The following is a 57,671-nucleotide window of genomic DNA, read 5'->3' on the forward strand; positions in this document are numbered from 1 at the left end:
CCTGTTCATCAACACGCTGCCGCTGCGCGTGAAGCTCGGCGCACAGGGCGTGGCCCAGTGCGTCAAGGAAACCCACGCAGCACTCACCCAGCTTCTGCATCATGAGCACGCGAACCTCTCATTGGCCCAGCGCTGCAGCGCTTTGCCGGGTGGCACGCCGCTGTTCTCCGCACTGCTCAACTACCGCTACACGCCTGAGGGTGAGCAGGAGCAGGCTGTTCCGGATCTTGCTTGGGAAGGCATGGAGGTGATCGGCGGCGCGGAGCGGACCAACTATCCGTTCGGCATGTCGGTGGACGACCTGGGCAAGGGCTTCGAGCTGGTGGCACAGGTGCATGAAGCGGTCGACGCATTGCGTGTCTGCGGCTACATGCATGCAGCGATCAAAGGGGTGGTCGATGCATTGGTCGTGCGGCCGCAGCAACCGATTTGCGAACTCCATATCGTGTCCGAGAAGGAAACGGTTCAGCTTGCTGCGTGGAGCGAGAACACGCGTCGCCACGGGGGTGCGCAGCCTGTGCATCAGCAGATCGAGGCGCATGCGCGGTTGAAGCCTTCGTCACCCGCGCTGGTGTTCGGTGACGAGGCACTGACGTATTCGCAGCTCAATGCACAGGCAAATCGCTTGGCACATCGGCTGATCGCGTTGGGCGTTCGGCAAGACTCCCTGGTCGGCATCTGTGTGGAACGCTCCACCGAGATGATGGTGGGCATCCTTGCCGTGCTGAAGGCAGGCGGCGCCTACGTTCCCCTGGACCCCGAGTACCCCGCAGATCGACTTTCGTACATGGTCGAGGACAGCGGCATCTCGCTGCTGCTGACCCAACGCAGCCTGCGTTCCTTGATTCACGGCGTCGAAGCACTTCAGGTGCTGGAACTCGACACGCTCGATACATCGTCCGAATCAAGTTCCGACCCACAAGTGGCCCTGCATGGCGAACACCTCGCCTACGTCATCTACACCTCGGGCTCCACCGGCCGCCCCAAGGGCGCAGCCATCCGCCATCAAGCGCTCTTCAGCTGCATGGCCTGGATGCAGGAGTTCTACACACTGGAAGGCGCGGACACGGTCCTGCACAAGGCCCCGTTCGGCTTCGACGTGTCGGTGTGGGAGATGTTCTGGCCCCTGACTTCAGGCGCAAGGCTGGTCATCGCCAACCCCGGCGATCACCGCGACCCGGTGCGCCTGGTCGAACTGATCCAGAAACATCAGATCACGACACTGAACTTCGTTCCCTCGATGCTCCAGGCCTTCCTGGCCTACGAGGGCATCGAGGCAACGACGAAGCTGAAACACATCATCTGCGGCGGAGAGGCCATGCCGGCGGCCACGCAGAAAGAGGCTTTGCAACGGTTGAGCGGCGCTACCTTGCAGAACCTGTACGGCCCCACAGAAACAACGATCCACGTCACCCAGTGGACTTGCAGGGACGACGGCAGCACGCAGGTACCCATCGGCAGGCCGATCAGCGAGACGCAGGCGTATGTGCTGGACGCGAGCCTGAACGAAGTACCGGCCGGCGTCGCTGGAGAGCTGTATTTAGGCGGCGTCAACCTTGCGCGCGGTTACCTGAAGCGGGCGGGCCTTACTGCTGAGCGGTTTGTAGCGGCCAGCAACGGACAACGGCTGTACAGAACAGGCGACCTGGTGCGCTGGAACAACGAAGGCCAGCTGGAGTACCTCGGCCGCATCGACCATCAGGTGAAAGTGCGGGGCTTCCGCATCGAGCTGGGCGAGATCGAGGCGCAACTACAGGCGAAGCCCGAAGTGCGAGAAGCGGTCGTCGTGGCAAACGAAGGCCCGGCGGGTGCAAGATTGGTGGGTTACGTCTCGGGCACCAACATCGACACGGCAGACCTGAGAGAACGCCTCGGCGAAGCGCTGCCCGACTACATGGTCCCAAGCGTCCTCATGGTCCTCGACGCACTGCCGCTGAACGCCAACGGCAAGGTAGACCGCAAGGCGCTCCCTGCGCCGGAGTTCACGAGCGACAGGGCCTATGAAGCGCCAGAAGGCGAAGTCGAGCAAGCGCTTGCAACGATCTGGGCTGAAGTCCTGAACGTGCCCCGCGTAGGCCGCACCGACAACTTCTTCGAACTCGGTGGTCACTCATTGCTGGCGCTACGCCTCCTGGAAAGCGTGCGTGCGAGGGGCTGGACCGTTCAGGTGCGAACGCTGTTCCAGCATCCGCAACTCGAAGCCTTCGCCCAAGCTCTGATGCAGGAGCAGGGACGCGTCGAAGTGGTCGTGCCGCCGAACCGCATTCCCGAGGTCTGCGAAGCCATCGAGCCCGGCATGCTGCCGTTGATCGATCTCGACGCCGCACAGATCGCCCGCATCCAATCCGCGGTCCCCGGGGGCGCCTCGAACATCCAGGACATCTACCCTCTGGCCCCGCTGCAGGAAGGCATGCTGTTCCATCACCTGCTGCAGACCGAAGGCGATGCATACATCACCTCGCATTCACTGAGCTTCGACAGCCAGGAGCGGCTGGAGCGATTCATCGACAGCTTCGATCAGGTCATCGCCCGCCACGACATCCTGCGCACCGCGGTGCTGTGGGAAGGCTTGAAAGAGCCAGTACAGGTCGTGCATCGCCATGCCGAGCTGAAGCTGCAGTGGCTTGACGTCGAAGCGGGACGCTCGTTCGAACAGCTCGCTGCACACGTCGATCCGTCGCACTACCGGATCGACGTGCAACAGGCGCCGATGATCCGCGCTGTCGCGGCTTATGACCCGGTGCAGGGACGCTGGCTGCTGCAACTGCCCAGCCACCACATGGTGCTGGACCACACGACGCTGGACTTCCTGATCGAGGAAATCTCGCTGATCCAACAGGGACGCCACGAGGACTTGCCCGAACCGATTCCCTTCCGGAACTACGTCGCCCAGGCGCGCCTCGGCGTGAGTCAAGCGGAGCACGAAGCCTTCTTCACCCAGATGCTGGGCGACGTGGACGAGCCTACGGCCCCGTTCAACCTGCTGGATGTGCAAGGCGACGGCACGCGAGTCGAAGAGGCAAGACTGAAGCTCGAGCCTCAGCTTGCCCAACAGATCCGACGCGAAGCGCAGCGCCACGGCGTGAGCGCCGCCACGTTGTTTCATCTGGCCTGGGCCTTGGTGTTGGCCAAGACGACGGGCAAGGACGACGTCGTCTTCGGCACCGTCCTCTTCGGCCGCATGCAAGGCGGAGAAGGTGCCCAACGCGCACTGGGCCTGTTCATCAACACGCTGCCGCTGCGCGTGAAGCTCGGCGCACAGGGCGTGGCTCAGTGCGTCAAGGAAACCCACGCAGCACTCACCCAGCTTCTGCATCATGAGCACGCCAACCTCTCATTGGCCCAGCGTTGCAGCGCGCTACCGAGCGGCACGCCGCTGTTCTCCGCATTGCTCAACTACCGCTACAGCCCCGAACCCGAAATGCCCGAAGGCCAGGAAGCCACGCCGGCCTGGGAAGGCATGGACGACCTCGGCGGCCAGGAGCGCACGAACTATCCCTTCGGCATGTCCGTGGACGACCTGGGCGAGGGCTTCGAGCTCGTGGCACAGATTCATGAAGCGGTGGACGCGCAGCGCATCTGCGGTTTCATGCGCATGGCCGTCGATGGCATCGTGGCCGCGCTGGAGACGCGTCCTGCGCAGCCGGTCCGCGAACTGGTCGTGCTTTCGCGCGTCGAGCGTGACCAGCTTGCAGCCTGGGGCGCGCAGCGCCAAGGCCACACAGATGAAATCAATGGCGCGGCGATCCACCACCTGATTGAACGCCATGCGCACGCCAGACCCCAAGCACCCGCGCTGGCCTTCGGCGACGAAGCCCTGAGCTACGGCCAACTCAACGCACGTGCCAACCGGCTCGCGCACCGCCTGATCGCGCTGGGCGTGAAGCCCGAGAGCCGCGTCGGCATCGCGGTGGAGCGCTCCATCGAGATGGTGGTGGGCATCCTGGGCGTCCTCAAGGCCGGCGGCGCCTATGTCCCCCTGGACCCCGAGTACCCGGCAGACCGCCTGGCCTACATGGTGGAAGACAGCGGCATCGAACTGCTGCTGACCCAGAGCCACCTGGGGGCTTTGCCGGGCGCCGAGTCGGTCCACGTCCTGGCACTGGACATGCTGGACACTTCCACGGAGTCCGAAGCAGACCCTGATGTGAACACCCACGGCGAGAACCTCGCCTACGTCATCTACACCTCGGGCTCTACAGGTCGCCCCAAGGGCGCGCAGCTGTGCCACCGCAACGTGACGCGCCTGCTGCAGGCCACCGAGCCGTGGTTCGGCTTCGGCGAGCACGACGTCTGGACGCTGTTCCACTCCTACGCCTTCGACTTCTCGGTGTGGGAGATCTTCGGTGCGCTGTGCACCGGGGGCAAGCTGGTGGTGGTGCCGTTCTGGGTGAGCCGCTCGCCGGAAGATTTTCTTCAGTTGCTTCGTGTGCAACGCGTGACGGTGCTCAACCAGACGCCCTCGGCCTTCGGGCAGCTGGTGGCCTTGCCGCAGACCTACAAGAATGACGAGAACGACCTGGCGCTGCGCGTGGTGATCTTCGGCGGCGAGGCGCTGGACCCGCAGCGCCTGCGGCCCTGGATGGCGCACTTCGGTGACGACAGGCCGCAGCTGATCAACATGTACGGCATCACCGAGACGACGGTGCACGTGACGTACCGCCGGATCACGCAGGCGGACCTGGGGCAGCAGCGCAGCCCGGTGGGCGTGGCGATCGCGGACCTGGGCATGCAGGTGCTGGACGGCGAACTGGGGTTGGTGCCGATGGGGGTGGCGGGGGAGTTGTATGTGAGTGGCGAAGGGCTGGCGCGGGGGTACCTGAAGCGGGCAGGGCTTACGGCTGAGCGGTTCGTGGCGGCCAGCGATGGACAGCGGCTGTACAGAACAGGCGACCTGGTGCGCTGGAACAACGAGGGCGAGCTGGAATACCTGGGCCGAATCGACCACCAGGTGAAGGTGCGGGGCTTCCGCATCGAGCTGGGAGAGATCGAGGCGCAGTTGCAGGCGCAGCCCGGAGTGCGAGAGGCGATTGTGCTGGCGAGCGAGGGCGCTACGGGAACGCGGCTGGTGGGCTATGTCTCGGGCAACAACATCGACACGGGAACGCTCAGAGAGCGACTGGGTGAAGAGCTGCCCGACTACATGGTCCCCAGCGTCCTCATGGTCCTCGACGCACTCCCGCTGAACGCCAACGGCAAGGTCGACCGCAAGGCGCTCCCTGCACCGGAGTTCACCAGCGACAAAGCGTACGAAGCGCCGGAAGGCGAAGTCGAGCAAGCGCTTGCAACCATCTGGGCCGAGGTACTGAACGTGCCCCGCGTAGGCCGCACCGACAACTTCTTCGAACTCGGCGGCGATTCCATCGTGAGCCTCAAGCTCATGGCGCGCATCCGCGACAGGGTGCCGGGCGGCGGCTGGCTGTCGCTCATCGACGTGTTGCAGAGCGCGTCGCTGCAGGACCTGGCTGCGCGCCTGCGCCAGAAGTTCGCGCAGGAGCACAACGCCGTCTGCTTGAGCGCCACCGGCGCGGGAACGCCGCTGTATTGCCTGCCGGGCCTCATGGTCAACTCGCGCGAGTTCCTGCCGCTGGCGCAGGCGCTGCAGGACGATCGACCGGTGTACGGTTTTGCCTGCCATGTCTTCACCCGCGACCGCTGGCGCGGCTTCGACGTGCAGGCCATCGCGGCGGAGTACGCCGGCTTCATCGCGGCAACGGCTTCGCAGGCGCGCTGCGCGTTGCTTGGCTGGTCCTCCGGTGGCGAGCTGGCGGTCGAGGTGGTGCGGCAGCTGCGGGGCAGGGGCATCGAGATCGAGTTCGTCGGCATGGTCGACGTGTTCGAGAACGAACCGCTGCAGCCCGCGCGCACCCTGACCGACGCGCAGCGCGGGGAGGCCGAGCAGGCCCTGGCCGCCTGGCTGGCGCGCTCCGACATGGCCTTGCGCTGGCACGCGCTGCTGGCGCGCATGGACGAGACCGAGCGTGACTTCGTGCGCGAGCAGGTGCTGTTTGCCGCGCGCGAGTTTCCGCTCGACGGCCCGGGCGAGGAAGCGCTCGAATGCGAGATGTGGATCCGCCTGGACAAGCGCGTGCGTGCGCGGCGCGCCAACGCGGAGCGCATCGAGACGCCGGTGCATGTCTTCCTGGCCGACGCGTCGCTCAAGGAGCGTGGCGTGCTGCGCAACTGGTCGGACAGCGCCGCGGTGCTGTCGACGGAGATCGTGCCCGACGCGGACCACCTGAGCATCGTTCGCCATCCGCGGATGCTGGCCAGCCTGAAGCGCCACCTCGCGCAGGCGCAGGTGCCTGCCTAGCAAAAGAGCAGGAAAGGGAGGAGAAAGGAAGCGGGCTCCGGCCCGCGAACCAAAGAAAAAGCGGCCTTCACGAATGAAGGCCGCTTTTCTTGCGTGTTCGACCCCGCCCGCAGCCGGCCGCGCCCGGCCGGCTGGGTGCTCAGAAGCGGTAGGTCGCCGTCGCCACCACCTTGCGCAGCTCGCCGTAGCGGCAGCTGCCGGAGCTGCAGTTGCTGATGTAGGTCTTGTTGGTCAGGTTGCGCAGGTTCAGCGCCAGGCTCCAGCGCTGCCAGTCGTAGCCCACCAAGCCATCGACCACGGTGTACGACGGCACCTTGGCACCCGCGGATTCCTGGTAGCCATGGTTGGACCCCATGAAGCGCGCACCCAGGCCCACCTTGATGCCCGAGTCGAAGCGGTAGTCGCTCCACACCGACAGCTGGTTCCTCGACACGGCCTGCATCTGCTTGCCGATCTCGCTCTCCGTGCTGCTGGCCGTGACGATGGCCTTGGGCGTGTAGGTGTAGGCGGCCACCACGTTCATGTTCTTCACAGGCTGGAATGCGGCCTCCAGCTCGAGCCCGCGCACCAGGATCTCGCCTGTCTGCTTGGGCAGGAAGTCCGCGGTGTAGGTGATGTAGTTCTTGCGGCGCAGGTCGAAGATCGCGGCGCTGTACTTGCTCTTGCCGTCCAGCGGCTGGTAGCGCACGCCCACCTCGTACTGGCGGCCGGTCTCGGGCTTCAGCGGCTGGTTGGTCTCGGGGTCCAGCGTCGCCGTCGGCGAGAACGACTCCGAGTAGCTGAAATACGGTGCCCAGCCGCTCGGGTGCAGGTACACCAGGCCCGCGCGGCTGGTGAACTTGTGGTCCGAGAAGCGTGCGGTGGTGCCGTCGATGTAGCTGTTGTAGTCGGTGTGGGCGCTGTCGTAGCGCCCGCCCAGCGTGGCCACCCAGTTGCCCCACTTGATCTGGTCCTGCAGGTAGACGCCGGTCTGCGTCAGGCTGGTCTTGGCGTCGAACCAGGGGTCGGAGGGAACGACGTCGTTGGTGTACACCGGGTTGTAGCCGTCGATGCCCGAGACCGTGCCCGCGTTGTAGGTGCGCTGGTAGTTGCGCGAGCGCTGGGCGTCCAGGCCGAACAGGAAGGTGTGCTGCCAGTCGCCGAGCTTGACCTTGGCCTGCGCCTGGTTGTCGATGGTGAAGAGCCGCGCGCTTTCCTTGCTGCCGAACGGGAACCGGTTCAGCACGCGAAAGTTGGCCGGGTCTTCGGGCACATCGGGGTTGACGACGGCGAAGTCGGCCTGGTTGTAGACCTGGCGGTAGTCGACCTTGATCGAGCCGTAACGCACGTTCTGGCGCAGCGTCCAGGTGTCGTTCACGCGGTGGTCGAGCAGGTAGCCGACCATCCACTGGTCCTGGTTGAAGTGGTCGAAGCCCGGCTCGCCCACGTAGGTCTTCGGCGAGAAGCGGCCGTTGGGGTTGGGCAGCAGCGTGCCGACCTCGGGGAAGCTGCCGTAGGAGCTTCCGTCGCGAATGCGCAGGTAGTGCGACAGCACCGTGAGCGAGGTGTCGCTCGACGGGCGCCAGGTGATCGAGGGGGCGAGGAAGATGCGGTTGTTCGGCAGCCCGCTGCCTTCCAGCTTGGCGTCGCGCGCCAGTCCGGTGATGCGGTAGAGCACCTTGCCTTCGCTGTCCAGGGGGCCCGAGAAGTCGCCCGCGATCTGGCGGCGCGAGTTGTCGCCGAACTGCACCTGCAGCTCGCGCAGGGGCTCCTCGGTGGGCCGCTTGCTGACCACGTTGATCATGCCGCCCGGGCCGGTCTGCCCATAAAGCACCGACGAGGGGCCGCGCAGCACCTCGATGCGCTCGGTGCCGTAGTTCTCGGTCTGCCAGATGGCCCAGCTGTTGTTGTTGCGCAGTTGCAGGCCGTCCAGGTAGTAGCCGGGCGTCTGCGCGTCGAAGCCGCGGATGATGGTCCAGTCGAAGCGCGAGTCCGCGCCCCAGGGCGACACATTGATCCCTGGCGTGTAGGCCAGCGCGTCTTTCAGGCGCAGCGCGCCGGTCGCCTCGATGAAGTCGGAGGTGACCACCGAAATCGACTGCGGCGTCTCGATGATGGGCGTGTCGGTCTTGGTGCCGGTGGCGTTGCGTTTGGCGACGTAGCCCTTCAGCGGGCCCGCGGCCGTCTCGGCGGCGCCTTCGGCCGTGACGGTGACCGTCGGCAGTGCGGACGAAGAGGCCGGCAGGTCGGCCGCGCGGCGGATGGCATAGCCGCCGTTCTCGGTGCGGGTGGCGCGCAGCGAGGTGCCAGCGAGCAGCGCGTCGAGGGCCTGGGCCACGGTGAGCCTGCCCGAGACCGCGCTGGAGCCGACGCCGGCCACCACGTCGCCTGCGGCGAACACCTGCACGCCGGTCTGGCGCGACAGCTCGTTCAGCGCGGCGGTCACCGGCTGGGCCGGCACGTTGATCTGGAACACCTGCACCGCGGCCCGCCCCGCCGTTTGCGCCACGGCAACGGGGCTCAGCAGGCCGAGGGCGGTTCCGAAGGCCGCCGCGAGCGCGGCATTCAGCAGGTGTTGGCGGGGCAGGGGACGCATAAGGCTAGGACTCCAGTGTTTCAAGGCAAGACGTATTCACGGTCGGGAGCGCATGTCAGCCCGATTTCCGGCCTCTGGCGCTTCTATGAGTAAGACGTTCGAACTCAAAAAACAGAGACACCCCGTCACGAATTTTTCGGACGCCGCGGTCCGCGCGCGCAGAAGCGCTCAGGTCCCGACGGCCTCGCGGTGCTGGCGCGCGTGGGCGTGAGCGTGCGAGCCGGGCGATCCCGCTGAAGCGGGCGCGTTGGGCGCAGTGGCCGAGGTGGCCGAATGCGGCGGCGTGGCCAGCAGCGCGCTGCCGATTTCCCCCGTGCGCACCGAGGTGACCGACAGCAGCGTGTCGCTCAGCCCGTGCGAGTCCTCGCAGGCGCCCTGCAGGTAGATAGCGGGGTGGAAGTCGGGCGTGGCCTGCAGCCGGTAGTGGCGGTCGACCGCGTGGTCGCCCAGCCAGGCCGCCAGCGGCGACAGCAGCGTCTTGTGGTGTTCCCGGGCATACCCGGTGGCCAGTACCACGGCGTCGTAGCGCACGGTGCTTTCGCGCAAGGCGTTCTGGTCCCACAGCGTGAGGTGCACGCCGTCGGCGTCCGCCGCAACGCCGCGGATGTCGTGCCGGCGCAGCAGGCGCAGGCGGTCGCCGCCGGTCACGCGCTGCTGGTAGAAGGCCTTGAAGATCTGCTGGATCAGTTCCAGGTCGGCCACGGCGTAGTTGGTGTGCCAGAACTCGTCCAGCAGCGCGGCGCGCTCGTCGTCGGAGCGGCTGAAGGTGTAGTCGGTGAACTCGGCGTTGAAGATTTCGTTCACGAACGGGCTGTCGTCGGCCGGCCGAATGGAGCGCGCTCGCGTGATGAGGTCGACCTGCGGCGCGCCCGGGCGGCCCTGCAGGTCCATGAAGATCTCCGCGGCGCTCTGGCCCGCGCCCACCACGGCCACCCGCCGCGCATGCCCGAGCTGCGCGATGTCCTGCAGGTAGCTGCTCGAATGGAACACGCGCGGGTCGTTCCTGAGGGTGCGAAAACTCTCGGGAATGTTGGCCATGCCGCCGATGCTCACCACCAGGTTGCGCGCCAGCCGCTCGACCAGCTTGCCCGCAGGGTCGCGCGAGCGCACGCGCAGCAGGGCCACCTCGCCGTTGCGCTCCTCGGGCAGCACCTCGAACACCTCTTCGCCGTATGCGCAGGCGTCGTCGAACTGCCCGGCGGCCCACGACAGGTAGTCGTTGAACTCGTGGCGGCTCGGAAAGAAGCTCTTGAGGTTGACGAAGTCGGTGAGCCGGCCTTTTTCGTACAGGTAGTTGATGAAGGTGAAGCGGCTGGTCGGGTTGCGCAGCGTGGCCAGGTCCTTCAGGAACGAGATCTGCATGTGCGCATGGTCCAGCAGCATGTGCGGGTGCCAGGCGAAGCTCGGCTGCTTCTCGATGAACAGCGCGTCCAGTGCGCGTGCGGCGTGGCGCTTTTCCTCGAGCGCGATGGCCAGCGCGATGTTGGACGGACCGAAGCCGACCCCGATCAGGTCATGGACGTGTTGCATTGAAGATCGACTCCTGTGGTTGAACAGGGCCCGGCGATTCGCCCGGGGCCCTTGCTGGACATGACGCGCCGCGCGGCCGGATGTTCATGCCTCGACCGTCTCGGCCAGCAGGGCCAGCCCCTGGTGCATGGCCGGAAACAGGCTGTGGTTGAAGTTGTTCCAGCGCAGCTCCAGGATCGATTCACCCGGCTCGATCTTCGTGTTCAGCACGTCGAAGATGACTTCGCCGGAGTCGATGCCGTTGTCGACGTAGTGGAACGACGCGCCGGTCATGCCCACGGGGGCGATGTCGACCGCTTCCATCGTCTGCCAGTCGACCACCCGCTTGCCCTGCGCGCCGTACAGCGCGTCGAGCGTGGCATGCGCGCCGCGGCGCTCGTAGGGCGACTCCAGCCGCGTGATGCCGGGGTGGATGTTGGCGATCCTGCGGTGAAACGGCGCACCCGGGCGCACCAGCTCGTCCAGGATCACCAGCAGCCCGTCGAGCAGGACCACGTCGGCTTCCAGCTGCACCAGCTTGTCGAACAGGCGGCGCTCGAAGTCGCTCTTGGCGCTCGGGCGCTCGGGTGCATCCAGCGGCAGCTGGCGGTAGGTGGAGGCAATCGGGTGCAGCATGTCGTTCAGCCGCTTGCCCTGGGTGCTCAGCTGCGCCGGAAAGATCCATTTCTTGCCGGGCTCGCATGCGAAGCCGTAGCCGTGCAACGCCTTGTGGTCGCGCGGCGAGCTCGCGTCGTCGTCGTAGACGATGCCTTCCAGCGAATAGGCGTCGCCCAGCGGCGTGCGGTCCAGCGCCTCGGCGAGGTACTCGAGCGGCGACTTCATGTAGCGCTGCTCGCCCTTGTAGTCGATGAACTGGCCGGCCTGGTCGGCGGCCGCGTTTCTCAGGGACAGGATGTAGACGAGTCTGGTCTTGGACATGGGCGTGTGATGAAGTTGGAAGAAAACGGCTGCGCGGCGAGCCGGCGCAGCAAGGGTCAGGCGTCTTGCGCCTCGGCGCGGCCCTTGCGGTGCGCCGGGGCCAGGGGGCAGGGGCCGCAATGGCTTTCGCCGGGCAGCAGGTGGTTCAGGCAACAGTGGCGGTACAGCGTGAGGGTTTCGCGGCGGCCTTCGGGCGTCGGGCGCACCGGTGCTTGCAATTCAACTTGCCGCTGCGGCGCATACAGCGGGTGCGTGCGCTGCGGCTGCGGCCAGGTGGCGTCGCGCAGCAGCCGGTCGCGGTCCTGCGCGATGGGCGCCGCGCCGCCGGTGAGGGCCAGCGCCTCTTCCAGGATGGTCTCCAGGTGCCGGGCCGCATTGCTCCAGAGCACCTTCGGCGCGAGGCGCGTCAGCTGGCCGATCACGGCGAACAGCGGCGCCATGTGCTGCCAGAACATCGGCGCGTAGCGCTGCGCCGCCGAGGTGCCGGGCATGGGCCGGCCCAGCTCCCGGATGTGAAAGCCGAGCGGATCGCCGTCGTCGTCGAAGCGCACCCACACATGTTCCGGGTCGGCCGGAAAGGCGTGCTGCAGCACGCTGGCCGCCGCCACCATCGGCGGCAGCCACATGCCCAGGTATTCCAGGCTCCATGCGGATGCCACCGGCCGCAGGTCGCGCGTGTCCGCGCCCAGGTGGCGGGCCTGGCGGTGCAGCAGGTCGAGCAGCAACGGAGGCTGAGCAATCAGGTCGGCCACGCGCAGCGCGTCGGCCGGCGGCTGCGGCGCGCACTGCAGCGCCTCGCCATGGCGCGCATGGTCGCCCTGGAACAGCGGCTCCAGCAGCGCGATCATGGTCCGGGCTGCGGGGCGGCCCAAGGTGTGGCCCGGACCGCGGCATGGGCCGCGGCCCAGGGAACGAACATGGGTCCGGGCGGCGGGCGAAATTCGGCGTGCATGAAGCTAGGACGCACGGCGCGCGCTGGTGTTCACGGCACCGCGCATGAACATTTCGCAGCCGAGCCCGTTGAGAGAGGAGCAGCCCGAAGCTGCCGGCGGCCGCGGCGCACAGCGCGGGCCGTCTTCCATTCGTTATGTGTCCGGCCGCAGGAAGGTTTGCCGCCGGGCCGCAGTCGCCCACGGGCGGAAAGACCTTCGCATGACAACTTCGAACGGCAATGCCGCCGAGATCCGGCGCCTGCTGAAGCCATTCCTGCCGTGGATCGTGCTGTCGGCGGTCACCGGCATCGGCGCGGGCGCGGCGACGGTGTCGCTGCTGGCCACCATCAACCGCGTGCTGAACACGCCGGGCGGGCTGGCCGGTGGGCTGCTGCTGACCTTTGTGGCGCTGTGCGCGGTCTCGCTGCTCGGGCGCGTGATTTCCGACGTGTCCACCAACCTGGTCGGCCAGCGGCTGGTGTCGCAGGTGCGCAAGAACCTGGCCCAGAAGATCTTGTCGGCGCCCATCGACGCGCTGGAGCGCTACCGCACGCACCGGCTCATGCCGGTGCTGTCGCAGGACGTGGACATGATCAGCGACGTGGCCTTCGCGCTGTCGGAAACGCTCATTGCACTGGCCATCGCGCTGGGGTGCCTGGCTTACCTGGCGGTGCTGTCGTTTCCGCTGTTCTGCATCCTGCTGGTGGCGCTGGTGCTGGGCGCGTCGATACAGATGCTGGCGCAGGCGCGCGGCGTGGCCGGCTTCTGGAAGGCGCGCGACTTCGAGGAGCAGCTGCACAAGGCCTACCGCGGCATCAGCGAGGGCGCCAAGGAGCTGCGCATGCACCGCTCGCGCCGCGCGCTGGTGTTCGGCGAGCAGATCGAGCGCATCGTGGACAGCATCCGCGTCATCAACAGCAGGGCGATCAACACCTACGTGATTGCCACGGCATTCGGCTCGGCGCTGTTCTTCCTGCTGATCGCGCTCATTCTGGGCTGGGCGGCGTTTCGCAGCACCGACCCGGTGGTGCTGAGCGGTTTCGTGCTGGTGCTGCTGTTCCTGAAGGGGCCGATGGACCAGATCGCCGGCGCGCTACCGGGCGTGGGCCGCGCCAAGGTGGCGTTCCAGCGCATTGCCGACCTGTCGACGCGCTTCGCCAGCCCCGAGCCGCACCTGCACCTGGACGGCGCGCCCGGCGAAGCCCACCTGCGCGACACCATCGAGCTGCGCGGCGTGCGCTACGCCTTCGATGCGGCCGAAGGCAGCGAGCCCTTCGTGCTCGGCCCGATCGACCTGCGGCTGCAAAAGGGCGAGCTGGTCTTCGTGGTGGGCGACAACGGTTCGGGCAAGACCACCATGATCAAGCTGCTGCTCGGCCTCTATGCGCCGCAGGGCGGCGAGATCCTGGTCGACGGCAAGGGCGTGGCGCCCGAGGACCGCGACGACTACCGGCAGCTGTTCACCACCGTGTTCTCCGACTTCTACCTGTTCGAGGACCTGGTGAGCGACGGGCCCGCCGGTGCCGCGAGCACCGCCAAGGGCCTGCCCGAGGCGGCGCTGCCCTACCTGGAGCGCCTGGAGATCGCCCACAAGGTGTCGGTGAAGGACGGCTCCTTCACCACCACCGACCTGTCCACCGGCCAGCGCAAGCGCCTGGCCCTGGTGCACGCCTACCTCGAGGGCCGCCCGGTGCTGGTGTTCGACGAGTGGGCCGCCGACCAGGACCCGACCTTCCGCCATCTCTTCTATACCGAGCTGCTCCCCGAGCTGCGCGCCAAGGGGCACCTGCTGGTGGTCATCTCGCACGACGACCGCTACTTTCACCTGGCCGACCGCGTCATCACCATGCGCGCCGGCCGCATCGCGGAAGACCGGCCGCGCACCCGACTCGAAAGCCTGGCCGCATGAACGAGCAAGCGCAGGCATGGCCACTGGCGCAGGGCCCGCAACGATCCGCCTTCATGGCGCAACTGCGCGGGGCGCAGCTGCGGCCGTCGGTGGTTCGCCTCTGCGTGCTGCAGACGCTGGCGGACGCCGGCACCGAGGCGCAACGCGGCGAGGAGGTGTTTCGCCGCATGCTGCTGCGCGGAACGTCGGTGAGCCTGACCACCGTGTACCGCATCCTGAAGGAGTTCGAGCACAACGGCCTGATCGTGCGCGAATGGGTGCGCAGCCGCGGCGGTGCGCTCGCGGTGTTTCGCTACCGGGCGCCCGATACCGATTCAGGCGCGGTGCGCATGCGCTGCGGCGGTTGCGGCGTGGTCGCCGAGGTCGACGACCGCGACCTGCACGAGGTGCTGATGCGGGTCGCGGCGAGCCGGGGGCTGCCGGCGCAGGGCGCGTTCGACGTGCAGATCCACGGCCCCTGCGCGGCATGCCGCCATGCGGGCGCTGCGAAGCCCACGACCGGCGAGCGGGAAAGCATGCCATCCGGTGTGTCCGCGGGCGCCACCGGCATGCTGCCGCTGTCGGGCTTTCATGCCCGGCCGCGCAGCCAGCGCCTTTCTGCTTAGCGGGGTGCCGATTTGAAAAGTGCCAGCAAAGGCGCCGGGCGCCGCCACGTGGTGGGCCTGGTGCTGGTGTCGCTTGTGGCTGTGGCTGGGGTGGCCGGGGTGGCCGGCGCCAGCTTCTGGGCCCGCGGCGCCGGCGCGGACGTGGCATCGGTGCCCGTGACACGCACCACCATCGAGTCGAGCGTCACGGCGCTCGGCGTGCTGCAGCCCCGGCACTACGTGGACGTGGGCGCCCAGGTGTCGGGGCAGGTCATGGCGCTGCGCGCGCAGCCCGGCGACGTGGTCGCCAAGGGGCAGTTGCTGGTCGAGATCGATCCCAGCGTGCAGCAGGCCACGGTCGACGCGGGCCGCGCATCGCTGGCCGGGTTGCGGGCCCAGCGCGACGAGCAGCGCGCGCAGCACCGGCTCGCGCAGCAGCAGCAGGCGCGCCAGCGGCAGATGGCGGCCGACGGCGCCACGCGCGACGAAGACGTGCAGGCCGCCGAGGCCGCGCTGGACACCGCGGCCGCGCGCGTGCGCAACTTCGAGGCGCAGATCGCGCAGACCCAGGCCACGTTGAAGGCCGACGAGGCGCGCCTGGGCTATACCCGCATCTACGCACCCATTGCCGGCACCGTGGTGTCGGTGGAGGCGCGCGAGGGCCAGACGCTCAACGCCACCTACCAGACGCCCAATGTGCTGCGCATTGCCGACCTGTCTGCGATGACGGTGTGGTCCGAGGTGTCGGAGGCCGACGTGCGCCGCATCAAGGCGGGCATGCCGGTGTACTTCACCACGCTCGGCGAAAGCCGGCGCCAGTGGCAGGGCAAGGTGCGCCAGCTGCTGCCGGCGCCGCCGGTGCCCGAGGCCAAGGCGGGCGGCGGCGACGGCGGCTCGAAGCAATCGGCCGCGGCCAGCAAGGTGGTGGTCTACACCGCGCTGTTCGACGTGGACAACACCGACGGCGAGCTCATGCCGCAGATGACCGCCAAGGTCTCCTTCGTCGAGTACGCCGAGAAAGACGTGCTGTCGGTGCCGCTGGCCGCGCTGACGCCGGTGGCGGGCAGCCACGACCGCTTTACCGCGCGCGTGCTGCGCGCCGACGGCAAGGCGGAGCCGCGCGAACTGCGCATCGGCGTGCGCAACCGGTTGTCGGCCCAGGTGCTGGCCGGCGCGCAGGCCGGCGAGCGCATCGTGCTGGGCAAGGCCGCCAGGGAATGACGCCGCCGCAGCACCCGGAGGGGAGAGGGCGCCGTCCGCTGATAGAGCTGCAGGACATTCGCAAGTCGTACGGCGGCGAGGCGGCGGGCAAAGAGATAGGCGAGGAGGTAAGCGCGGCGCACGGTGAAGACGAAGGCAGCCCGGTCGTCACCGTGCTGCACGGCGTCTCGCTGCGGCTGCATGCGGGCGAGTTCGTGGCCATCGTCGGTGCCTCGGGCTCGGGCAAGTCCACGCTCATGCACATCCTCGGCTGCCTCGACCGCGCCAGCGCGGGGCGCTACCTGTTCGACGGGCGCGACGTGTCCACGTTCGACGCCGACGCCCTGGCCTGGCTGCGCCGCGAGGCCTTCGGCTTCGTGTTCCAGGGCTACCACCTGGTGCCCAGCGAATCGGTGCTGGAGAACACCGAGATTCCCGCGCTCTACGCCGGCATGCCCGAGGCCGAGCGGCATGCGCGCGCCATCGCGCTGCTGCAGCGGCTGGGCATGGGCGCGCGGCTGCACCACCGGCCGCACCAGCTGTCGGGTGGCCAGCAGCAGCGCGTGGCCATCGCGCGCGCGCTGATGAACGGCGGGCGCATCATCCTGGCCGACGAGCCCACCGGCGCGCTCGACAGCAAGAGCGGCGCCGAGGTGATGGCGCTGCTGCACGAGCTGGCGGACGCGGGCCACACCATCGTCCTCATCACGCACGACCGCTCGGTGGCGGCGCAGGCGCGGCGGGTCATCGAGATCAGCGACGGGCGCATCGTGGCGGACTCGGGGGAAACGCAACCCGGGGCACGATCGGCGACTGACGCAATGCCGGCAACGCCTTCGATGGCACCCGCGCCGCAGCCCGGCCACGGCGGCGCCTCGGTGCTCGCAGACATGCGCGAGGCCACGCGCACCGCCTGGCGCGTGATGTGGAGCAACCGCTTTCGCACGGGCCTCACGCTGCTGGGCATCGTCATCGGCGTGGCCTCGGTCATCGTGATGCTGGCGGTGGGCGGCGGCTCGCAGGCCAAGGTGATGGCGCAGTTCGAGACCTTCGGCACCCGCACCATGTTCGTGTCGGCGCAGGTCGCGAGCAGCCGCAACCCCGGCGCGCCGCTGACGCTGGCCGATGCGGACGCCATCCGCATGCTGCCCAACGTGGAAGGCGTGGCGCCCTACATCGAGGACAAGGTGGTGGTACGGCGCGGCAATGTCGACCACCTGACCGAGGGCGGCGGCGCCACGGTCGGTTTCTCTTCCGTGCTGGGCTGGGGCGTGGCCGAGGGCCTGATGTTCGACGCCGAGGACGAGTTGCGCGTGGCCAAGGTCGCGGTGATCGGGCAGACGGTCCGCAAGCTGCTGTTCGCCGACGGGCAAAGCCCCGTGGGCCAGGACATATTGGTCGACAAGGTGCCGTTCCAGGTGGTGGGCGTGCTCGCGGCCAAGGGGGCCAACGACGGCGAGGACCAGGACGACCGCGTGGTGGTGCCGCTGTCTGCCGCCACCACCCGCATCTACGGCCATCCGAACCCGACGTGGATCGCGGTGCAGGTGCGCGACATCGAGCGGGCGCAGGAAACAGCCGAGGCCATCGAGGCGCAGCTGGCGCGCCAGCAGGCCGGGCGCGAGGTGCGCATCTGGAACCGGGTGGAAGCACTGCGCGTGCAGACCGAAACGGCGCGCGCCATGACGCTGATGCTGGGCCTGATCGCGGTGGTGTCGCTCATCGTGGGCGGCATCGGCGTGATGAACGTGATGCTCATGACGGTGCGCGAGCGCACGCGCGAGATCGGCATTCGCATGGCCACGGGCGCGCGCCAGCGCGACATTCTTCGCCAGTTCATGACCGAGGCGGTGCTCGTGACATCGGTGGGCGGCACCGCCGGCGTGCTCGCCGGGCTGGGCATCGTCGTGGGGCTGCTGCTGGCCGGCGTGCCCGTGCTGTTCTCGCTGGCGGCGAGCGTGGGCGCGTTCGGATGTGCGGTGCTGACGGGCGTGATCTTCGGTTTCATGCCCGCGCGCAATGCCGCGCGGCTGGACCCGGTCGTGGCGCTGGCGGGGGAGTGACGATGCCGCGCATGCGCCTTGTTCGGCACTTTTGGCACCTTCGGCACCTTCGGCACCTTCGGCACCTCGGGCATGCCGGCGGATGGGCGGCGCTGCTGTGCGCGGCGCTGTCTGCCGGTTGCGCGTTGCGTGGCGAAGGCGCGCCCCGTGCGGTGGAGGCGCCTTCGGCGTGGCGCGCGGTGCCCTCGGATGCCGCGCTGGAGGCCGCACCGATGGAGGCCGACTGGTGGCGCAGCTTCGGCAGCACGGAACTCGATGCGCTGGTGGCGCGCGCGCAGTCGCAAAGCAATGCGCTGGCGGGTGCCGAAGCGCGGGAGCGGCAGGCCGGTGCGCGGGTGCTCATTGCCGGCGCCGCGCTTCAGCCCGAGGTCACGGCCAGCCTCGGTGTTTCACGCGAAGGCCGCCTCGGCGGCCATGCGGTGGTCGATGGCACCACCCATGCGGCGGGCTTCGCCGCGCGCTACGAAATCGACCTGTGGGGGCGCGACGCCGCCCTGCGCGACGAGGCACTGCAGGGCCTGCGTGCCAGCGCTTTCGAGCGCGACGCACTGCGGCTCAGCGTGACGGCCGATGTCGCGGCCACCTGGCTGCTGGCACTGGCGCTGCGCGAGCGCACCGACATTGCCGCGCGCAACCTCGACAACGCACGCCGCGTGCTGGCACTTGTGGTGTCGCGCAGCCGCGCCGGCGCAGCGTTGCCGCTGGACCTGGCGCAACAGCGCGGCCTGGTTGCCGCGCAGCAGCGCACGCTCGCGGCGTTGCAGCAGCAGGCCGCAGGCGCAGGGACCGCGCTGGCCGTGCTGCTCGGCACTGCGGCACCGGCCTTCGAATTACGTGGGCCGCGGCTCGACGCGTTGCACGTGCCGGTCATCGTCGCGGGCACGCCGTCGGCCTTGCTGGTGCGGCGCCCGGACATCGCCGGCGCGGAAGCGCAGCTGGCCGCGGCCGATGCCAGCGTGCTGGCAGCGCGCGCCGCCCTGTTGCCCGCCGTGTCGTTGAGCGCCGGCGTGGGCACCGGTCCGAGCCGCTTGAGGCGGCTCTTCGACAACCCGGTGTACAGCCTGGCCGCGGGGCTCAGCGCACCGATCTTCGACGGCGGCCGCCTGGCGGGCGGACAGCGCCTGGCCGAGGCGCGGCGCGAGGAACTGCTGGCGGCCTACCGCGCGGCGGTCATCGGCGCCTTCGCGGATGCACAGACCGCGCTGGAGGGCATGTCCTTCGTCGATGCGCAGGCCGCGGCGCAAGCCGACGAGCTGGCCGAGGCCCATCGCGCCGCGGCCCTGTCGGAGGCCCGCTACCGCGCGGGCGCCGAGACGCTGCTGGTGCTGCTCGACGCACAGCGCACCCTCTATGCGGCGCAGGACCTGGCGGTGCAGCTGCGCCTGGCGCGGCTGCAGGCGCGGGTGTCGCTCTATCGCGCGCTGGGCGGCGGGTGGCGGCAGGCGAACACCGCCGGTTGAACATTCCGCGCGGTGGTTCGTCTCTTTTCTTGAGCGCCGCACAGGCGCATCCGCTGGCGCACGGCGCCCGCGCGGGGATTTTCCCGAATCAAACACAGCGCCTGGAGTAGCCGTGGCCCCGCAAAACCATCCGCAGGCGCCCTCCGCCGAGGAGACCGCCTGGCGGCTCTACATGGAATTCAGAGAGAACCCATGCCGCACGGCCGCGTTGAAGCTGACGCACTGGCTGCATGAAGCGCCCGCGCATCCGCAGGCTTTCGAGCGTGCGCTGCGGTTGTGGGCGTTGGCCGGCGCCGCGCTGGTCGTCAACCGCCGCAGGCACTTTCACCCGCCCACCGGTGGGCTCGAATGAGGCGGGCCGCGCCGGCCTTGCAAGCCCTGGTGCCCGACGCCTGCCTGGCCAGCGCGGCGTCGCTCTTCGCCGCGCTGCACGCCGCGCCCACGCTGGACAACGCCGAGCGGCTCGCGCAGTGGCTGGGCGCTGACGCGCGGCATGCGCGCGCGCTGGACATCGCGCTGACCGAGTGGGGGCTGGTGAGGTCGGGGCACCCGGTGGGTGAGCCGGGCGATCTGCGCGGTCTGCCCGGTCTGCCCGGTCCGCGCGGTTCCTGCGGCGGAGGCTGAGGTTTCTCCGCGAGCCACCTTGCGCCGTCAGCGCATCTGCAAGGCCACGCTGCCGTCGGGGCGCGACACCGCGGACAGCGGCAGGATGGTCGGCAGCACGGCCACGAGGCCGTCGGAATCGTTGGTGCGAAAACGCCCGGACAGGCGCATGGCGTCGATGCGTATGTTGGTGGTGAGGATGGGCTGCGTGCGGTAGCTGTTGACGGCCGCCAGCGCGTCGCCCAGCGGTGTGTTCTCGAACACCAGCCAGCCGCTGCGCCACGCGGAGAGCGCCGCGGTGTCGGTCTGGCGCACGGGGGTGGCGTGGCCGTCCTGGATCTCGAGCAAGTCGCCCTTGCGCAGGTCGATCACCTCCGCCTCGGTGCCCTGCGACCCGGGGCGCGGCGCCAGCCGCACACGCACGTGGCCGTGCTCCACGCCCACGGTGATCGGGCCGCCGCGGTCGCGCACGGTGAACGCGGTGCCGACTACTTCGATGGTGGCACCGCGCGTGCGAACCTCGAACGGCCGGTCCGCATCGCGTGAGACTTCGAAACGCACCTCGCCGCGTGTCATGTTCACGACGCGGCGCTGGCGGTAGAGCGCCACGTCGATCGCGCTGAGCGGGGCCAGGTCGAGCTGGCTGCCCGGCAGCGCGCCGCGGCTGTCGGCCAGCGTCACTTTCAGCATCTGCGCGGTGCGGGTTTCGTAGGCCGAGCGGAACACCGGCTGCTGCCAATACCACTGCACACCGCGCCCCGCGAGCAGGCCAGTACCCAGCAGGCCCGCGATGGAAAACAGCATCTTGCGCCGCTGCTGGCGGTGCGCCGACGTTGCGGAGGAGGCCGAGGCGGCGGCGTTGGCCATCAGCGCGCCATCGGGCGCGTCGAAATGCGCGCGCAGGTCGTTCGCCATGCCGCCGAGCGCATCCCACCGCTGCCGTGCTTCCTGCACGGCGGCCGCGTGCTCGGCCGACTTGCCGCGCCATTGGTTGAGCGCCGTGCGGGCCTGGCCCGCGGCGTCGCCGGGCGCCATCTCGCCTTCGACGATCAGCGCGAGCGCGCGTTCGACCAGCCGTTCGCGCGGCGCGCCCATGGCCATGCCGTTCACGAGAAGTCTTCGGCCAGCGCCGTTTCGAAGCCGGTGCGGCTGGACACCGCCTGCGGCTCGATCAGTTCGGCGCGCAGTTCCGCGAACACGCGCGAGCAGTCGATGGTGGCGCGCAGCAGGTGCTTGGCCACGGCCATCTCGGTGATGCCGAGCCGCAGCGCGATCTCGGCGCGCGTATGGCCGTACGCGCGAAACAGCAGGAACACCTCGCGACGGCGCGGCGGGAGCTTTTCCATGGTCTCGACCACGCGCGCCAGCACACGCTGCTGGGCCACGACGTACTCGCTGGACTGCGCGGTCTGGTGGGTGCCGATGCCGTCGTGCGCGCCGGCCCATTCCTGGGCCACCTTGCGGCGGCGCGCGTCGTCGATGCACAGGTTGCGCGCCACGCGAAAGAGCAGGGCACGAGGCGATTCGATGGTGCCGCCGGCCGCCTCGGCGCCCTCCGGCGGGGCATCGTCGCGCGTGCCGCCGCGGGCCTTGAGCGCCGCGGTGTAGACGCGCTCGAAGCTGGACTGCGCGATGTCGGCCGCGTAGTGCGGGTCGCGCAGGTCGCGGGTCAGCTGCCGGCGCAGGTCCGCATAGTGAGCTACCAGTTCCTGAACGAGGTCGCGCATCCGGCCGCCTTCTCGCAAGCATCGACGATGGACCCCGAGGTCTTACGCCCGCGCGCAATGAATGGCGGGAGTCGATGGCCTCGGGAGGAGTGAATAAGAACTATTCTTATTGGAGTGTATCACCGATTGTTAACTGGGCGAAGGTCTGCGTGGCGCCTTCGATGCCCATGCCCGCGTCGTGGATCAACCCGAAAACTAACGTTGTTAGATTAATATCCGACGCCAAACTAACGCTGTCAGGTTGACTCGCGTTTTTCTTTTCAAGCCGTCCAAAGAGTTGCTCATGTCTTCTTCCAACATCGGGTCCGAATCGCCGCCAGGCGCGCTCCAGCCGGGGCTTGTCGAACGCACGCTCACGCGGCTGTTCCTGCGTCCGGCACGCGTCATCGCGGCCACCACGCTGTCGCCGCGGTTCCGGCTCATCGACCTCGAGGGCGTAACCTTCGAGGGCGACCGCTGGTCGCCCGGGCAAAAGGTGCAGATCAAGCTCGATGGCGGCTTCATGACGCGCACGTACACGCCCATGCGCTGGGACGCCGCGCGCGGCGTGACCCGCATCGTGGCCTTCGCGCACGGGGAGGGGCCGGGAAGCGACTGGGTGCGCCATGCGGGCCCGGGCGACGAGCGCCAGGTGTTCGGCCCGCGCCGCTCGCTCGACCTGGCGCCGCTGGTGCAGCAGGCGGGGCCGGTTGTGTTTTTCGGCGACGAGACCTCCTTCGGGCTCGTGGCGTCGCTGGGTTCGCGTGATGATGTGCGGGCCGTGTTCGAAGTCGGCGCCATCGCCGAATCGCGCAACGTGCTCGACGCGCTGGGCGTCCGGCCGCTGGCGCTGATGGAGCGCCGCACCGACGACTCGCACTTGGCTGAATTGCAGGCCGCGATGTCGTCACCCCTGTCTTCCGACACGCGCTACGTGCTGACTGGCAAGGCCTCGTCGATCCGCCAGGTGAGCCGCGCGCTGAAGGCGCAGGGCGTGGAGGCCCGGCGCATCATGGCCAAGGCCTACTGGGCGCCGGGGAAGACCGGGCTCGACTGAGCCCGGCCGCTCATCGCTTCTTCTTTTTCGGCGCCTCGATCCTGCTCGCCAGCCCGGCGATGAAAATGTCGAGGCCCAGCGCAAAGCGCTCTTCCAGGTCGGTGTCGAACAGCGTACCCGCGCATGCGAACACCGAAGGGAATCGCTCCTTCGACATGGCCAGCAGGTCTGCCTGGTTCCCGGCCAGGTCCACGTGCTGGTCGGGGCCCAGTGCCTGCTCTTCCATGACGAAGCCGAGCACGTAATACATCATGCTGAACGAACCCCAGGCCGCGAGTTCGTGGCTGGCGCCAGCGCGCAGCAGCGGACCGACCATCGCCTCGCCCATGCGCAGGGTGTTCTCCGAGGTCACGTAGGTGCCGGCATACACGCGGGCGCCGTCGCGGTGCGCGAGCAGGCCCTGGCGCAACTGCTCGCCCACGAGGCGAATCGCGTCCTGCCACGGCAGGCCGTCGACCGGCTCGCGCGCCACGCCCTCGACCAGCGCGTCGGCCATGCCGTCGATCAGCGCCTTCTTGTTCGGAAAGTGCCAGTACAGCGAGGGCGCCTGCACCTGCAGCGCCTGCGCCAGCGCGCGCATCGTGAGGCCGTCGAGGCCGTTTTCTTCGAGCAGCACCAAGGCCGTGGCAATGATCTGGTCGCGCTGGATTCGCATCGGGGGTCCGGTTTCTTTCGTGGGAAGTAAGGCTAACGTTGTTAGTGTAGTCAGCGGCTTGACCCGTTCGCGACGCGGGTGATAGCCTGCCGCGGCCCCCTCAGTCGGACTGCTTCGGACTGCTCTACAGAACCCAAACGTACAACCCAACGCACAACATGAAGACTCGCACGCGCTCCTATTCCGTCACCTCGACCTCGACCTCCACTTCGAGCGTCAGCCGCTGGGCGCGCACCGCCTGCCACGGCGCCGTGCTCGCCTGCGCGCTGCTGGCCGGCCAGGCCATGGCGCAGAAGCCGCACCAGAGCGCGCTCGACGCGGCCACGCAAAGCAAGGACGAGGCGCTGAAGCTGCTGGAGCGCATGGTCAACATCGACTCCGGCTCCACCACCATCGAAGGGCTCGACAAGGTGCGCGAGATCGCGGTGGAAGAGCTGCGCAAGCTGGGGGCACGCATCGAGACCTTTCCGGCCGAGCCGCACCCGGGCACCAACGTGGTCGCCACGCTCACGGGGCAAGGCAAGAAGAAGATCTTGATCCTCGCGCACATGGACACCGTGTTCAAGGACGGCACGGCCGCGGCCAAGCCCTTCTACATCAAGGACGGCCGCGCCTACGGCCCCGGTGTGATGGACGACAAGGGCGGCGTGGTGGCCGGCCTGTACGCGCTGAAGATCCTGCAGCAGATCGGTTTCAAGGACTACGGCCAGATCACCTTCCTGCTCGACACCAATGAGGAGACCGGCTCGGTCGGCACCAGCGCGCTCATCGAGCGCATCGCCAAGCAGCACGACGTGGCGCTCAACCTGGAGCCGGGCCGCCCGGCCGACGGCCTGGTGGTGGAGCGCAAGGGCTCGGCCACCGCGCTGCTCGAGGTGAAGGGCACGGCCGCGCACGCGGGCGTGGCGCCCGAGGCCGGCCGCAACGCGGCGATGGAAGTGGCGCACCAGGTGCTGCAGTTGTCGAAGACGGCCGATGCCGCGAAGAAGACCACGGTCAACTTCACCGTGCTCACGGCCAACGGCCCGACCAACGTGATTCCCGCCACGGCGAGCGCCAAGGCCGACGTGCGCGTGGCCACGCCCGAGGAGTTCGACCGCGTCGAGAAAGACATGGTGCGCATCGCGCAGAACAAGCTCATTCCCGAGACCGAGGTGCGCGTGCGCCTGAGCCGCGGGCTGCCGCCGATGCCGCGCCTGCCGTCGTCCGAAAAGCTGGTGAAGATGGCCGAGGGGATCTACGCGGAAATCGGCAAGAAGCTCACCATCGAGAGCAGCGGCGGCGCTGCCGACGCGAGCCTGGTGGCGGGCGTGGGCGTGCCGGTGCTCGACGGCTTCGGCATCGTGGGCGGCGGCATCCACACGCCGGAGGAATACGCGGAGGTCGAGAGTGTCGTGCCGCGCCTCTACCTGCTGTCGCGCATGCTGATGGACCTGTCAGCGAGCAACTGACCGGCCCATCGATCCATAGCCCCACCGCCAGGACGACGGGGCCTCGGCGCTCAGCCGCGCGCGGGAATGTTCAGCCCTCGCGCCACGGCGGGGCGCGCCACGAAGGCTTCGAGCACGCGCGCGACGTTCTTGAAGTCCTTGAAGCCCACCAGGTCGCCCGCTTCGTAGAAGCCGACCAGGTTGCGGATCCACGGGAAGGTGGCGATGTCGGCGATGCTGTAGTCGTTGCCCAGGATCCACTTGCGGCCCTGCAGGTGCTTGTCGAGCACGCCCAGCAGGCGCTTCGACTCGGCCACGTAGCGGTCGCGCGGGCGCTTGTCCTCGTACTCCTTGCCGGCGAACTTGTTGAAGAAGCCGAGCTGGCCGAACATGGGGCCGACGCCGCCCATCTGGAACATCACCCACTGCAGCGCCTCGTAGCGCCCGGCGGTGTCCTGCGGAATGAACTTGCCGGTCTTCGACGCCAGGTACACCAGGATGGCGCCCGACTCGAACAGCGGCAGCGGCTTGCCGTCGGGCCCGTTCGGGTCGAGGATGGCCGGGATCTTGTTGTTCGGGTTGAGCGACAGGAACTCGGGCGACATCTGGTCCTGTTTCTCGAAGCTCACCAGGTGCACCTCGTAGGGCAGGCCGGTTTCCTCCAGCATGATCGACACCTTCACGCCGTTGGGCGTGGGCAGCGAATACAGCTGCAGCCGCTCGGGGTGCTGCGCGGGCCATTTCTTCGTGATGGGGAAGCTCGAGAGATCGGTCATGTGTCGTCCTTGATGAGGGTCAGGTTTTGCCAAGCGCCGGATTCTGCCCGGCTTGGGCCCGCGGCGTGCGCGCATGGCCTTGCAGCCGCGGCAGCACCTCGCGCCCCAGTTCGTCGACCACTTCCATCGCCGGGCGCGGGCCGCGCACCAGGTTCAGCAGCACGTGGGCCACGCCCGCGTCTTCCATGCGGTCGAGGTAGCCGACGAGCGCGTGCCGGCCCGTGCGCAGGCCCAGCTCGATGGGTTCGGCCGGCGCATCGGCGTCATCGAGCAGGTCGAGCTGCAACGACTGCACGAACGGCTTGGTCTCGCCCGCGTTGCGCTCGCGCAGCGCGGTCTGCCACAGGCCGATGCGGCCCTGCTGGCGCGCCTCGTCGCGGTGGTAGGTGGCCCAGCCGTCGGCATGCGCGGCGGTCCATTGCAGCGACTGGCGCGCAGAGCCCACCACCAGCATGCCGATGCGCTCGGCGGGCGGCGCCATCAGGTCGTAGCCGCCGGTGGCCTCGCGCAGGACGGCGCGGTCTTCAACCTCGGGCGACAGCGCCGAGCGCACCAGGTTCCAGCGCTCGCGGAACACGTCGCCGCGCAGCGCGATGTCCTGCTGGAAGATGGCGAATTCGGCTTCGCGGTCGCCCGAGCCCAGGCCCAGCACGAAGCGCCCGCCCGACAACCGGTTCAACGACAACGCGGCCTTGGCCACGTGCAGCGGATGTCGCAGCGGCAGCACCGCGGCGGCCGTGCCCAGCGCGATGCGCGCGGTGGCGCCGGCCAGCGTCGCGAGCCAGACGAAGGGCTCGTCGAGCACCGAGATTTCTTCGCCCTGCGGCACCATCACCGGCACGTCGCGCGTCCACAGCGCGGCGAAGCCGAGCGCGTCGGCGTGCCTGGCAAGTTGCAGCTCGAGCGCGGGCTCCGCCATCGCGCCGTTGGCGCGGGCCATGGGCGTCATCAGGCCCAGCGTGAGGCGGCCGGCGAGCAAGGCCTGCCGGTAGGCGATGTTGAAGGGGGTCATGTCGCTCGGGTGCTCGCGTGTTCACGTGTCCACGTGTTCGCATGCTCGCGTGTTCGCACGCTCGCGTGCTCAGGTTGAGGGGGTGCCGCGAAATGATCGCACGGGGCAATCTCGTTCGGAGATGCACCGATCTTTAATCCATATGAATCTTGCGCGTAAACCCGCTGCGGCGATGCGGGGGGCGCCACGACCATCGTGGCACTGATACGGCCCACACGAACCCCAAGACCCGCAAGATCCACAGAAAGCGAGACGCCCCCTCATGAGCTCCACCACCACCGCTGCCGGCGCGCAGCCCTACAAGGGCCGCCTCGACAGCACGTCCGACGCCGTGTACCGCAAGGTCGGCTGGCGGCTGATTCCGCTGCTGTTCCTGTGCTACATCGTGGCCTACCTCGACCGCGTGAACGTCGGCTTCGCAAAGCTCCAGATGCAGGGCGACCTGCAGTTCAGCGAGGCGGTGTACGGCCTGGGCGCGGGTATCTTCTTCATCGGCTACTTCCTGTTCGAGGTGCCCAGCAACGTGGTGCTGCACCGCGTGGGCGCGCGCCGCTGGATCGCCCGCATCATGATCACCTGGGGCCTGCTCTCGGCGGCCACCATGTTCGTGAGCTCGCCGGTGTCGTTCTACGTCATTCGCTTCCTGCTGGGCGCGGCCGAGGCAGGCTTCTTCCCCGGCATCATCCTGTACCTCACCTACTGGTACCCGGCCGCGCGGCGCGGCAAGGCGACCTCGCTGTTCCTCGCGGCCATTCCGTTCGCGGGCATCCTGGGCGGGCCGATCTCGGGCTGGATCCTGCAGGGCATGGGCGGCGTGAACGGCTGGGCCGGCTGGCAGTGGCTCTTCCTGCTTCAGGGCCTGCCGACCGTGGCGCTGGGCCTGGTGGTGTGGCGCTACCTGGACGACCGCGTGAAGGACGCGCAGTGGCTCACCCCCGCCGAGCGCGAGCTCATCGCGCGCGACATCGCCGCCGAAGACGCGGGCAAGGCCGCGCCGCGCATCCTCAGCGTACTGAGCAACGGCCGCGTGTGGCTGCTGGCGCTGGTGTACTTCGCCTACACCTCGGGGCTGTACGGCATCTCGTTCTGGCTGCCGAGCATCATCAAGGCCATCGGCGTGAAGGGCGCGCTCGACATCGGGCTGCTCAGCGCCATTCCGTGGAGCTTCGGCGTGGTGGCGATGTACCTCATGGCACGCAGCGCCGACCGCCGGCTGGAGTACCGCTGGCACAGCGCGCTGGCCGCCATCGTCGGCGCGGTCGGGCTGGTGCTGAGCGTGGCCTTCCACGGCAACGCGACGCTCGCGATGGCCGGGCTCACGCTGGCCACCATGGGCATCATGTCGACGCTGCCGATCTTCTGGGGCATGCCCACGGCCTTCCTGGGCGGCGCGGCTGCGGCGGCGGGCATCGCGCTCATCAATTCCTTCGGCAACCTCTCGGGCTTCAGCGCGCCGTTTCTCATCGGCCTGATCAAGGACGCCACGCAGAGCACCGATGCCGGGCTGCACATGCTGGCGGCCATTCTGGTGGTCGGCGCCGTGCTGGTGCTGCTGGTGAAGCCGGAGCGCATCGCTTCGAAGCGCTGATTCGTTTCCCCGCGCCGCGGCGTTCGCCCGCGGCGCTTTCTCCCCCGTTTTCGTTTCCTGAAAGTAGAACCCCATGGATGCGGTCGTGAGTACCCCTGCGCGTTCGAACGCGCCCGCCGTCGCCCGGCGATCCCCGTCGCCCGAACTGCTCGCGCTGCTGCAGCGCAGGTTTGCCGAGCGCTTTTCCACCAGCCAGGCTGTGCTGCTGCAGCACGGCACCGACGAATCGGCCTACCTGCCGCAGCCGCCCGACGCGGTGGTGTTCGTGCACAGTACCGACGAAGTGGCCTTCGTGGTGCGGGCCTGCGCGCGGGAGCGCGTGCCGGTCATCGGCTTCGGCGTGGGCTCGTCGGTGGAAGGCCACCTGCTGGCGGTGCAGGGCGGCGTGTGCGTCGACTTCTCGCAGATGAACAAGGTGCTGGCCATTCGCCCCGGTGACCTCACGGCCACGGTGGAGGCCGGCGTCACGCGCGGGCAGCTGAACGCGGCGCTGCTGGAGACCGGCTTCTTCTTCTCGGTCGACCCCGGGGCCGACGCGTCCATCGGCGGCATGGTCGCCACGGCCGCCTCGGGCACCAACACCGTTCGCTACGGCACCATGCGCGACAACCTCGTGAGCCTCACGGTGGTCACGGCCAACGGCGATGTGGTGCGCACCGCCTCGCAGGCGCGCAAGAGCTCGGCGGGCTACAACCTCACGCAGCTGTACTGCGGCAGCGAAGGCACGCTGGGCCTGATCACCGAGGCGACCGTGCGGCTGCATCCGCACCCCGAGGCGTACGCGGCGGCGGTGGTGCACTTTCCGTCGGTGCGCGCGGCGGTCGACTGCGTGACCGAGGCGATCCAGATGGGCGTGCCGCTGGCGCGCGCCGAGATGCTGGACGCGCTGACGATCCGCGCCGTGAACGCGCACAGCCGCACCTCGCTCAGCGAGAACCCCACGCTGTTCCTGGAGTTTGGCGCGAGCCAGGCGCAGATCGACGAGCAGGCCGACGTGGTGCGCGAGATCGTGGGCAACCACGGCGGCGGCGCCTTCCAGTGGGCCATTCGGCAGGAAGAGCGCTCGCGCCTGTGGACACCGCGCCACCACGCCTACTTCGCCTGCCTCCAGCTGAAAGCGGGCAGCCGCAGCCTGACGACGGACGCATGCGTGCCGCTGTCGGCGCTGGCGCAGTGCATCGACGAAACGCAGGCCGACATTGATGCGCACGGCCTGCTCGCCCCCGTGTTCGGCCATGTGGGCGACGGCAACTTCCATTGCCTGGTGCTGGTGGACCCGAACAGCGTCGAGGAAAACGAAGCGGCCGAGGCCTTCAGCCACCGGCTGGTGCAGCGCGCGCTGCGACACGGCGGCACTTCCACAGGCGAGCACGGCGTGGGGCTGCACAAGATGAAGTACCTGGTGGAGGAGCACGGCGAGCACACCGTGGCGCTGATGCGCGCCATCAAGCACGCGCTGGACCCGCACGACATCTTCAACCCCGGCAAGGTGGTCGGGCCGGCCGCGGCTTGAACGGCTCTTCGCTTTACGCACAACAACACTGGAGACACGACGATGAAGAGCTCGAACATGCCCACGGTCGCACCCACGCTCGCACCCACGGTTGCACGCCGCGCGCTGGTTTCAGTTTCGGTGGCCGTGGCCATGGCCGCGTTGGCCGCGGGGTGCGGCGGCGGTGGGAGCAGCGCGAGCGGCTTCCTGCCGCTGCTGCCTCCGGCACCCGCGCCCGCCACTCCTCCCCCGGACGCGCCCCCGGCCGCACCCCCGCCGCCCGCCATGTCGCTCACCGACAAGTGCCCCACGCTCAAGGGCGAGGCCTTCGGCGCCGGCGCAGTGCTCGTCGACGATGCCAAGGTGGTGGCCGCGACCGGGCCGCAGCCCGCGTACTGCGTCGTCACCGCGAGCTTCAAGGGCTCCAGCCTGCGCTTCGAGGCGCGGCTGCCCACGGAAGGCTGGAACGGCAAGCTGGCCTTCATCGGCGGTGGCGGCTTCGACGGGCAACTGCCCAAGGCCACCGACCCGCAGTTCAGCGAATCGATCTTCTCCGAGCGCTACGCCACCATCGGCACCAACGGCGGCTACGACTATGGCGGGCCGGCCGACGCGGGCTATTTCGCCGCGGGCTTCGCGGCCGATCCGGCGAAGCTGCTCGACTTCACGCAGCAGTCGGAACACCGCGCGCTGCCGCCGGGCAAGGAGGTCATCGCGGCCTTCTTCGGCAGCGGCCCCGCGCGCAGCTACTTCGAAGGCTGCTCCATGGGCGGGCACGACGCGCTGATGCAGGCGCAGCGCTTTCCCGACGACTTCGACGGCATCGTGGCGCGCGCGCCGGCAGGCAACATCATGGGCCTGTTCATGCAGTTCAACCGCATCTCCAAGCGGGTGCGCACGCCGGCCAACACGCTCAACGCCGCCAAGCAGACGCTGCTCGCCAACGCGGTGCTCGCGCAGTGCGACGCGCTCGACGGCGTGGCCGACGGCATCGTCTCCAGGCCCGCGGCCTGCAACTACGACCCCGCGCCGCTGCGTTGCGCGGGCGGCGCGGACACGGGCGACAGCTGCCTGTCGGACGCGCAGATCGGCACGGTGAACACCATCATCTCGGCCGTGGCCACGTCGGACAACGCATGGTCGCACCCGGGCTACAACTTCGGGCTGGAGAACACGGCCGAGGGCTGGGGCTCGTACATCTGGCCGCAGGCGGCGCTGGGCGGCAACTCCATCCAGGGCATGTTCTCGGACGGCTTCGTTCGCTCGTTCATCACGCAGGACGCGGCCTTCGACACGCTCGCGTGGAATCCCGACCAGTGGCTCGCGCGCATGGGCGTCATCGGCAGCTTGTTCAGCGCGGCCGACCCCGACCTGGGCAAGCTGCATGCGCGCGGCGCCAAGCTGATCCTGTGGAACGGCACCAACGACACCTCGGTGAGCGCGCGCGACACGTCGCGCTACTACGACCGCGTGGTGAGCACGCTGGGCCAGCAGAAGGCCGACGACACGGTCGAGCTTTTTCTAGCGCCGGGCGTGGGCCACTGCTACGGCGGGCCGGGCGCCGACAAGGTCGACCTGCTGAAGGCGATGTCGACGTGGGTGGAGCAGGGCGTGCCCGCGTCGGCGCAGAAGCTGGTGCAGCGCAAGGTCGATGCCGCGAGCGGGGCCACGGCGCTCTCCAGGCCGATGTGCAAGTACCCGGCCTACCCGCGCTACAAGGGTACGGGCGACACGCACGACGCAGCCAGCTTCGACTGCGTGAACTGAGGACTTGTCCGAACCGAAGGCCTGCATACCGCGACCTAGAATGACCGGCCCGCCGCTGCAGCCCTTGCAGCGCGCGGCCGGAGACCTTTGGATGGAACTGCGCCAGTTCAAGTATTTCGTCGCCATCGTGGACTGCGGCAGCCTGTCGCGCGCCGCGCAACAGCTCTTCATCGCGCAGTCGGCCTTGAGCAAGCAGATGGCCGAGCTGGAGTCCGAGCTCGGCACCCAGCTGCTGCTGCGCAGCCGCAACGGCGTGGCGATGACCGAGGCCGGCAAGGTGTTCTACGAATACGCGCAGGGCATCACCAAGCAGGTGAGCGATGCCAAGGCCGCGGTGCACGTGGCGTCCGACGCGGTGGTGGGCTCGGTGGTGGCGGCGCTGCCGCAAAGCGTGTCGCCCATGATGGCGCTGCCTCTGATGCGCGCCGCGGCGCGGCGCTACCCCGACGTGGTGCTGCACCTGAACGAGGAGCTCACCGGCAACATGGCCGACCAGCTGTTGCGCGGGCGTGTCGACGTGGCGGTGTTCTCGCCGACCATGCCCGCGGAAGACATCTTGTTCACGCCGCTGGTGGAAGAAGACTTCGTGCTGCTCGAATCACCGCAGAGCGCGCATGCGCTGCCGCCCGGCGACGTGAGCATCGCGCAGGCCACCGCGCGGCCGCTGGTGTGGCCCGCGAATGCGCACGGACACTGCACGCGCTGGCTGGTCGATGCGGTGCTGGAACAGGCCGGGCACCCGGCGGCGCAGGTGGCCGCGGAAATCAACTCGGTCTACACGCTGAAGGCGGCGGTGGAGGCGGGGCTGGGGCCGACCATCATGCCCTTCGGGCTCGCGCAGCGCGAGGTGCAGGAAGGCCGGCTGGCCGCGCACCGCATCGACTCGCCGTCGATGTTCCGCACGCTGGGGCTGTGCGTGTCGGTGCACCTGCCGACCACGAACGCCAAGCGCGCGGTGTGCGCGCTCATCGGCGACGTGATGCGCGAGCTGTGCGAGAGCGGGCAGTGGGCCGGCGCACGCGTGGTCGTGCCGGCGAAGAAGCCCAAGGAGAAGGAACCCAAGCCGCCGAAAGCGCCGAAGGCATAGCGGCGGCGGCGACGCGCGTCAGGCGATGCGCTTGCGGCCGGCGACGGCGGTGGCAGCTGTTCTGACCGCTGTCTTGGCCGATGCTTTGGCCGGTGCGGCGAACAGGCGCGAAATGGCCTGGCGCACATCGGACTGCAGCGTCTCGATGGCCTTCGCATCGCCCGACAGGTGCTTGAGCAGCGCTTGCTGGAAGAGGCCGTCGAACAGCGCATACGTGGCCGAGGGCGGCATGCCGCCGGACTCGCCCGACAGCTCCGCGAAGCGGCTCATGATGCGCCAGATCATGTCTTCCAGGCTCTTGTCGATCTGCACCACGTCGGCGCGAAAAGCCTCTTCGAACAGCGCCTGTGAACGCAGGTCGTACCACAGGCGGTGCACGTGGCCTTCGTCGCGCAGCGTGTCGCCCAGGCTCTGCAGAAAACCGTCCATCAGCTCGTCGTAGGTGGCGGCGGTTTCCACCGCGTGGTCGTAGCGCGTGACGCAGCGCGCCTTGTACTGCTTGACGCTGCAGATGATCAGGTCGACCTTGTCGCTGAAGTAGTAGTGCAGCACGCCGTGCGAGAACTCGGAGTTCTGCGCGATCTCCCGCAGGCTGGTGCGTGCATAGCCGAGCGCGGCCAGCGTGGTGAGCGCTGCCTCGCCGAGCTCGGCGCGGCGCTCCGAGAACTTGTCCACGCGTGCCTTGGGCACTCGTTCAGTGTGTTTCTTGACCCGTTGATGTGTCGTCATGGAAAGCCTGCCGCTTGCATGCCGGCTGTGTGTTCTTCGTTGGTTCAAACCATAGCACGCAAGCGGGAGAACCCGCATCAGGCGTGCCACGGATGGCGATTTAAGAATTTGGGCAGTCGTCAAATAAAAACTTGACACTCGTAAAGTCGATTTCTAGCATGGCCGCTCCATCTCACAACTATTCAGACAGGAGACAAGTGATGGCCAAGTTCGACTTGAAAGGGCGCAACGCGCTCGTGACGGGCGGTGCGCGCGGCATTGGCGCGAGCATTGCCGAGGCGCTGGCGGCCGCCGGTGCCTCCGTGATGATCGGCGACGTGCTCGCCGACCTGGGGCGCGAAACCGCGTCGCGGCTCTCTGCTTCAGGTGCCAAGGTGGGCTTCGTGCCGCTCGACGTCACGAAGGACGCCGACTGGGCGTCCGCCACCGAGACCACGGTGAAGGAGCTGGGCGGCTTCGACATCCTGGTGAACAACGCAGGCATCGAGATCACCTCGCTGGTGATCGACGTCGATGGCGACGACCTGCGCCGCATGCTCGACGTGAACGTGGCCGGCACGCTGCTTGGCATGAAGCACGCGTTTCGCGCGATGCGCCCCGGCGGCAGCGCGGGCGGCGGCGGGGCGGTGGTCAACATCGCATCGGTCGCGGCGACCATCGCCTTTCCGGCCATCGCGGGCTACTCGGCCACCAAGTCGGCGGTCGACCGCGCCACGCGCGTCGCGGCCATGGAGTCGGGCAAGCTGGGCTACGGCGTGCGCGTCAACTGCATCTACCCCGGCCTGGTGCCCACCGACATGGGCATGAAGCTGGCGAGCGACATCGTCTCCGCGGGCCTCGCGCCCAGCGTGGAGGCCGCGGTGGGCGACGTGATCGGCCAGACGCCGCTCGGGCGCCTGGGCGAGGTCGGCGACATGGCCGACGTGGTGGTCTTCCTCTGCAGCGACGCGGCCCGGTTCATTACCGGCGCGGGCCTCGCGGTGGACGGCGGCATGGGCATGTGAACGAAGAACACCAAGGAGACACAGCATGAGCACCAGCACCAACAAGAACACGGGCAAGAAGAAGCCCGTCGTCGTCTACGGCGCCTCCGGCTACACCGGCCGCCTGGTCTGCGAGTACCTGCGCGAGTACAACATTCCGTTCGTCGCCGCGGGCCGCAGCGCGCAGAAGGTGGACGCGGCCATGAAATCGAACGTGCCCGGCATCGAGACCGCGAACTACGAGGTGGTGGAGGTGAAGCATTCAGTGGGCGCGCTCACCGAGCTGTTCACCGGCGCCTCGGTGGTGCTGAACACCGTGGGGCCGTTCGCCAAGTTCGGCCCCGAGGTCGTCGAAGCGAGCCTGGCGGCAGGCTGCCACTACACCGACACCACCGGCGAGCAAGACTGGCTCATCACGCTGGAGCGCGAATGGGGCGACAGGTTTGCCAAGGCGGGCCTGCTGCTTTCGCCCGGCCTGGCGCACATGTACACCACCGGCGAAATCGCCGCGCAACTGTGCCTGGAAACGCCGGGCCTCGACACGCTGGACATCGCCGTGTTCTGGGGCGGCAGCCCGACCATCGCGTCCACGCAGACCATCCTCGTCAATGCCGCCACCTCGAAGGCCTACTACCTCGAACAGAACGAGTACGTCGAATGGCAGCCCGACGCGGGCCTGTACCACCTGGCCATTCCGGGCCAGCACGAGGCGGCGCTGGCGCTGCCGTGGGGCGGCACCTCGCACCCCGTGTGGTTCAAGCGCGATCCGCGCGTGGCCAACGTGAAGGTGCTCGGCGGCGTGTTCAACAAGGCGCTGATGCAGGGCGTGCCGCAGATCGTGGCGGCCGCGCTCAAGGCCACCGAGGGCATGAACGAGGAAGACCGCTATGCCGCGCTGTCGCAGACCGCCTCGGGCGTGATGAACACCATGCCCCCGCGCGAGAACCCGCGCATCAACAAGTCGGTCGATTCGGTGCATGCCTCGGGTCCGCTGGGCCGCGTGCACTGCGTGATCTTCGGCAACTGCAACTACAAGCAGACCGGTTTGCTGCAGGCCTACGCGGCGGCATCGCTGCTGCAGCAGGCACCGCGGCGCGCCGGCTTCGCCTCGGGTTGCCAGGCCTTCGGGCACCACGAGCTGCTGGGTGCGCTGCGCGGCTTCGGGCTCGTGCAGGAGCCCGTGCTCACGCGGCTGGGCTGACGGCCATGCGCCTCGTCGACTACCTCGACAAGGGCGCCCAGCTGGGCGCCCACGCGCCCTGCCTGGGCATGGGGGATACACAGCTGTCGTACGGCGACGTGCAGCGGCTCAGCCACCGCGTGGCCCGCGCCTTGCAGCGCAGCGGCGTGGGGCCGGGCAGCAAGGTGGCGGTGCTGTCGGGCAACGACCCCGTCGCGTTCGCGTGCGTCTTCGGGCTCTCGCGTGCCGCGGCCGTGTGGTGCCCGATCAACCCGCGCAACGAGGCGGCCGAGAACCGCTACGTGCTCGACGCCTTCGATTGCAGCTGCCTCGTGTTCCACAGCAACTACGCGCCGCTGGTCGAGCAGATGCGCGCCGACCTGCCCAAGCTGACGACGCTGGTGTGCCTGGACCGCGAGATGCCATACGCCCCGTCGCTCGACCAGTGGCTCGACGGCGCGAGCGACGCGCCCATCGACGTTCCCGTGGTCGACGACGTCGCGATGATCGCCGGCACCGGCGGCACCACCGGCCAGCCCAAGGGCGTGATGCTGTCGGGCCGCAACCTGGAGGCGATGTCGGCGCTGACCCTGATGGGCTACCCCTTCGAGGGCCGGCCCGCCTACCTCGCGCTCGCGCCGCTCACGCATGCGGCCGGCGTGCTGTGCCTGCCGGTGATGGCGCTGGGCGGGCGCGTGGTGATCATGCCCAGGCCCGACCTGGGCGAGTTTCTCGGGCTCATCGAGCAACACGGCATCACCCACACCTTCTTGCCGCCCACGCTCATCTACATGCTGCTGCAGCACCCGCAGCTGGCGTCCACCAGGCTCCAGTCGCTGCAATGCTTCTGGTACGGCGCTGCGCCCATGTCCGCCGCGCGGCTCGAAGAGGCGCTGCAGAAGATCGGCCCCGTCATGGCGCAGCTCTTCGGCCAGACCGAAGCGCCGATGATGATCTCGATGATGTCGCCGCGCGAGCACTTCAACCACGACGGCTCCATTGCGCTGAACCGCCTTTCTTCCGCGGGGCGCCCCGGTCCGCTGGTGCAGGTGGGCGTGATGAACACCGAAGGCGCGCTGCTGCCCACGGGCGAGAGCGGCGAGATCGTGGTGCGCGGCTCGCTCGTGATGCTGGGCTACTACAAGGACGCGCGCGCCACCGAAGAGGCCTCGCGCCACGGCTGGCACCACACCGGCGACATCGGCTACCTCGACGCCGACGGCTTCCTGTACATCGTGGACCGCGCGAAGGACATGATCATCTCGGGCGGCTTCAACGTGTACTCCGCCGAGGTCGAGCAGGCCCTGCTGCAGCACCCCGACATCCAGGACAGCGCCGTGGTCGGTCTGCCCGACGAGAAGTGGGGCGAGCGCGTGGTGGCCGTGCTGCAGCTGCACGCCGGGCGGCAGGTCGACGTGGAAGACATCAAGGCCTTCGTGAAGGCGCGCATCGGCAGCGTGAAGGCGCCCAAGCAGGTCGAGGTGTGGCTGGACCTGCCGCGGTCGAAGGTGGGCAAGGTGTTGAAGAAGGATGTGCGTGCGGCGTTGATTGCGGCGTTGCCTTGAACTGACTTGGCCGCACCGCATGTGGGGGGTCCCCACACCGCCAACGTCGAATCTCAGCGACCGGTGCTCAGGCGCGACTTGCCATACCCGCGATACCGCTCCCGCACCACCGCCATCTCTTCGGTGCTCAGGATCACGGGTGCGCCGAGCTGCGCGCTCATCCAGTACTGCCTGGCCAGCGTTTCCAGCTTCGCCGCATTGGCCACGGCCTTGTCCAATGCGGGCGCGTGGCAGATCATTCCGTGGTTCGCCAGCAGGCAGGCGTTGCGGCCCTCGAGGGCATCGACCGCCGACTGCGCCAGCGCGTCGGTGCCGAAGGTTGCGTACTCGGCGCAGCGCACGTCGTCGCCGCCGAATCCCGCGAGCATGTAGTGAAAGGCCGGAATCGGCTTGCGCTGGCACGACAGCGCCACGCAGGCGTCGGCGTGCGTGTGCACCACGGCCTGGGCCTGCGGGTAGGCGCGGTAGATGGCGGTGTGCATCGACCATTCGCTGGAGGGCACCCCGGGGCCGCGCGCTTCGCCCCCCATGGCGATGTGGACGAAGGCCTCGGGGCTGATGCTGTCGCCGTCCGCGCCCGTGGGGCTGATCAGCACGTCCTCGCCGAAACGGCAGCTGATGTTGCCGGCGCTGCCGTTGTTCAGCCCGAGCCGCGCAAGGCGTTGGTAGGCGCTGGCGAGGGCTTCGCGAAGCTGGTGTTCCGTGGGAAGAGTGGGGACGGTGGGCGGGGTGGGGGGAGTGGTGGTCGTCATGGGCGTCCTGTGCAGGTGAGAGGGAAGGTCACGCGTCGCGCATGCTGTCCAGCATCGGCAACAGCATGTCCGCGGGGCCGAGCTTTCCGGACTTGAGGCACAACGCGAGCGGACCCGCGCCGTCGATCGCCACGCCGCGCGAAATGCCTGGGGCCACATAGGCGCCGACCTGCAGCCGGTCGATGCCCAGGTGCTCCAGCACCGAGCCCGAGGTTTCGCCGCCGGAAATCACGAAGCGCGCCACGCCCGCGTCGCGCAGCCGGCGCGCGAGCTGGCCGAGAATCTTTTCCGCGAACGCCGCCGCCTCGTGCTTGCCGATGCGCGCCTGGATGCGCTCGATGACCGAGGCCTGCGCCGACGTGGCGATGGCGACCGGCCCGCGCGGCAGTTCGCGCAGCGCCCAGGCGAGCGCGTCGCCCACCACGTCGACACCGTCCAACGCCTGCTCCACGTCGACCCAGCGCACCGGTCGCTCGCGTTCGAATGCCTTCAGCTGTTCGATGGAGCGGTCGGCGCAACTGCCGGCCAGCACCACGCCAGGACCGTCTATGGCGGGCAGCGCGCCGGCATCCGCATCGGCTTCCGGTGGCAGCCATCCGTTCTGGCGCCACAGGGCGGGGTAGTAGGCACCGACCGACGAGTTGCCGGTCATCAACGGCCAGTTCCAGGTGAGCTCCGCGAGCGCCGCGAGGTCGGCCGGCTCGGCCGCGTCGGCAATGGCGAAGCCGATGCCCGCGTCTTCCAGCGCGTGCGCATGGGCGCGCAGCGCCGTCGGCCCCGCGTGCACCACCTGCTGCGCGATCAGCCCGACCGGCGTCTTCGTCTGCCGCTGCAGCACGCGCACGAGGTTGGGGTCCAGCATGGGCGTGAGCGGATCGAAGCGCTTGGGCGACTCCGAGATCAGCATGTGGTCCGCGAACAAGTGGCCTTGGAACACGCGCCGCCCGGCTTCCGGGAAGGAAGGGCAGAAGCCAGTCAGCCGCGCGCCCGTCATCTCGCGCAGCACATCGGCGCAGGGGCCGATGTTGCCGGCGTCGGTCGAATCGAAGGTCGCGCAGTACTTGAAGAAGAGCTGCCTCGCACCACGCGCCTGCAGCGCCTTCGCGCCGCGCTCGAAAGCCGCGACCGCATCGGCGGCCGGGATCACGCGCGTCTTCTGCGCGACGACCACTGCATGCAGGTCGTCGGGCAGCGACGCCACGCCCTCGGGCCGCGTGACGAAACCGCAGCGCACGCCGTGTGCCACCAGCATGGCGGCGAGCTCCATGCCGCCCGTCAGGTCGTCTGCCAATGCGCCGAACAAAAGTGCCATGAAGTGTCTCCGGGTGTGGGTTGCTGCACCGGTTTTTCGGGGTTGTGCAGCGGATTAAATATGATATATCATGCCGCAAATCGCCAACATCCAAGGATCTCGCATGTCGTCCGTTGCCTCGCAAGCTTTGTCGAATCGCCAGGACGCCGCATGGCGCCAACGTGCCGCGAAGGTGGTGCCGGGCGGGATGACGGGGCACCTGAACGCGGCCTCGCTGCCGGCGGGCTACCCGCAGTTCTTCGAGCGCGGCGAGGGCTGCCGCGTGTGGGACGTCGACGGCAACGCCTACATCGACTTCATGTGCAGCTGGGGCCCGAACCTGCTGGGCCACCACCGCCCCGAGGTCGATGCCGCGGCGCAACGCCAGCAGGCCCTGGGCGATTGCCTCAACGGCCCGACGCCGCGCTTCGTGGAACTGGCCGAGCGCTTCGTGGCGCGCAGCGCGCACGCCGACTGGGTGCTGTTCCAGAAGAACGGCACCGACGCCACCACCGTCAGCCTGATGGTCGCGCGCGCCGCCACCGGCAAGCGCAAGGTGTTGGTGGCCACCAAGGCCTACCACGGTGCCGATCCGTGGTGCACGCCGGTGCCGGCCGGCGTCACGCCCGAAGACCGGGCGCACCTCATTCAGTACGCGTACAACGACGTCGCCAGCCTCGAGGCTGCGGCCGACGCCGCGGGCAACGACCTTGCCGCGATCGTCTGCGCCGCTTTCAAGCACGACCTGGGCATCGACCAGGCCCTGCCCACGCCCGAGTTCGCCCGCCGTGCCCGCGAGCTCTGCGACAAGGCCGGCGCCGCGCTGATCCTGGACGAGGTGCGCGCCGGCTTTCGCGTGCATGCGGGCGGCAGCTGGGAAACCGTGGGCGTGCGCCCCGACCTCAGCGCCTGGAGCAAATCGATTGCCAACGGCTACGCGCTGGCCGCCGTCACCGGCGTCGACGCATTGCGCGAGGCTGCCACCCGCATCTACACCACAGGCTCTTTCTGGTCGGGCGGCGTGGCCATGGCCGCGGGCCTGGCCACGCTGGAGATCGCCGATGCCGCCGACGTGGTGGGCCACGTGCAGCGCATGGGGCAGCGCCTGCGCGACGGCATCGAGGCGCAGGCGGCGAGCCACGGCACGCCGGTGCGCCAGACCGGGCCGGCCGCGCTGCCGCTGATTCTTTTCGACGACGACCCCGGCTTCGACAAGGGCGCGGTGTTCACCGTGGAGGCGCTGCGCCGCGGCGTCTACATGCACCCGAAGCACAACATGTTCCTGTCGCTGGCGCACACCGAGCACGACATCGACCTGGCGCTGCAGGCCACCGACGCCGCCTTCGCCGCGGTGGCGGCACGCTTCGGCCGCCGCTGACGCCAAGGAAACGCACGCATGACCTCTACCTCCAGCGCCACCCCCACGGCCGCCCCCGTCGGTGGCGGCGCCATCGAGATCCGCGGACTCAGCAAGCGCTTCGGTTCGGTGCAGGCGGTGGACGATGTGTCGCTCAGCGTGCGGGCCGGTGAATTCATCGCGCTGCTAGGCCCCAGCGGCTCGGGCAAGACGTCGATCCTGATGAGCATCGCGGGCTTCGAGCTGCCCGACGCCGGCAGCATTTCCATCGACGGCGAAGACCTCACCTACCTGCCCGCGAGCCAGCGCAACCTGGGCATGGTGTTCCAGAAGTACACGCTGTTCCCGCACCTCTCGGTGCTCGACAACGTGGCCTTCGGGCTGAAGATGCGCGGCGTGGCCCGGGCCGAGCGCCACCGGCTGGCCGAAGAGGCACTGGCCACCGTGCGCCTCGCGGGCTACGGCAAGCGCATGCCGGCGCAGCTCTCGGGCGGCCAGCAGCAGCGCGTGGCGCTGGCGCGTGCCATCGTCTACCGGCCCAAGGTGCTGTTGATGGACGAGCCGCTGAGCGCACTCGACAAAAACCTGCGCGAAGAGATGCAGCTGGAAATCAAGCGGCTGCAGTCGCAGCTCGGCATCACGGTGGTGTTCGTCACGCACGACCAGGGCGAGGCGCTCACCATGGCCGACCGCGTCGCCATCCTGAACCAGGGCCGCATCCAGCAGCTCGACGCGCCGAAGGCACTGTACGAGCGCCCGCGCACCCGTTTCGTCGCCGGCTTCATCGGCGAAACCAACTTCGTGCCGGTGCAGGTCGGCTCGCTGCGGGCGCATGGGGCGCTGGTGCAGTTGCCTGGTGGCGCCGCGCCGCGCGAGGTGCGCAACGACGCGCTGGTCGGGCGCGTCGCGGGCAGCAGCACCGCGGTGGCCGCCTTGCGGCCTGAACAGATCTCGCTCGGCCGCGCCGATGCGCCCGGCGCGCTCGGCGCCACCATCACCGGGGTGATCTACAGCGGCTCCACCGTGCTGTGCATCGCGCGGCTGGCCGACGGCACCGAACTGCGCGCGCGGCTGCCCGACCCGAGCCGCGTCACCGTGGCCAGCGGGGACCGCGTGGGCCTGCTCTGGCCCGACGAGGCACTGCGCATCTACGGCGAAGAGGTGAGCCAAGAGGTGAACAAGGAGGTGGGCAAAGAGGCAGACAGAAAGGGCGCGGCCCGATGACCGCCGCGGTCGCGCCGACCACCCCGTCGCCGTTCCAGCGCCTGTGGCTGGGCAGCCGGCAGCTCAGCGTGGCGGCGTCGGCCCTGCTGCTGGCGCCTTTCTTCGCGCTGCTGCTCGTCGTGTTCCTCTATCCGCTGCTGAGCCTGCTGTCGACCAGCTTCCTGGAGCCGCATGTGGGCCTGGGCAACTACCAGCGCGTGTTCGACAACCCGGTGTACCTGCGCGTGATGCTGCGCACCGGCTGGATCAGCCTGCTGACCACCGCGCTCGCGCTGGTGCTGGGCTTTCCCATCGCCTACATGATGACCAAGGTGAAGGGCGCCACCGCCGCCTTGCTCACCGCGTGCGTGCTGCTGCCGCTGTGGTCCAGCGTGCTGGTGCGCACGGCCGCGTGGATCGTGCTGCTGCGCCGCGACGGCATCGTCAACAACGCGCTGCAGTGGCTGGGCCTCACCGGCAAGCCGCTCACGTTGCTCTACACCGAAGGCGCGGTGGTGCTGGCCATGGCGCACGTGCTGCTGCCGTTTCTCATCCTGCCGATCTACTCGGCGCTGAAGAACATTCCCGACGACTACATGCGCGCGGCCGCCATGCTGGGCGCCAACCGCCGCCGCGCCTTCTTCGAAGTGCTGCTGCCCCTGAGCCGTGCCGGCGTGCTGAGCGGCTGCCTCATGGTGTTCCTGTCGGCGCTGGGCTTCTTCGTGACGCCCGCGCTCATCGGCAGCCCGCAGGAGCTGATGATCGCCACGCTGGTGTCCCAGCAGGTGCGCGAAATGCTCGACTGGCCTTTTGCCGCCGCGCTCATCGGCGTGCTGATGGTGGTGGTCGCCACGCTGACCATGGTCTTCAACAAGGCCGTGAGCTTCAACCGGCTGATGGGGGGAGGGGCATGACCGACCGCGCGACGAACTCTAACCGCACGAACCGAGTGAACCGCGCCCGCTTCGACTTCGGCGCCTTCTCGCTGCGCGCCTACGTGTGGCTGGTGGTGCTCTTCATCATGGTGCCCACGCTGATCATCGTGCCGATGTCGTTCAGCCCGGCCGACTTCCTGGAGTTTCCGCCGAGCGGCTTCACGCTGCATTGGTACGAAGAGTTCTTCGGCGACCTGCAATGGCGCAAGGCGGCCCTGCTCAGCCTGCAGGTGGCCGCGCTCACCATGCTGTGCTCGGTGGTGATCGGCACCATGGTGTCCTACGCCATCGTGCGTGGCACCGCGCGCTTCAGGTCGGCCACGCAGCTGCTGGTGATCGGCCCGGTGATCGCACCGCACATCGCGGTGGCGGTGGCCTGCTACCTGTTCTACCAGCAGCTGGGCATCGTGGGCTCGCTGGGCGGCTTCGTCGCGGCGCACACCGTGCTGGCGCTGCCCTTCGTGGTGTTCACGGTGTCGGCCGCGCTGAGCCGCGTCGACCCCGACCTCGAGGCCGCCGCCATGAGCTGCGGCGCCAGCCGGCCCCGCGCCTTCTTCCACGTCACGCTGCCGCTGATCGTGCCGGGACTGCTGAGCGGGGCGCTGTTCGCGTTCATCATTTCCTTCGACGAGCCGGTGGTGTCCTTCTTCGTCTCCAGCGTGCGCCAGCGCACCCTGCCGCGGCGCATGTTCGAGGACATCGAGCAGAACCTCACGCCCATCATTCCGGCCATCGCCACCTTGCTCACGCTGCTGTCCATCGCCGTGCTGATCGCGGTGGCGCTGCTGCGCGTGCTGGAGCGGCGGCGCAACGAGAAGAGCGGCTGAGGGCCGCGCCTTCTTCCCTCCTTTTTCTCCCCTTTTCTCTTTTTTCCTGGTCTTCATTCACAAGGAGTTCGCGATGACTGTCATGACGAAATGGCTCGATCGATGCAAGAGCGCCTCGCTCGCTTCGCTGACCTGCACCGCCGCCCTGGTGGGCGCGAGCGCCGTCCACGCCCAGGCGCTCGAAAAGGAACTGGTCATCGCCACCACCGGCGGGCTGATGGAGAAGACGCTGGTGCAGCACTTCTACACGCCGTTCTCCAAGGCCAAGGGCGTCGAGGTGGTGCCCGCCGCCATCGAGGTGCCCGACCAGTGGGCCAAGGTGCAGGCCATGGCGCGCAGCGGCGGCATGGAATTCGACATCGTCACGGCCACGCCGCCCGACCTGGTGCAGAAGAAAGACCTGCTGCAAGCCATCGACTGCGCCAAGCTGCCCAGCGTGGTGGCCAATGGCGTGAAGGGCGCCTGCACGCCCTACGGCGTGATCCGCACCGTGGGCGGCATGCAGATCGGCTACAGCACCGAGGCCTTCAAGGGCGCCAACGTGCCCAAGACCTGGGCCGACTTCTGGGACACCGCCAGGTTCCCCGGCCCGCGCGGCCTGCCCGACACCGGCGACCGCGAATGGTGGGTGCCGGTCGCGGCCTTGCTGGCCGACGGCGTGGCGCCCGACAAGCTGTTTCCGCTCGACCTCGACCGCGCCTACAAGAAGCTCGACAAGATCCGCCCCAACGTCACCGTGTGGTGGAAGAGCGGCGACCAGCTGCAGCAGATCCTGCGCAACAAGGAAGTGGTCATGAGCATGGGCTACTCGGGCCGCCTCATCTCGCTGATGGGGGCCAAGGTGCCGATCAACGTGTCGTGGGACGGCGCCATTCGCGACGTGGGCTACATGTCGATTCCCAAGGGCGCGCCGCACCCGAAGGCGGCCATGGCCTACCTCGATTATTTCTACGCCTCGTCGCCCGAGCAGCACGTGGCCTTCGTCAACGCCGTCAACTACGACACCGGCAACGGCAAGACCGCCAGCCTGTTCCCGCCCGAGCGTCGCGCCATGCTGGCGACCTCGGCCGAGAACTTCGACAAGCTGATCGTGGCCGACTACGAGTGGATCGGCAACAACCGCCAGATGCTGCGCGACCGCTGGATCGCCTGGCTGGGCCGCTGAGCCATGCCTGCTGCGGTGCACTGCTTCGCCAACGCCACAATCTAGGCCGCGCGAATCTACGCAACCCGCAATCAAGGAGAGATTTCAATGGCAACCGGTATCAATGTGGTCGAACGTGTCAATCTGGCCAGCCAGATCTACGAGCACCTGCGCGAGCAACTGATGTCGGCCACCTTCCAGCCCGGCCAGCGCCTGAAGATCCGCGAGCTGGCCAAGACCATGGGCACCAGCGAGACGCCGGTGCGAGAAGCCTTGATCCAGCTGGTGCGGGACCGTGCGCTCGAGATGAAGGAGGGCTACTTCATCCGCGTGCGCATGCTGTCGCTGGCCGAGTACATCGAGCTGCGCGACATTCGCCTGTCGCTGGAGCCGCTGGCGGCCGAGCGCGCCGTGCCGCTGCTTGACAACGCCGCCATCAAGCAGCTCACCGAGAGCCATCGCCTGCTGATGCGCGCGGAGAAAACCAAGGACTACCGCGCGGCGCTGCAGCACAACTTCGACTTTCACTTCGGCATCTACCGCCGTTCCGGCATGCCGCAGCTGACCGAGCTGCTCGACCGCATCTGGGTGCAGGTCGGGCCGATGATGAATTTTCTCTACCCGCACGGCCACCCGCGCTACGACGGCGCGCACCAGCACGTGAACGTGCTGCGCGGCCTGCAGCAGCGCGACGTGGAAGCCGTGCGCACCGCGATTCGCGACGACCTGATCGAGGGCGGACGCGACTTCCTGCGCGTGCTGGGAGAAATCGACGCCAACCCCGCGCGCGCGGACGAGCTGCTCGCGCTGCGCAACCAATCCCGCCAAGCAGAAAGTCCGCCCTGATGATGGATCACACCAGCGACCCGAACGCCGCCTCCTACCGCCTCGACCCGCAGCGCACCGACCTGGCCCGCGAATTCCGCAGCCACATCCGCGGTCCGCACAGCGCGGAACTGCAGAAGCTGCTGCACCGCATGCGTTGGGGCCCACCCGGCGGTCGTTACCTGCTGGTGGTGCTGGAGCCGGGCCGGCGCTGGGCCCTGGCGCAGATGCCGCCCGAGCGCGGCCAGAAGGTCAAGGTGTTCCACGACCGCACCTTCGATTCGCTCGACGACGCCGAGTGGCATGTGTTCGGCCTGCGCTGGCAGGTACTGACAGGCCAGGAACTCAAGCTCGACTGAACGAAGAACGAACGACCATGACTGCCACTCCCTTCGAAACCAACGCCTTCGTCGGCTACCCCGACACCCTCAGCGTGCGCGCGGGCGAACGCATCCGGTTCCACCTCAGCAGCCGGCTCGCGCAGGCCGACGCCAGGTTCCTGCGCGTGCGCTGCGCCGACGCCGACGCGACCGGCCCCGGCCTCAAGTTCGAGGAACTCGTCTCGCCCATCGACGGCGTGCATGCCGTCGAATGGCACGAGGTGCCTTGCGGCTCCAGCATGTCGGTGCCCACTGACCGCAGGCTGGTGCCCACGGGTGCGTTTTCCTTCGGTTGCTACATCTGGCCGACGCGCCTGGGCGACGCGCCGCAGACCGTGCTCGCGCGCTGGAACGACGACACCGGCCACGGCTACGCGCTGCAGGTGTCGCGCCGCGGCGTGACGGTGCGCGTGGGTGGCGAAGGTGGCCAGGGTGGCCAGGGTGGCAAGGGCGCTGCGCATGAGGTCTCGACCGGCGCCGCGCTCGACGAGCGCCGCTGGTACTGGGTGCAGGGCAGCATCGACCCCGCCACCGGCGAGCTGGTCGCGCACCAGAGCCGGCTGGCCGATGGCGTGATGCCAGAGGCGCGCCATGAAAGGCGCGCCACGCACCCGGCCGGCGCATGGCGTCTCGATTCGCAGGGCCCGTTCACCGTTGCAGCGCACCACGCCGAGCTCGCCACGCTACGCACCACCGCGCACTTCGATGGCAAGGTGGAAGCGCCGCGCATCGTGGCCGGCGTGCTCTCGGCCGAGGCGCTGCGCCGCGCCGACGACCTCGCGCCGCCCGGCCTGGCCGACGCGAACCTGATCGCCTGCTGGGACTTCAGCGCCGGCATCGACACGCTGGAGGTGACCGACCGCTCGCCCAACCGCCTGCACGGCGTGCTGCACCAGCTGCCATGCCGCGGCATGACCGGCGTGCACTGGACCGGCGACGTGCACGACTGGCGCCTGGCGCCGCGCGAATACGGCGCCATTCACTTTCACAGCGACGACATCTACGACTGCGGCTGGCCCGCCACGCTGGTGCTCGACGTGCCGCGCGAATGGCGCTCGGGCTTCCACGCGCTTCGCCTGCGGCCCGTGTCGACCGACGCGGCGCAGAACACCGAGACCTACATCAGCTTCTTCGTCACGCCCGCCGCCGATGCGCCGCGCGCCAAGCTGGCGGTGCTCGCGGCCACCATGACCTACATGGCCTATGCCAACAGCGCGCTGCGCCTGCATTCGGTTCATTTCGAAGTGCTGACCGAGCGCCTTCTGATGCTCACCGGAGACGACGTCTACCTTCAGGAACACCCGGAGCTCGGCCAGTCCACCTACGACCACCATGTGGATGGCAGCGGCCGCGCCTACAGCTCGTGGCTGCGCCCGGTGCTCAACATGCGACCTCGCTCGCAGCCCGGCAACCTGGCCATCGACACCCACTTCATCGACTGGCTCGAGGAAAAGGGCATCGATTATGACCTGATCACCGACGTGGAGCTCGACCGGCAGGGCGTGGGCGCGCTCGCGGGCTACCCGGTGCTCGCGACGCTCTCGCACCCCGAGTACTACAGCGAAGCCATGATGAACGGCATCATGGCCTACCAGAACGCCGGCGGCCGCCACCTGGCGCTGGGCGCCAACGGCTTCTACTGGCGCTGCGCCTTCCACCCGAAGGCGCCCGCGGCCGTCGAGGTGCGGCGCGGCATGGCCGGCACGCGCACCTGGGAGTCGCGCCCCGGCGAACTTAACCTGGCCGGCACCGGTGAGCCCGGCGCGCTGTGGCGCCACAGCGGCTTCGCACCGCAGAAGCTCATCGGCGTGGGCTTCGCGGCCATGGTGTACGACCATGCCGGCTACTACCTGCTGACGCCCGACGCCGCCAACCCGCGCGTGGCCTTCGCGGTGAAGGGCATCGAGCAGGGCGAGCGCATCGGCGACTACGGCGTGCGCATCGGCGGCGCGGTCGGCATCGAGATCGACCGCTTCGACGTCGGCTTGGGTTCGCCGCCGCATGCGGTGATGCTCGCGACCTCGCACGGCCTGGGCCCCGGCGCGCTGCCCACGCCCGAGGAATACCGCACCACGGTGCACGGCCTGGACGGCGAGCAGAACGCGCTGGTGCGCGCCGACATGGTGTTCTTCGAGACCGCACGGGGCGGCGCCGTGTTCTCGACCGGCTCCATCTCGTACGTGCTTTCGCTGAGCCACAACGGCTACGACAACAACGTGAGCCGCATCACGGGCAACGTGCTGCAGCGCTTTCTCGACCCCACGCCTTTCGAGGTGCCGGCATGAGCGCGCCGTCGAGCTTGAGCCCGAGCGCCTTCCGGGCGCAGTGGCAAGCGCGTGACCGGCTGGCATTGCCCGTGGGCGAGCTGAAGCAGGTGGCGCACACGCTGCGCCGCCAGGTCATCGAACTGGTGCGCAGGCACGGGCAGGGCTACGTGCAGCAGGGGCTGGGCGCGGCCGAGATCTTCGCGGCCCTGTACTTCAACGAGGCCCGCATCGATCCCGCCGATGCGCGCTGGGAGGCGCGCGACCGCTGCCTGCTTTCGACCGCGCACAACTCCGCGCTGTTCCACGCGGTGCTGGCGCTGCGCGGCATGATTCCGGCGGCGTCGCTGGACGACTACGTGAAGGACGGCTCGGCGCTGGAGATCAACGTGTCCGAGCGCCTGGGTCCCGTGGTCGAGGGCACCTTCGGCTCGCTGGGGCAGGGCATGTCGGTGGCCGCGGGCATGGCGCTGGCATCGCGCATCCGCGGCATTCCGTACCGCGTGAACGTGGTGCTGGGCGACGGCGAGCTCGAAGAGGGCCAGGTGTGGGAGGCCGCGATGCTCGCGGGCTCGCAAGGACTGCACAACCTGTGCGTGGTGCTCGACCTGAACTGGATGCAGGTCGAAGGCCATACCGACAGCGTGCTGCGGCTGAACCCCATCGCCGACAAGTGGCGTGCCTTCAACTGGCAGGTGATCGAGGTCGACGGCCACGACCTCGACGCACTGCTCGCGGCCTTTGCCGCCGCGCGCGGCCAGGCCGAGCGGCCGACCATGATCGTCGCGACCACGGTGCCGGGCAAGGGCGTGAGCCTGCTCGAAGGCGTGATCAGCCACAACGCCAAGCTGCCGGCCGACGTGGCCGACGCAGCCCTGCTCGAACTGGGAGAAACAGCATGACCCTCGCGGTCGACGACTTCACGCAGGGCGGGGCGCACACAGCCACGCCCGCCACCGCAGCCGCTGCCGCATCGGCCATTCCGCGCTACTACGGCGAGACGCTGCTGGCGCTCGCCCGCGAGCGCCGGAACATCGTGTGCCTCTCGGCCGACCTCACGGCCTCCACCGAGACCGACCTGTTTCGCGACACCTTTCCCGAGCGCTTCATCAACCCCGGCATCGCCGAGGCCAACATGGTGGGCCTCGCGGGCGGTCTGGCGCGCAGCGGGCTGCAGGCCTGGGTGCACACCTTCTGCGTGTTCGCCACGCGCCGGCCCTTCGACCAGATCGCGATGCAGGTGGCCTACCCGCGCACCGACGTGAAGATCGTCGGCTTCCTGCCGGGCCTGTCGACCATCCTGGGCGTGAGCCACCAGGCCATCGACGACATCGCGTTGATGCGCGCGCTGCCCAACATGACGGTCATCGAGCCCTCGGGCCCGGCGCAGGTGCCGGCCGCGGTGCGCGCGGCGGCCGACCACAAGGGGCCGGTGTACCTGCGGATGCTGCGCGCGCCGGCCGCGCTGCCCGCGGGCACGCCGTGGGAGCCCCTGGAGCTGGGACGCATCCAGCCGCTGGAGGGCATCGAGGAGGGCGTTGGCGTCGGCGTCGGCAAGGGCGGCGATGCACTCCTCATCGCCAGCGGCCTGATGGTCGAGCCCGCGCGGGCCGCCGCGCGCGCGCTGCGGGCGCAGGGCATCGCGGTGGCCGTGGCCAACGCGCATACGCTCAAGCCTTTCGACGAAGCCTTCGTGCAGGCGCAATCCAGGCGCCATGGCCTGATCGTCACCGTGGAGAACCATTCCATCGTCGGCGGCCTGGGCTCCGCGGTGGCCGAGGTGCTGGCCGAGGCGGGCAGCGGCACGCGCCTGCTGCGCCTGGGCGTGCGCGACAGCTTCGCGCAGGGCGCTTCGATGCCCTACCTCTTCGAGCGCCACGGCCTCACGGCCGCAGGCATTGCCGACGCGGTACGCGCCGTGCTGAAGGACGCCCGATGAAGATCACCGGCCGCACCGGCATCCTGCTGATGCTCGCGGACCCGGTGGCGCACGTGGTCGGCTCGCACCGGCTCAACGAGCGATTCGAGGCGGAAGGCCACGACATCGCGGTGTCGCCGCTGCATGTGTCGCCGGCGGATTTGCCGCTGGTGATCGGCGCCATCCGCCGCATGCAGAACGTGCGCGGCTTCGGCGTGACCATTCCACACAAGATCGACGTGCTGTCCCTGCTCGATGCGACCACGCCGCGCGCCGCGCTGGTGGGCGCGGTCAACTTCGTGCGACGCGACGGCGACGGCCGCCTCACCGGAGACAACCTCGACGGCACCGGCTTCGTCGACGGCCTGGCGCACAGCGGCATCGCGCTGCGCGGCCGGCGCGTGCTGCAGATCGGCGCCGGCGGCGCAGGGCGAGCGGTGGCCTTCGCCATCGCCGAGGCGGGCGCGGCGGAACTGGTCGTGCACAACCGCACGCAGGACAGGGCCGCGTCGCTGGCCGCCGATGTGGCCGCGGCGCACCCGCACTGCAGGACCGTCGCGGGCGACAACGACCCGCGCGGCTTCGACGTGGTCGTCAACACCACGTCGATGGGCATGCACGCGGGCGACCCGCTGCCGCTGCCTACCGAACACCTGGGCGCGCACACCGAGCTGGCCGAGATCATCATGACGCCCGAGATCACGCCGCTGCTCGCGGCGGCGCAGGCGCGGGGCTGCCGCGTCTCGCTGGGCAAGTCGATGCTCGACGAGCAGTACAAGCTGCTGAAGGCGCTGCTGCGCATCGGGGCCGCGGCGCCATGACCGCGATGGCCCCGGACGACTTCAACCCCGTGCGCGTGCCCGACATCTGCCAGCTGCCCGCACGCGAACTCGCCGCGCTCATCCGCCGTCGCGCGCTTTCGTCGCGCGAGGTGGTGAGCGCCTTTTTGCAGCAGGTCGATGCGCTGAACCCGCGCTTCAACGCCATCGTCTCGATGGTGCCGCGCGAGCAGGTGCTGGCGCAGGCCGACGCCGCCGACGCGGCCGTGGCGCGTGGCGATGCACTGGGCGCGCTGCACGGGCTGCCGCAGGCCATCAAGGACACGGCGCCCGCGCGCGGCATTCGCTCCACCTTCGGCTCGCCGCTGTTCGCCGACAACGTGCCCACGGTCGACGCCGTCATGGTGCAGCGCATGCGCGAGGCCGGAGCGATCTTCATCGGCAAGACCAACGTGCCCGAGTTCGGGCTCGGCTCGCACACCTACAACCCGGTGTTCGGTGCCACGGGCAATGCCTGGGACCCACGCTTCAGCGCCGGTGGCTCCAGCGGCGGCGCCGCGGTCGCGCTGGCACTGCGCATGCTGCCCGTGGCCGACGGCGCCGACATGGGCGGCTCCCTGCGCAACCCGGCCGGCTTCAACAACGTGCTCGGCTTCAGGCCTTCACAGGGGCGGGTGCCGTTCTGGCCGCGCGGCGACGCCTTTCTCGGCCAGCTGACCACCGAAGGCCCGATGGGCCGCAGCGCGGACGACCTCGCGCTGCTGTTGTCGGTGCAGTCGGGCTACGACGCGCGCGCGCCGCTGTCGCTGGACGGCACGGTGCCCGACTGGCACGCGCAGCTGGACACGGACCTTGCCGGTACTCGCATCGGATGGCTCGGCGACCTCGGCGGGCACCTGCCCTTCGAGGACGGCATCCTCGCGCTGTGCGAATCCGCGCTCGCGCGTTTCGGCGCGGCGGGCGTGCGGGTCGAGGCGATCCGGCCGGAGTTCGACTGGGCCCGCATCTGGCGCTCCTTCACGGTGCTGCGCCACTTCAGCCTTGGCGGCAAGCACGGGCCCGCGTACGACCGACCCGCCTCGCGCGCGCTGATGAAGCCAGAGCTGCAATGGGAGGTGGCGCAGTACCGCGCGCTGTCGGTGAACGACGTGCAACAGGCGTTGGCCGACCGCACCGCCTGGTACGACGCGCTGCTGGACCTGTTCGGCCAGCACGACTTTCTCGCGCTGCCGACGGCGCAGGTCTTTCCCTTCGCCGTCGAAGAACACTGGCCGCGCGAGATCGCGGGCCGCGCCATGAGCAGCTACCACCGGTGGATGGAAGTGGTCACGCCCGGCACGCTGTCGGGCTGCCCCGTCATCAGCGTGCCGGTGGGGTTCGATGCGCGGGGCTTGCCCATGGGCATGCAGATCATCGGCCGCCCGCGCGGCGATCTCTCGGTGCTGCAGTTGACCCATCTCTACGAACGCCTGAGCCCGTGGCTGCAGATGGCGCCGCCCGCCTTGCGCACGGACTGACCGACAACCCCCGACGAAGGAGAAGCCTGTGACGAATGCCGCCCGGCAACAACTGCCCGGCCTGCGTGCGCCGGTCGACCTCTGGCGCGATGCCTGGGGCATTCCGCACCTGCGTGCCACCTGCGCCGACGACGCCTTCTTCGCGCTCGGCCATGTGCATGCGAGCGACCGGCTCTGGCAGATGGACGCGCTGCGCCGCCGCACGCTGGGCCGCTATGCCGAATGGATGGGGCCCAGCGCGCTGCCGATGGACATGCTCGTGCGCCGCCTCGGGCTGGCCGAGTGCAGCCGCCGCGACCTGGAGACCGTGAACGAACGCACCCGCGCCATGCTCTCGGCCTACACCGCGGGTGTGAACGCCTTCATGGCCACCGGGCCGCTGCCGCCTGAGTACGCGCTGCTCGGCGAGACGCCGGAACCGTGGGAGGCGTGGCACAGCATCGCCGTGCTGCGCCAGACCAGCCTGCTGCTGAACTCCGTCTACCCCAAGCTGTGGCGCGCCATTGCGCTGCCGGTGGTCGGCGCGCAGGCGCTGGACCGCCTGCGCATGGACGACGGCGGCGAAGAGCTGGTGTGCATGCCGCCGGGCGCGCTCGCGGGCCGGCTCTCGCCCGACATGGCGGCGCTGGCGGACGCCATCTCGGCCTTCGTGAGCGAGAGCAACACCGACGCCGCCGGCGGCGGCAGCAACAACTGGGCGGTGCACGGCAGCCGCACGCAAAGCGGACGGCCGCTGCTCGCGGGCGATCCGCACCGCGTGCTCGACATGCCCAACATGTACCTGCAGTGCCATGTGGCCTGCGACGAGTTCGACGTGATCGGCCTGACCACGCCGGGCGTGCCGGGTTTTCCGCACTTCGCGCACAACCCCGACGTGGCGTGGTGCGTGACGGTGGCCTTCGTGGACACGGCGGACGTGTACCTCGAACGCTTCGAAAACGAAGGCCGGCGCTACCTGCTGCGCACCGAAACGGACGGCAGCCATGGGCAGTGGGTCGAGGTGGAGCGCCGTGTGGAGCGCATCCGCGTGCGCGGCCAGGCCGATGTCGCGTGCGAGGTGCTCGCGACCGCGCGCGGCCCGGTGGTCGCGGGCGATGCGAAGAGCGGCTCCGCGCTGGTGCTGCGCCATTCGTCCGACGTGGAAGCCGACCGCTCCTTCGACTGCATGCGCCCGATGATGGAGGCCCGCAACGTCGATGCGCTGTTCGAGGCCAGCCGCGGCTGGGGCCTGGTGGACCACAACCTGGTCGCGGCCGACACGCAGGGCCACGTCGGCCACCACGTGCGCGCCAAGGTGCCGCGCCGCCCGGCCATCAACGGCTGGCTGCCGGTGCCGGGGTGGCTCGACAAGCACGCATGGCGCGGCTGGATCGAGTGGGAGCACATGCCCCGGCAGATCGACCCCCCGGCGGGGCTGATCGTGACCGCGAACAACCGCGTGGTGGAGCGGCACGACGACTACCTGAGCACCGACTGCCATCCGCCGCACCGCGCGCGGCGCATCTGGCAACTGCTCACGGCGATGGAATCCGCAGGCGTGCAGGACATGGAAGCGGTGCACCTCGACACGCTGAGCCTGCCGGCGCTCGAAATCTGTGCGCGGCTCGCACCGCTTGCGCTCACCGAGCCCGCATCGGTGGCGTTGCGCGACCGGCTGGTGGCGTGGAACGGTCGGGTCGATGCAGACGCCGTCGATGCCAACGCCTACATCTCGCTGCGCATGGCGCTGGCGCGTTCGGTCGCGCGGCGCAGCGGGCTGGGCGCGCTCGACATGGGCCTGCAGCGCACCATCGCGCCCGGCCTCGCGGTCGACTACCAGCTGGGCTGGTGCGTGCCGCAGTTGCTGCGCGCCGACGACGATGCATTGCTCGGCGGCGCTTCGTGGAACGAGGTACTCACCGAAGCCCTGGCCGAAGTGGCGCGCGACCCGGCGGCGCCATGGGGCGCGCGGCACCGCCTGCTGCTGCGGCATCCGCTGGCAATGGCGTTCCCTTCGGCGGCGCTGCTCGCGCCGGTGGACAAGGGCGCGGTCGATGGCGACAACGAAACGGTGTTCACCACCGGCTACTTGCCGCACCTGGGCGCGCATGCGCACTACGCGTCGCTGGCGCGCTATGTGTTCGACGTGGGGCAGTGGGACGCGTGCCGGTGGATCGTGTTCCACGGTGCATCGGGCGACCCGCGCGACGCGCACTACGACGACCAGACCGCCGCATGGCTGCGTGGAGAAACGGTGCCCATGCTCTATGACTGGGCCGCGGTGGCGGACACCGCATCGAGCCACACGGTGCTCGCGCCGCGCTGAACGCACGGCGCTGCGCCGAGGACTCGCCGCAGCGACGGCAGCGGGGCGTCGAGCATCTGCTGGGTGCAATGTGCGGCGCGCAGTGTGCAGCGCGTGAATTTGCTGCGCGGCCGGCAACCGCGCACGCGTCTTGCAAGGGGGAAGTCCGTCTTGTTTTGATTTTTAACATGATATATCGTGTATCAAATCTCAAAACCGGCACCGTCACCAGACGCCTCGTCGGTGAAGCCCAGTCACAGCGCGCCGCGGCCGCACGTTCCAAAGAGCGATGCCGGCCAGCGCACTCCCAGCGAACTGTCGAAACCAGGAAAGGAACCGGGGTCATGAAGAAATCCACGTACGAGAAGTCCACGCATGCGAGATCCACGCATGTGAGCGCCACTTGCGCGAGATTGGTCGGTTGGGCATTGGCGTCGGCCGTGGGCATGGCCGCGGCCACCGCCTCGGCCCAGACGCCGACACCGGCCCAGGCGCAGGCCAAGACGCTGCGCATGGCCATCAACAACGACCTGAAGGTGGTCGACCCGCTGTTCAGCAACACCTACGTCACGCGCGACTTCGGCTACATGAACTTCGACACGCTGTTCTCGCGCGACAGCAAGGGCGAGCCCAAGCCGCAGATGGTGGAGAAGTTCACGCAGTCGCCCGACAGCAAGGCATGGACCTTCACCCTGCGCCCCGGCCTGAAGTTCCATGACGGCCAGCCCGTCACCTCCGCCGACGTGGTGGCCACGCTGCAGCGCTGGGCCAAGCGCGCGACCATGGGCCTGCTGCTGGCCGACTCGGGTGCCGAGTGGAAAGTGGTCGACGGCCAGACCTTCGCGCTGCAGCTGAAGGAGGGCATGGGCCAGGTGCCGCTGATCCTCGCGGCGAAGACCTTGTTCATCGTGCCCGAGCGCCAGGCCAAGGCCTTTCCCGATGCGCCCATTCCAGAGCCCGTGGGCTCGGGCCCCTTCGTGTTCAAGCGCGACGAATGGATTCCGGGCAACCGCATGGTGTTCGTGCGCAATGCCGCGTACGTGCCGCGCAGCGAGCCGGCCGACGGCCTGGCGGGCGGCAAGCGCGTGAAGGTCGAGCGCGTCGAGTGGCGCTACATGCCCGACGCCAACACGGCCACCTCGGCGTTGAAGAACGGCGAGGTCGACATCGTCAACGTGGTGCCGCCCGACTACCAGGCCTCGCTGCGCACCGACGCCAACATCAAGCTCGAGCAAACCGGCATCTGGCAGCCCTTCATGGTCGCCAACACGCTGGCGCCGCCCTTCAACAACCCGAAGGGGCGGCAAGCCCTGCTGTACATGGTCAACCAGGAAGAGATCCTGGCCGGCATGGGCTTCACGCCGCAGCCGGGCAAGTCGCTGTACTGCCCGGCCGTCTTCATGTGCGGTGGCGCCAACGAAACCGCCGCGGGCTCCGAGCCCTTCAGGAAGCAGGACTTCGAGAAGGCCAAGCAACTGCTGAAGGAGGCCGGCTACAAGGGCGAGAAGATCGTGTTCCTGCAGCCCACCGACGGCACGCAGTCGATGGCTGCGCTGATCTGGATCCAGTACCTCAAAAAGGCGGGCCTGAACCTCGACGTGCAGGTGATGGACCAGTCGTCGGTGCTGGCGCGCGTGTACAAGAAGGAAGGCCCCGCGCAAGGCGGCTGGAGCCTGTACCTCACCGCCTCCAAGAATGCCGACGTCGACACGCCCCTGAGCAACGGCTGGGTGTTGTCTTCGTGCAAGGGCAGCGTGGTGCCGGGCTGGCCGTGCGACGCGAAGATCGACGAGCTGCGCGACGCCTGGATCCGCGAGGCCGATGCCGGCAAGCGCAAGCAGCTGGTCGAGAGCCTGCAGCGCCGCATCTACGAGGCGCCGCCCTACATTCCCTACGGCCAGTACCCCGCGATCTTTGCCGCGCGCAAGGAGGTGCGCAACACCGAGCTGTTCGGCATGGGCATCCCGGTCATGTGGAACATCGAGAAGTAGGGGCGCGGCATGGAATATGTGATCCGGCGGGTGCTCGCCACCGTGCCGGTGATGCTGGTGGTGTCGGTGATCGTGTTCATGCTGATCCACCTGGCGCCCGGTGACCCGGTGCTGCTGATCGTGGGCGACTTCGCCACGCCCGAGCAGATCGAGCAGACCCGCGTGGCGCTGGGGCTCGACCAGCCGCTGTGGCACCAGTTCTTCGTGTGGTCGCGCAACGTGCTCGGCGGCGACTTCGGCGTGTCGCTGTTCAACCAGATGCCGGTGACGCAGCTGCTCGGCCAGCGCATCGGCGCGACGCTGTCCATCGCCTTCTTCACCATCGTGATCGCGGTGGCGCTGTCGGTACCGCTGGGCGTGCTGGCGGCGTACCGCGCGGGCAGCTGGATCGACCGGCTGGTGATGGTGTTCGCGGTGTGCGCGTTCTCGATGCCGGTGTTTCTCACGGGCTACGTGCTGGTCTACACCTTCGCGCTGAAGCTGCAGTGGCTGCCGGTGCAGGGCTACCGCAGCCTGGCCGAGGGCGTGATCCCGTACCTGAAGCACCTGGTGCTGCCGTGTGTGAACCTGGGCCTGCTGTACACGGCGCTGCTCACGCGCATGACGCGCGCTTCGATGCTCGAGGTGCTGCACGAGGACTACATCCGCACCGCGCGGGCCAAGGGCCTGGGCGTGCTGCCGGTGCTGGGCCATGCGCTGCGCAACGCGGCCATTCCCATCGTCACGACCATCGGCGTGGGCATCGCGTTGCTGCTGGGCGGCGTGGTGGTCACCGAGACGGTGTTCTCGATTCCGGGGCTCGGCAGCCTCGTGGTCGATGCGGTGCAGCACCACGACTACCCGGTGATCCAGAGCCTGCTGCTGCTGTCGGCGGCGGCCTATGTGCTGATCAACCTGCTGGTCGACCTGAGCTACACGCTGTTCGACCCGCGCATCCGCTATTGAGGCCACTGAATGACCGATGCCACATTGAACATCCACACGGCGGCGCCGCGGCGCGCGTCGCCCGCGCTGCGCCTGCTGCGCAAGCACTACACGCTGATGCTGGGCGGGCTGATCTTGCTGGTGGTCGTCGTCGCGGCGCTGGGCG

The 57,671-nt window shown here is 69.0% G+C and carries 45 protein-coding genes (1 of these 45 running past the window's edge); 33 read left to right on the forward strand and 12 right to left on the reverse strand.

The window, feature by feature from the left end; genetic code table 11:
- Window positions 1–6,313: amino acid adenylation domain-containing protein (locus tag QTI51_RS33285; protein ID WP_503011568.1), on the forward strand; the 6,313-nt coding region annotated here is incomplete at its 5' end.
- 139 nt (window positions 6,314–6,452) lie between these two features.
- Here the strand turns inward: QTI51_RS33285 and QTI51_RS33290 are convergent.
- The 4 genes from QTI51_RS33290 to fhuF all read right to left on the reverse strand — a co-directional run bounded on the left by QTI51_RS33290 (window position 6,453) and on the right by fhuF (window position 12,184).
- A complete protein-coding gene (locus tag QTI51_RS33290) occupies window positions 6,453–8,888 on the reverse strand; it encodes a TonB-dependent siderophore receptor (protein WP_286517435.1) in 2,436 nt (811 codons plus the stop codon).
- A 168-nt stretch (window positions 8,889–9,056) separates the two neighbouring features.
- The gene (locus tag QTI51_RS33295; RefSeq protein WP_116912724.1) at window positions 9,057–10,418 is read right to left on the reverse strand and encodes a lysine N(6)-hydroxylase/L-ornithine N(5)-oxygenase family protein; all 1,362 of its coding nucleotides are present in this window, start codon (window positions 10,416–10,418) and stop codon (window positions 9,057–9,059) included.
- Window positions 10,419–10,502: 84 nt separating this feature from the next.
- The gene (locus tag QTI51_RS33300; RefSeq protein WP_116912725.1) at window positions 10,503–11,336 is read right to left on the reverse strand and encodes a formyl transferase; all 834 of its coding nucleotides are present in this window, start codon (window positions 11,334–11,336) and stop codon (window positions 10,503–10,505) included.
- A 56-nt stretch (window positions 11,337–11,392) separates the two neighbouring features.
- On the reverse strand, window positions 11,393–12,184 hold the full coding sequence (gene fhuF / locus QTI51_RS33305; RefSeq protein ID WP_116912726.1) for a siderophore-iron reductase FhuF: 792 nt from the start codon (window positions 12,182–12,184) through the stop codon (window positions 11,393–11,395).
- A gap of 304 nt (window positions 12,185–12,488) precedes the next feature.
- Between fhuF and QTI51_RS33310 the strand changes: the two genes are divergently transcribed.
- From QTI51_RS33310 to QTI51_RS33340, 7 genes are all read left to right on the forward strand, one after another.
- Window positions 12,489–14,177 carry a cyclic peptide export ABC transporter gene (locus tag QTI51_RS33310; RefSeq protein ID WP_116912727.1) on the forward strand — a complete coding sequence of 563 codons (1,689 nt, stop codon included), beginning with the start codon at window positions 12,489–12,491 and terminating at the stop codon, window positions 14,175–14,177.
- The gene (locus QTI51_RS33315) at window positions 14,174–14,782 is read left to right on the forward strand and encodes a Fur family transcriptional regulator (protein ID WP_116912728.1); all 609 of its coding nucleotides are present in this window, start codon (window positions 14,174–14,176) and stop codon (window positions 14,780–14,782) included. Before QTI51_RS33310 ends, QTI51_RS33315 begins: the two co-directional genes overlap by 4 nt.
- Window positions 14,783–14,794: 12 nt before the next feature.
- Window positions 14,795–15,982, forward strand: a complete 1,188-nt coding sequence (locus tag QTI51_RS33320; RefSeq protein ID WP_503011569.1) for an efflux RND transporter periplasmic adaptor subunit — start codon at window positions 14,795–14,797, stop codon at window positions 15,980–15,982.
- Window positions 15,979–18,024 (forward strand): ABC transporter permease, encoded by a 2,046-nt coding sequence (locus QTI51_RS33325; RefSeq protein ID WP_116912729.1) that lies wholly within the window; start codon window positions 15,979–15,981, stop codon window positions 18,022–18,024. The genes QTI51_RS33320 and QTI51_RS33325 overlap by 4 nt, the downstream gene beginning before the upstream one ends.
- A gap of 11 nt (window positions 18,025–18,035) precedes the next feature.
- A complete protein-coding gene (locus QTI51_RS33330) occupies window positions 18,036–19,484 on the forward strand; it encodes an efflux transporter outer membrane subunit (RefSeq protein WP_116912903.1) in 1,449 nt (482 codons plus the stop codon).
- Between the two features lie 112 nt (window positions 19,485–19,596).
- Window positions 19,597–19,836, forward strand: coding sequence for a hypothetical protein (locus QTI51_RS33335; protein WP_286517436.1), 240 nt, complete (start codon window positions 19,597–19,599; stop codon window positions 19,834–19,836).
- 17 nt (window positions 19,837–19,853) lie between these two features.
- Window positions 19,854–20,108, forward strand: a complete 255-nt coding sequence (locus QTI51_RS33340; RefSeq protein ID WP_132748995.1) for a hypothetical protein — start codon at window positions 19,854–19,856, stop codon at window positions 20,106–20,108.
- 27 nt (window positions 20,109–20,135) lie between these two features.
- Here QTI51_RS33340 and QTI51_RS33345 read toward each other — a convergent pair whose 3' ends face one another.
- Both QTI51_RS33345 and QTI51_RS33350 read right to left on the reverse strand, forming a co-directional pair.
- Complete coding sequence (locus tag QTI51_RS33345; protein ID WP_286517468.1) at window positions 20,136–21,188, reverse strand: FecR family protein; 1,053 nt, start codon at window positions 21,186–21,188, stop codon at window positions 20,136–20,138.
- A 5-nt stretch (window positions 21,189–21,193) separates the two neighbouring features.
- The gene (locus QTI51_RS33350) at window positions 21,194–21,814 is read right to left on the reverse strand and encodes an RNA polymerase sigma factor (protein WP_116912731.1); all 621 of its coding nucleotides are present in this window, start codon (window positions 21,812–21,814) and stop codon (window positions 21,194–21,196) included.
- Between the two features lie 283 nt (window positions 21,815–22,097).
- Here QTI51_RS33350 and QTI51_RS33355 point away from each other — a divergent pair, with 283 nt between their 5' ends.
- On the forward strand, window positions 22,098–22,850 hold the full coding sequence (locus QTI51_RS33355; RefSeq protein WP_116912732.1) for a siderophore-interacting protein: 753 nt from the start codon (window positions 22,098–22,100) through the stop codon (window positions 22,848–22,850).
- Between the two features lie 10 nt (window positions 22,851–22,860).
- Here QTI51_RS33355 and QTI51_RS33360 read toward each other — a convergent pair whose 3' ends face one another.
- Window positions 22,861–23,505 carry a TetR/AcrR family transcriptional regulator C-terminal domain-containing protein gene (locus QTI51_RS33360; protein WP_116912733.1) on the reverse strand — a complete coding sequence of 215 codons (645 nt, stop codon included), beginning with the start codon at window positions 23,503–23,505 and terminating at the stop codon, window positions 22,861–22,863.
- A 284-nt stretch (window positions 23,506–23,789) separates the two neighbouring features.
- On the opposite strand from QTI51_RS33360, the gene QTI51_RS33365 reads away from it, so the two are divergent.
- Window positions 23,790–24,956: a glutamate carboxypeptidase gene (locus tag QTI51_RS33365; RefSeq protein WP_116912906.1), complete on the forward strand. Its 1,167-nt coding sequence runs from the start codon at window positions 23,790–23,792 to the stop codon at window positions 24,954–24,956.
- Window positions 24,957–25,006: 50 nt separating this feature from the next.
- Here the strand turns inward: QTI51_RS33365 and QTI51_RS33370 are convergent, their stop codons facing one another.
- Together QTI51_RS33370 and QTI51_RS33375 are read right to left on the reverse strand one after the other, a co-directional pair.
- Window positions 25,007–25,711: a glutathione S-transferase N-terminal domain-containing protein gene (locus tag QTI51_RS33370; RefSeq protein ID WP_116912734.1), complete on the reverse strand. Its 705-nt coding sequence runs from the start codon at window positions 25,709–25,711 to the stop codon at window positions 25,007–25,009.
- A gap of 19 nt (window positions 25,712–25,730) precedes the next feature.
- Window positions 25,731–26,723, reverse strand: a complete 993-nt coding sequence (locus tag QTI51_RS33375) for a TIGR03571 family LLM class oxidoreductase (RefSeq protein ID WP_116912735.1) — start codon at window positions 26,721–26,723, stop codon at window positions 25,731–25,733.
- Window positions 26,724–26,985: 262 nt separating this feature from the next.
- On the opposite strand from QTI51_RS33375, the gene QTI51_RS33380 reads away from it, so the two are divergent.
- The 4 genes from QTI51_RS33380 to QTI51_RS33395 all read left to right on the forward strand — a co-directional run bounded on the left by QTI51_RS33380 (window position 26,986) and on the right by QTI51_RS33395 (window position 32,657).
- Window positions 26,986–28,311, forward strand: coding sequence for an MFS transporter (locus tag QTI51_RS33380; protein ID WP_116912736.1), 1,326 nt, complete (start codon window positions 26,986–26,988; stop codon window positions 28,309–28,311).
- 73 nt (window positions 28,312–28,384) lie between these two features.
- On the forward strand, window positions 28,385–29,824 hold the full coding sequence (locus QTI51_RS33385; protein WP_116912737.1) for an FAD-binding oxidoreductase: 1,440 nt from the start codon (window positions 28,385–28,387) through the stop codon (window positions 29,822–29,824).
- A 42-nt stretch (window positions 29,825–29,866) separates the two neighbouring features.
- Window positions 29,867–31,570 (forward strand): tannase/feruloyl esterase family alpha/beta hydrolase, encoded by a 1,704-nt coding sequence (locus QTI51_RS33390; RefSeq protein WP_286517438.1) that lies wholly within the window; start codon window positions 29,867–29,869, stop codon window positions 31,568–31,570.
- 40 nt (window positions 31,571–31,610) lie between these two features.
- The gene (locus tag QTI51_RS33395; RefSeq protein ID WP_286547684.1) at window positions 31,611–32,657 is read left to right on the forward strand and encodes a LysR substrate-binding domain-containing protein; all 1,047 of its coding nucleotides are present in this window, start codon (window positions 31,611–31,613) and stop codon (window positions 32,655–32,657) included.
- Between the two features lie 18 nt (window positions 32,658–32,675).
- On the opposite strand, the gene QTI51_RS33400 is transcribed toward QTI51_RS33395, so the two are convergent.
- Entirely contained in the window at window positions 32,676–33,347 is a 672-nt protein-coding gene (locus QTI51_RS33400; protein WP_286517439.1) for a TetR/AcrR family transcriptional regulator, read from the reverse strand.
- A gap of 239 nt (window positions 33,348–33,586) precedes the next feature.
- Here QTI51_RS33400 and QTI51_RS33405 point away from each other — a divergent pair, with 239 nt between their 5' ends.
- From QTI51_RS33405 to QTI51_RS33415, 3 genes are read left to right on the forward strand one after another with little or no spacing between them, the layout of a single operon-like run.
- Window positions 33,587–34,390, forward strand: a complete 804-nt coding sequence (locus QTI51_RS33405; RefSeq protein ID WP_116912739.1) for an SDR family NAD(P)-dependent oxidoreductase — start codon at window positions 33,587–33,589, stop codon at window positions 34,388–34,390.
- Between the two features lie 25 nt (window positions 34,391–34,415).
- The gene (locus QTI51_RS33410) at window positions 34,416–35,570 is read left to right on the forward strand and encodes a DUF5938 domain-containing protein (RefSeq protein ID WP_116912740.1); all 1,155 of its coding nucleotides are present in this window, start codon (window positions 34,416–34,418) and stop codon (window positions 35,568–35,570) included.
- Between the two features lie 5 nt (window positions 35,571–35,575).
- Window positions 35,576–37,114, forward strand: coding sequence for an AMP-binding protein (locus QTI51_RS33415; RefSeq protein WP_116912741.1), 1,539 nt, complete (start codon window positions 35,576–35,578; stop codon window positions 37,112–37,114).
- A gap of 53 nt (window positions 37,115–37,167) precedes the next feature.
- Here QTI51_RS33415 and QTI51_RS33420 read toward each other — a convergent pair whose 3' ends face one another.
- Together QTI51_RS33420 and otnK are read right to left on the reverse strand one after the other, a co-directional pair.
- Window positions 37,168–37,866 carry a class II aldolase/adducin family protein gene (locus tag QTI51_RS33420; RefSeq protein ID WP_116912742.1) on the reverse strand — a complete coding sequence of 233 codons (699 nt, stop codon included), beginning with the start codon at window positions 37,864–37,866 and terminating at the stop codon, window positions 37,168–37,170.
- A gap of 28 nt (window positions 37,867–37,894) precedes the next feature.
- Complete coding sequence (otnK, locus tag QTI51_RS33425) at window positions 37,895–39,178, reverse strand: 3-oxo-tetronate kinase (protein ID WP_116912743.1); 1,284 nt, start codon at window positions 39,176–39,178, stop codon at window positions 37,895–37,897.
- 103 nt (window positions 39,179–39,281) lie between these two features.
- On the opposite strand from otnK, the gene QTI51_RS33430 reads away from it, so the two are divergent.
- The 16 genes from QTI51_RS33430 to QTI51_RS33505 all read left to right on the forward strand — a co-directional run.
- Complete coding sequence (locus tag QTI51_RS33430) at window positions 39,282–40,535, forward strand: aminotransferase class III-fold pyridoxal phosphate-dependent enzyme (protein ID WP_116912744.1); 1,254 nt, start codon at window positions 39,282–39,284, stop codon at window positions 40,533–40,535.
- Window positions 40,536–40,553: 18 nt separating this feature from the next.
- Window positions 40,554–41,738: an ABC transporter ATP-binding protein gene (locus tag QTI51_RS33435; protein ID WP_116912745.1), complete on the forward strand. Its 1,185-nt coding sequence runs from the start codon at window positions 40,554–40,556 to the stop codon at window positions 41,736–41,738.
- Window positions 41,735–42,631, forward strand: a complete 897-nt coding sequence (locus tag QTI51_RS33440) for an ABC transporter permease (protein WP_116912746.1) — start codon at window positions 41,735–41,737, stop codon at window positions 42,629–42,631. Before QTI51_RS33435 ends, QTI51_RS33440 begins: the two co-directional genes overlap by 4 nt.
- 35 nt (window positions 42,632–42,666) lie before the next feature.
- Window positions 42,667–43,479, forward strand: a complete 813-nt coding sequence (locus QTI51_RS33445; RefSeq protein ID WP_207786808.1) for an ABC transporter permease — start codon at window positions 42,667–42,669, stop codon at window positions 43,477–43,479.
- 73 nt (window positions 43,480–43,552) lie between these two features.
- Window positions 43,553–44,644, forward strand: coding sequence for an ABC transporter substrate-binding protein (locus QTI51_RS33450; RefSeq protein ID WP_207786809.1), 1,092 nt, complete (start codon window positions 43,553–43,555; stop codon window positions 44,642–44,644).
- An 87-nt stretch (window positions 44,645–44,731) separates the two neighbouring features.
- A complete protein-coding gene (locus tag QTI51_RS33455; RefSeq protein ID WP_116912749.1) occupies window positions 44,732–45,469 on the forward strand; it encodes a GntR family transcriptional regulator in 738 nt (245 codons plus the stop codon).
- A gap of 2 nt (window positions 45,470–45,471) precedes the next feature.
- Window positions 45,472–45,807 (forward strand): N,N-dimethylformamidase alpha subunit family protein, encoded by a 336-nt coding sequence (locus QTI51_RS33460; protein WP_116912750.1) that lies wholly within the window; start codon window positions 45,472–45,474, stop codon window positions 45,805–45,807.
- Between the two features lie 17 nt (window positions 45,808–45,824).
- Entirely contained in the window at window positions 45,825–48,113 is a 2,289-nt protein-coding gene (locus tag QTI51_RS33465) for a N,N-dimethylformamidase beta subunit family domain-containing protein (protein WP_116912751.1), read from the forward strand.
- Window positions 48,110–48,994, forward strand: a complete 885-nt coding sequence (locus tag QTI51_RS33470) for a transketolase (RefSeq protein WP_116912752.1) — start codon at window positions 48,110–48,112, stop codon at window positions 48,992–48,994. Before QTI51_RS33465 ends, QTI51_RS33470 begins: the two co-directional genes overlap by 4 nt.
- Window positions 48,991–50,031, forward strand: a complete 1,041-nt coding sequence (locus QTI51_RS33475; RefSeq protein WP_116912753.1) for a transketolase family protein — start codon at window positions 48,991–48,993, stop codon at window positions 50,029–50,031. The genes QTI51_RS33470 and QTI51_RS33475 overlap by 4 nt, the downstream gene beginning before the upstream one ends.
- Window positions 50,028–50,831 carry a shikimate dehydrogenase family protein gene (locus QTI51_RS33480; protein WP_286517441.1) on the forward strand — a complete coding sequence of 268 codons (804 nt, stop codon included), beginning with the start codon at window positions 50,028–50,030 and terminating at the stop codon, window positions 50,829–50,831. Before QTI51_RS33475 ends, QTI51_RS33480 begins: the two co-directional genes overlap by 4 nt.
- Complete coding sequence (locus QTI51_RS33485; RefSeq protein WP_286517442.1) at window positions 50,828–52,306, forward strand: amidase; 1,479 nt, start codon at window positions 50,828–50,830, stop codon at window positions 52,304–52,306. Before QTI51_RS33480 ends, QTI51_RS33485 begins: the two co-directional genes overlap by 4 nt.
- 28 nt (window positions 52,307–52,334) lie before the next feature.
- Window positions 52,335–54,611: a penicillin acylase family protein gene (locus QTI51_RS33490; protein WP_116912755.1), complete on the forward strand. Its 2,277-nt coding sequence runs from the start codon at window positions 52,335–52,337 to the stop codon at window positions 54,609–54,611.
- Window positions 54,612–54,934: 323 nt separating this feature from the next.
- Window positions 54,935–56,581, forward strand: a complete 1,647-nt coding sequence (locus QTI51_RS33495; protein ID WP_116912756.1) for an ABC transporter substrate-binding protein — start codon at window positions 54,935–54,937, stop codon at window positions 56,579–56,581.
- 9 nt (window positions 56,582–56,590) lie between these two features.
- Window positions 56,591–57,526, forward strand: coding sequence for an ABC transporter permease (locus QTI51_RS33500; protein WP_116912757.1), 936 nt, complete (start codon window positions 56,591–56,593; stop codon window positions 57,524–57,526).
- 9 nt (window positions 57,527–57,535) lie between these two features.
- Window positions 57,536–57,671: the beginning of an ABC transporter permease gene (locus QTI51_RS33505; RefSeq protein WP_116912758.1), read on the forward strand. Its footprint extends 743 nt past the window's final position; the window shows 136 of its 879 coding nt (coding positions 1–136); its start codon is at window positions 57,536–57,538; the stop codon falls past the right edge of the window.

It is taken from the genome of Variovorax sp. J22G73 (assembly GCF_030317035.1).
GTDB lineage: Bacteria > Pseudomonadota > Gammaproteobacteria > Burkholderiales > Burkholderiaceae_C > Variovorax.

Bases quoted from the DNA above. Each gene is read 5' to 3' on its own strand.
- QTI51_RS33495 (WP_116912756.1), top strand. From the start codon at position 54,935: ATGAAGAAATCCACGTACGAGAAGTCCACGCATGCGAGATCCACGCAT.
- QTI51_RS33470 (WP_116912752.1), top strand. From the start codon at position 48,110: ATGAGCGCGCCGTCGAGCTTGAGCCCGAGCGCCTTCCGGGCGCAGTGG.
- QTI51_RS33325 (WP_116912729.1), top strand. From the start codon at position 15,979: ATGACGCCGCCGCAGCACCCGGAGGGGAGAGGGCGCCGTCCGCTGATA.
- QTI51_RS33410 (WP_116912740.1), top strand. From the start codon at position 34,416: ATGAGCACCAGCACCAACAAGAACACGGGCAAGAAGAAGCCCGTCGTC.
- QTI51_RS33475 (WP_116912753.1), top strand. From the start codon at position 48,991: ATGACCCTCGCGGTCGACGACTTCACGCAGGGCGGGGCGCACACAGCC.
- QTI51_RS33420 (WP_116912742.1), bottom strand. From the start codon at position 37,866: ATGACGACCACCACTCCCCCCACCCCGCCCACCGTCCCCACTCTTCCC.
- QTI51_RS33370 (WP_116912734.1), bottom strand. From the start codon at position 25,711: ATGACCGATCTCTCGAGCTTCCCCATCACGAAGAAATGGCCCGCGCAG.
- QTI51_RS33450 (WP_207786809.1), top strand. From the start codon at position 43,553: ATGACTGTCATGACGAAATGGCTCGATCGATGCAAGAGCGCCTCGCTC.
- QTI51_RS33480 (WP_286517441.1), top strand. From the start codon at position 50,028: ATGAAGATCACCGGCCGCACCGGCATCCTGCTGATGCTCGCGGACCCG.
- QTI51_RS33345 (WP_286517468.1), bottom strand. From the start codon at position 21,188: ATGGCCATGGGCGCGCCGCGCGAACGGCTGGTCGAACGCGCGCTCGCG.
- QTI51_RS33360 (WP_116912733.1), bottom strand. From the start codon at position 23,505: ATGCGAATCCAGCGCGACCAGATCATTGCCACGGCCTTGGTGCTGCTC.
- QTI51_RS33500 (WP_116912757.1), top strand. From the start codon at position 56,591: ATGGAATATGTGATCCGGCGGGTGCTCGCCACCGTGCCGGTGATGCTG.
- QTI51_RS33330 (WP_116912903.1), top strand. From the start codon at position 18,036: ATGCGCCTTGTTCGGCACTTTTGGCACCTTCGGCACCTTCGGCACCTT.
- QTI51_RS33365 (WP_116912906.1), top strand. From the start codon at position 23,790: ATGGCGCAGAAGCCGCACCAGAGCGCGCTCGACGCGGCCACGCAAAGC.
- otnK (WP_116912743.1), bottom strand. From the start codon at position 39,178: ATGGCACTTTTGTTCGGCGCATTGGCAGACGACCTGACGGGCGGCATG.
- QTI51_RS33300 (WP_116912725.1), bottom strand. From the start codon at position 11,336: ATGTCCAAGACCAGACTCGTCTACATCCTGTCCCTGAGAAACGCGGCC.
- fhuF (WP_116912726.1), bottom strand. From the start codon at position 12,184: ATGATCGCGCTGCTGGAGCCGCTGTTCCAGGGCGACCATGCGCGCCAT.
- QTI51_RS33455 (WP_116912749.1), top strand. From the start codon at position 44,732: ATGGCAACCGGTATCAATGTGGTCGAACGTGTCAATCTGGCCAGCCAG.
- QTI51_RS33385 (WP_116912737.1), top strand. From the start codon at position 28,385: ATGGATGCGGTCGTGAGTACCCCTGCGCGTTCGAACGCGCCCGCCGTC.
- QTI51_RS33395 (WP_286547684.1), top strand. From the start codon at position 31,611: ATGACCGGCCCGCCGCTGCAGCCCTTGCAGCGCGCGGCCGGAGACCTT.
- QTI51_RS33350 (WP_116912731.1), bottom strand. From the start codon at position 21,814: ATGCGCGACCTCGTTCAGGAACTGGTAGCTCACTATGCGGACCTGCGC.
- QTI51_RS33460 (WP_116912750.1), top strand. From the start codon at position 45,472: ATGGATCACACCAGCGACCCGAACGCCGCCTCCTACCGCCTCGACCCG.
- QTI51_RS33355 (WP_116912732.1), top strand. From the start codon at position 22,098: ATGTCTTCTTCCAACATCGGGTCCGAATCGCCGCCAGGCGCGCTCCAG.
- QTI51_RS33415 (WP_116912741.1), top strand. From the start codon at position 35,576: ATGCGCCTCGTCGACTACCTCGACAAGGGCGCCCAGCTGGGCGCCCAC.
- QTI51_RS33380 (WP_116912736.1), top strand. From the start codon at position 26,986: ATGAGCTCCACCACCACCGCTGCCGGCGCGCAGCCCTACAAGGGCCGC.
- QTI51_RS33465 (WP_116912751.1), top strand. From the start codon at position 45,825: ATGACTGCCACTCCCTTCGAAACCAACGCCTTCGTCGGCTACCCCGAC.
- QTI51_RS33310 (WP_116912727.1), top strand. From the start codon at position 12,489: ATGACAACTTCGAACGGCAATGCCGCCGAGATCCGGCGCCTGCTGAAG.
- QTI51_RS33390 (WP_286517438.1), top strand. From the start codon at position 29,867: ATGAAGAGCTCGAACATGCCCACGGTCGCACCCACGCTCGCACCCACG.
- QTI51_RS33375 (WP_116912735.1), bottom strand. From the start codon at position 26,723: ATGACCCCCTTCAACATCGCCTACCGGCAGGCCTTGCTCGCCGGCCGC.
- QTI51_RS33405 (WP_116912739.1), top strand. From the start codon at position 33,587: ATGGCCAAGTTCGACTTGAAAGGGCGCAACGCGCTCGTGACGGGCGGT.
- QTI51_RS33430 (WP_116912744.1), top strand. From the start codon at position 39,282: ATGTCGTCCGTTGCCTCGCAAGCTTTGTCGAATCGCCAGGACGCCGCA.
- QTI51_RS33485 (WP_286517442.1), top strand. From the start codon at position 50,828: ATGACCGCGATGGCCCCGGACGACTTCAACCCCGTGCGCGTGCCCGAC.
- QTI51_RS33290 (WP_286517435.1), bottom strand. From the start codon at position 8,888: ATGCGTCCCCTGCCCCGCCAACACCTGCTGAATGCCGCGCTCGCGGCG.
- QTI51_RS33315 (WP_116912728.1), top strand. From the start codon at position 14,174: ATGAACGAGCAAGCGCAGGCATGGCCACTGGCGCAGGGCCCGCAACGA.
- QTI51_RS33295 (WP_116912724.1), bottom strand. From the start codon at position 10,418: ATGCAACACGTCCATGACCTGATCGGGGTCGGCTTCGGTCCGTCCAAC.
- QTI51_RS33440 (WP_116912746.1), top strand. From the start codon at position 41,735: ATGACCGCCGCGGTCGCGCCGACCACCCCGTCGCCGTTCCAGCGCCTG.
- QTI51_RS33435 (WP_116912745.1), top strand. From the start codon at position 40,554: ATGACCTCTACCTCCAGCGCCACCCCCACGGCCGCCCCCGTCGGTGGC.